53 protein-coding genes (1 of these 53 running past the window's edge) are annotated in these 56,039 nt (G+C 65.2%); 20 read left to right on the top strand and 33 right to left on the bottom strand.

Going from position 1 to position 56,039, the window contains the following annotated elements:
* From KBI52_RS23290 to KBI52_RS23260, 7 genes are all read right to left on the bottom strand, one after another.
* Positions 1–532: the start of an ABC transporter ATP-binding protein gene (locus KBI52_RS23290; RefSeq protein WP_173948196.1), read on the bottom strand. The gene continues 593 nt to the left of window position 1, outside the view; 532 of the gene's 1,125 nt are visible here — the first part of the coding sequence; it begins with the start codon at positions 530–532; the stop codon falls past the left edge of the window.
* Entirely contained in the window at positions 529–1,236 is a 708-nt protein-coding gene (scpB, locus tag KBI52_RS23285; RefSeq protein WP_371823203.1) for an SMC-Scp complex subunit ScpB, read from the bottom strand. The genes KBI52_RS23290 and scpB overlap by 4 nt, the downstream gene beginning before the upstream one ends.
* Positions 1,237–1,249: 13 nt before the next feature.
* Positions 1,250–2,050 (bottom strand): ScpA family protein, encoded by an 801-nt coding sequence (locus tag KBI52_RS23280; RefSeq protein ID WP_173948198.1) that lies wholly within the window; start codon positions 2,048–2,050, stop codon positions 1,250–1,252.
* A gap of 40 nt (positions 2,051–2,090) precedes the next feature.
* Positions 2,091–3,110 carry a beta-N-acetylhexosaminidase gene (nagZ, locus tag KBI52_RS23275; protein WP_173948199.1) on the bottom strand — a complete coding sequence of 340 codons (1,020 nt, stop codon included), beginning with the start codon at positions 3,108–3,110 and terminating at the stop codon, positions 2,091–2,093.
* A gap of 58 nt (positions 3,111–3,168) precedes the next feature.
* Positions 3,169–4,596 carry an SPOR domain-containing protein gene (locus tag KBI52_RS23270; protein ID WP_210811907.1) on the bottom strand — a complete coding sequence of 476 codons (1,428 nt, stop codon included), beginning with the start codon at positions 4,594–4,596 and terminating at the stop codon, positions 3,169–3,171.
* A 107-nt stretch (positions 4,597–4,703) separates the two neighbouring features.
* Positions 4,704–6,464 carry an arginine--tRNA ligase gene (gene argS / locus KBI52_RS23265; RefSeq protein WP_173948201.1) on the bottom strand — a complete coding sequence of 587 codons (1,761 nt, stop codon included), beginning with the start codon at positions 6,462–6,464 and terminating at the stop codon, positions 4,704–4,706.
* Between the two features lie 106 nt (positions 6,465–6,570).
* On the bottom strand, positions 6,571–7,785 hold the full coding sequence (locus KBI52_RS23260) for a deoxyguanosinetriphosphate triphosphohydrolase (protein ID WP_210811906.1): 1,215 nt from the start codon (positions 7,783–7,785) through the stop codon (positions 6,571–6,573).
* Between the two features lie 88 nt (positions 7,786–7,873).
* Here KBI52_RS23260 and erpA point away from each other — a divergent pair, with 88 nt between their 5' ends.
* Complete coding sequence (erpA, locus tag KBI52_RS23255; protein WP_173948203.1) at positions 7,874–8,200, top strand: iron-sulfur cluster insertion protein ErpA; 327 nt, start codon at positions 7,874–7,876, stop codon at positions 8,198–8,200.
* An 81-nt stretch (positions 8,201–8,281) separates the two neighbouring features.
* Positions 8,282–10,141 (top strand): hypothetical protein, encoded by a 1,860-nt coding sequence (locus tag KBI52_RS23250; RefSeq protein WP_210811905.1) that lies wholly within the window; start codon positions 8,282–8,284, stop codon positions 10,139–10,141.
* Between the two features lie 246 nt (positions 10,142–10,387).
* Here KBI52_RS23250 and KBI52_RS23245 read toward each other — a convergent pair whose 3' ends face one another.
* On the bottom strand, positions 10,388–12,691 hold the full coding sequence (locus KBI52_RS23245) for an NADP-dependent malic enzyme (protein ID WP_173948205.1): 2,304 nt from the start codon (positions 12,689–12,691) through the stop codon (positions 10,388–10,390).
* 99 nt (positions 12,692–12,790) lie between these two features.
* Here KBI52_RS23245 and KBI52_RS23240 point away from each other — a divergent pair, with 99 nt between their 5' ends.
* Entirely contained in the window at positions 12,791–13,411 is a 621-nt protein-coding gene (locus tag KBI52_RS23240; protein WP_173948206.1) for a CatB-related O-acetyltransferase, read from the top strand.
* A 133-nt stretch (positions 13,412–13,544) separates the two neighbouring features.
* Here the strand turns inward: KBI52_RS23240 and KBI52_RS23235 are convergent, their stop codons facing one another.
* The gene (locus tag KBI52_RS23235; RefSeq protein WP_173948207.1) at positions 13,545–14,399 is read right to left on the bottom strand and encodes a glycosyltransferase family 2 protein; all 855 of its coding nucleotides are present in this window, start codon (positions 14,397–14,399) and stop codon (positions 13,545–13,547) included.
* Positions 14,396–16,204 (bottom strand): aspartate--tRNA ligase, encoded by a 1,809-nt coding sequence (aspS, locus tag KBI52_RS23230; RefSeq protein ID WP_210811926.1) that lies wholly within the window; start codon positions 16,202–16,204, stop codon positions 14,396–14,398. The genes KBI52_RS23235 and aspS overlap by 4 nt, the downstream gene beginning before the upstream one ends.
* Before the next feature lie 730 nt (positions 16,205–16,934).
* On the opposite strand from aspS, the gene KBI52_RS23225 reads away from it, so the two are divergent.
* The 5 genes from KBI52_RS23225 (at position 16,935) to rnd (ending at position 22,685) form a co-directional block, all read left to right on the top strand.
* Positions 16,935–17,078, top strand: a complete 144-nt coding sequence (locus KBI52_RS23225) for a hypothetical protein (RefSeq protein WP_210811904.1) — start codon at positions 16,935–16,937, stop codon at positions 17,076–17,078.
* A 118-nt stretch (positions 17,079–17,196) separates the two neighbouring features.
* Positions 17,197–17,607 carry a hypothetical protein gene (locus tag KBI52_RS23220; RefSeq protein WP_173948209.1) on the top strand — a complete coding sequence of 137 codons (411 nt, stop codon included), beginning with the start codon at positions 17,197–17,199 and terminating at the stop codon, positions 17,605–17,607.
* A 333-nt stretch (positions 17,608–17,940) separates the two neighbouring features.
* Positions 17,941–19,191, top strand: coding sequence for an HlyD family efflux transporter periplasmic adaptor subunit (locus KBI52_RS23215; protein WP_210811903.1), 1,251 nt, complete (start codon positions 17,941–17,943; stop codon positions 19,189–19,191).
* Entirely contained in the window at positions 19,188–21,368 is a 2,181-nt protein-coding gene (locus tag KBI52_RS23210) for a peptidase domain-containing ABC transporter (protein WP_210811902.1), read from the top strand. The genes KBI52_RS23215 and KBI52_RS23210 overlap by 4 nt, the downstream gene beginning before the upstream one ends.
* Before the next feature lie 153 nt (positions 21,369–21,521).
* Positions 21,522–22,685, top strand: coding sequence for a ribonuclease D (gene rnd, locus KBI52_RS23205; RefSeq protein ID WP_210811901.1), 1,164 nt, complete (start codon positions 21,522–21,524; stop codon positions 22,683–22,685).
* Positions 22,686–22,689: 4 nt separating this feature from the next.
* Here the strand turns inward: rnd and KBI52_RS23200 are convergent, their stop codons facing one another.
* The 7 genes from KBI52_RS23200 to KBI52_RS23170 form a co-directional block, all read right to left on the bottom strand.
* Entirely contained in the window at positions 22,690–23,274 is a 585-nt protein-coding gene (locus KBI52_RS23200) for an NUDIX hydrolase (RefSeq protein ID WP_247654587.1), read from the bottom strand.
* A 35-nt stretch (positions 23,275–23,309) separates the two neighbouring features.
* On the bottom strand, positions 23,310–23,933 hold the full coding sequence (locus tag KBI52_RS23195; RefSeq protein WP_173948213.1) for a 2OG-Fe(II) oxygenase: 624 nt from the start codon (positions 23,931–23,933) through the stop codon (positions 23,310–23,312).
* A gap of 115 nt (positions 23,934–24,048) precedes the next feature.
* On the bottom strand, positions 24,049–25,569 hold the full coding sequence (ppx, locus tag KBI52_RS23190; protein ID WP_210811900.1) for an exopolyphosphatase: 1,521 nt from the start codon (positions 25,567–25,569) through the stop codon (positions 24,049–24,051).
* Position 25,570: 1 nt separating this feature from the next.
* The gene (locus tag KBI52_RS23185; RefSeq protein WP_247654592.1) at positions 25,571–27,739 is read right to left on the bottom strand and encodes an RNA degradosome polyphosphate kinase; all 2,169 of its coding nucleotides are present in this window, start codon (positions 27,737–27,739) and stop codon (positions 25,571–25,573) included.
* A gap of 146 nt (positions 27,740–27,885) precedes the next feature.
* Positions 27,886–28,578, bottom strand: a complete 693-nt coding sequence (locus tag KBI52_RS23180) for a DnaA ATPase domain-containing protein (protein WP_210811898.1) — start codon at positions 28,576–28,578, stop codon at positions 27,886–27,888.
* Entirely contained in the window at positions 28,571–29,686 is a 1,116-nt protein-coding gene (locus KBI52_RS23175; protein WP_210811897.1) for an AI-2E family transporter, read from the bottom strand. The genes KBI52_RS23180 and KBI52_RS23175 overlap by 8 nt, the downstream gene beginning before the upstream one ends.
* Before the next feature lie 29 nt (positions 29,687–29,715).
* Positions 29,716–30,246 (bottom strand): CDP-alcohol phosphatidyltransferase family protein, encoded by a 531-nt coding sequence (locus KBI52_RS23170; RefSeq protein WP_173948246.1) that lies wholly within the window; start codon positions 30,244–30,246, stop codon positions 29,716–29,718.
* A 510-nt stretch (positions 30,247–30,756) separates the two neighbouring features.
* Between KBI52_RS23170 and purM the strand changes: the two genes are divergently transcribed.
* The 3 genes from purM to KBI52_RS23155 all read left to right on the top strand — a co-directional run bounded on the left by purM (position 30,757) and on the right by KBI52_RS23155 (position 32,984).
* Positions 30,757–31,827 (top strand): phosphoribosylformylglycinamidine cyclo-ligase, encoded by a 1,071-nt coding sequence (purM, locus tag KBI52_RS23165; RefSeq protein WP_173948218.1) that lies wholly within the window; start codon positions 30,757–30,759, stop codon positions 31,825–31,827.
* Positions 31,827–32,477, top strand: coding sequence for a phosphoribosylglycinamide formyltransferase (gene purN / locus KBI52_RS23160; RefSeq protein ID WP_173948219.1), 651 nt, complete (start codon positions 31,827–31,829; stop codon positions 32,475–32,477). The genes purM and purN overlap by 1 nt, the downstream gene beginning before the upstream one ends.
* 96 nt (positions 32,478–32,573) lie before the next feature.
* Positions 32,574–32,984: a cupin domain-containing protein gene (locus KBI52_RS23155; protein ID WP_210811896.1), complete on the top strand. Its 411-nt coding sequence runs from the start codon at positions 32,574–32,576 to the stop codon at positions 32,982–32,984.
* A gap of 106 nt (positions 32,985–33,090) precedes the next feature.
* On the opposite strand, the gene KBI52_RS23150 is transcribed toward KBI52_RS23155, so the two are convergent.
* From KBI52_RS23150 to ndk, 5 genes are all read right to left on the bottom strand, one after another.
* Positions 33,091–34,359 carry a lytic murein transglycosylase gene (locus KBI52_RS23150; protein WP_210811895.1) on the bottom strand — a complete coding sequence of 423 codons (1,269 nt, stop codon included), beginning with the start codon at positions 34,357–34,359 and terminating at the stop codon, positions 33,091–33,093.
* Positions 34,360–34,429: 70 nt separating this feature from the next.
* Positions 34,430–34,795: a hypothetical protein gene (locus KBI52_RS23145; RefSeq protein WP_173948222.1), complete on the bottom strand. Its 366-nt coding sequence runs from the start codon at positions 34,793–34,795 to the stop codon at positions 34,430–34,432.
* 179 nt (positions 34,796–34,974) lie between these two features.
* Complete coding sequence (locus KBI52_RS23140; RefSeq protein WP_173948223.1) at positions 34,975–35,169, bottom strand: hypothetical protein; 195 nt, start codon at positions 35,167–35,169, stop codon at positions 34,975–34,977.
* A gap of 128 nt (positions 35,170–35,297) precedes the next feature.
* On the bottom strand, positions 35,298–37,400 hold the full coding sequence (locus KBI52_RS23135) for a molybdopterin-dependent oxidoreductase (protein WP_210811894.1): 2,103 nt from the start codon (positions 37,398–37,400) through the stop codon (positions 35,298–35,300).
* Positions 37,401–37,483: 83 nt separating this feature from the next.
* Complete coding sequence (gene ndk, locus KBI52_RS23130) at positions 37,484–37,906, bottom strand: nucleoside-diphosphate kinase (RefSeq protein WP_173948225.1); 423 nt, start codon at positions 37,904–37,906, stop codon at positions 37,484–37,486.
* A gap of 168 nt (positions 37,907–38,074) precedes the next feature.
* Between ndk and KBI52_RS23125 the strand changes: the two genes are divergently transcribed.
* On the top strand, positions 38,075–38,479 hold the full coding sequence (locus KBI52_RS23125; protein ID WP_210811893.1) for a DUF2147 domain-containing protein: 405 nt from the start codon (positions 38,075–38,077) through the stop codon (positions 38,477–38,479).
* A gap of 244 nt (positions 38,480–38,723) precedes the next feature.
* The gene (locus KBI52_RS23120) at positions 38,724–40,712 is read left to right on the top strand and encodes a calcium-binding protein (RefSeq protein WP_210811892.1); all 1,989 of its coding nucleotides are present in this window, start codon (positions 38,724–38,726) and stop codon (positions 40,710–40,712) included.
* Between the two features lie 151 nt (positions 40,713–40,863).
* On the opposite strand, the gene KBI52_RS23115 is transcribed toward KBI52_RS23120, so the two are convergent.
* Positions 40,864–41,571, bottom strand: a complete 708-nt coding sequence (locus KBI52_RS23115) for a glutathione S-transferase N-terminal domain-containing protein (protein ID WP_210811891.1) — start codon at positions 41,569–41,571, stop codon at positions 40,864–40,866.
* Between the two features lie 191 nt (positions 41,572–41,762).
* Between KBI52_RS23115 and KBI52_RS23110 the strand changes: the two genes are divergently transcribed.
* Positions 41,763–42,014 carry a hypothetical protein gene (locus KBI52_RS23110; protein ID WP_210811890.1) on the top strand — a complete coding sequence of 84 codons (252 nt, stop codon included), beginning with the start codon at positions 41,763–41,765 and terminating at the stop codon, positions 42,012–42,014.
* 262 nt (positions 42,015–42,276) lie between these two features.
* Here the strand turns inward: KBI52_RS23110 and KBI52_RS23105 are convergent, their stop codons facing one another.
* Both KBI52_RS23105 and KBI52_RS23100 read right to left on the bottom strand, forming a co-directional pair.
* Entirely contained in the window at positions 42,277–42,735 is a 459-nt protein-coding gene (locus KBI52_RS23105) for a GNAT family N-acetyltransferase (protein WP_210811889.1), read from the bottom strand.
* On the bottom strand, positions 42,732–43,373 hold the full coding sequence (locus tag KBI52_RS23100) for a glutathione S-transferase family protein (RefSeq protein ID WP_210811888.1): 642 nt from the start codon (positions 43,371–43,373) through the stop codon (positions 42,732–42,734). Before KBI52_RS23100 ends, KBI52_RS23105 begins: the two co-directional genes overlap by 4 nt.
* A 106-nt stretch (positions 43,374–43,479) precedes the next feature.
* Here KBI52_RS23100 and KBI52_RS23095 point away from each other — a divergent pair, with 106 nt between their 5' ends.
* The 4 genes from KBI52_RS23095 (at position 43,480) to KBI52_RS23080 (ending at position 46,725) form a co-directional block, all read left to right on the top strand.
* Entirely contained in the window at positions 43,480–43,890 is a 411-nt protein-coding gene (locus KBI52_RS23095) for a DUF4345 domain-containing protein (RefSeq protein ID WP_173948247.1), read from the top strand.
* Between the two features lie 94 nt (positions 43,891–43,984).
* Positions 43,985–44,257: a metal/formaldehyde-sensitive transcriptional repressor gene (locus tag KBI52_RS23090; protein WP_173948231.1), complete on the top strand. Its 273-nt coding sequence runs from the start codon at positions 43,985–43,987 to the stop codon at positions 44,255–44,257.
* An 11-nt stretch (positions 44,258–44,268) separates the two neighbouring features.
* Positions 44,269–45,105, top strand: coding sequence for a nickel/cobalt efflux transporter (locus tag KBI52_RS23085; protein ID WP_210811887.1), 837 nt, complete (start codon positions 44,269–44,271; stop codon positions 45,103–45,105).
* Positions 45,106–45,312: 207 nt separating this feature from the next.
* Positions 45,313–46,725 (top strand): adenylate/guanylate cyclase domain-containing protein, encoded by a 1,413-nt coding sequence (locus tag KBI52_RS23080; RefSeq protein ID WP_173948233.1) that lies wholly within the window; start codon positions 45,313–45,315, stop codon positions 46,723–46,725.
* 508 nt (positions 46,726–47,233) lie between these two features.
* On the opposite strand, the gene KBI52_RS23075 is transcribed toward KBI52_RS23080, so the two are convergent.
* Genes KBI52_RS23075 through gatB form a run of 4 tightly spaced genes read right to left on the bottom strand, consistent with a single transcriptional unit; the run spans position 47,234 to position 51,129 of the window.
* On the bottom strand, positions 47,234–47,755 hold the full coding sequence (locus tag KBI52_RS23075) for a GNAT family N-acetyltransferase (protein WP_173948235.1): 522 nt from the start codon (positions 47,753–47,755) through the stop codon (positions 47,234–47,236).
* 34 nt (positions 47,756–47,789) lie between these two features.
* On the bottom strand, positions 47,790–48,968 hold the full coding sequence (locus KBI52_RS23070; protein WP_173948236.1) for an acyltransferase: 1,179 nt from the start codon (positions 48,966–48,968) through the stop codon (positions 47,790–47,792).
* Positions 48,965–49,603 (bottom strand): GDSL-type esterase/lipase family protein, encoded by a 639-nt coding sequence (locus KBI52_RS23065; RefSeq protein ID WP_210811886.1) that lies wholly within the window; start codon positions 49,601–49,603, stop codon positions 48,965–48,967. Before KBI52_RS23065 ends, KBI52_RS23070 begins: the two co-directional genes overlap by 4 nt.
* A gap of 50 nt (positions 49,604–49,653) precedes the next feature.
* Complete coding sequence (gene gatB / locus KBI52_RS23060) at positions 49,654–51,129, bottom strand: Asp-tRNA(Asn)/Glu-tRNA(Gln) amidotransferase subunit GatB (protein WP_210811885.1); 1,476 nt, start codon at positions 51,127–51,129, stop codon at positions 49,654–49,656.
* Between the two features lie 221 nt (positions 51,130–51,350).
* On the opposite strand from gatB, the gene KBI52_RS23055 reads away from it, so the two are divergent.
* A complete protein-coding gene (locus KBI52_RS23055; protein ID WP_210272179.1) occupies positions 51,351–51,662 on the top strand; it encodes an LPXTG cell wall anchor domain-containing protein in 312 nt (103 codons plus the stop codon).
* Positions 51,663–51,817: 155 nt separating this feature from the next.
* The gene (locus KBI52_RS23050) at positions 51,818–52,345 is read left to right on the top strand and encodes a hypothetical protein (protein WP_210811884.1); all 528 of its coding nucleotides are present in this window, start codon (positions 51,818–51,820) and stop codon (positions 52,343–52,345) included.
* Positions 52,346–52,354: 9 nt separating this feature from the next.
* Here KBI52_RS23050 and KBI52_RS23045 read toward each other — a convergent pair whose 3' ends face one another.
* The 4 genes from KBI52_RS23045 to gatC all read right to left on the bottom strand — a co-directional run bounded on the left by KBI52_RS23045 (position 52,355) and on the right by gatC (position 55,590).
* Complete coding sequence (locus KBI52_RS23045) at positions 52,355–53,275, bottom strand: DMT family transporter (protein WP_210811883.1); 921 nt, start codon at positions 53,273–53,275, stop codon at positions 52,355–52,357.
* A gap of 119 nt (positions 53,276–53,394) precedes the next feature.
* Complete coding sequence (locus tag KBI52_RS23040; RefSeq protein WP_173948241.1) at positions 53,395–53,694, bottom strand: hypothetical protein; 300 nt, start codon at positions 53,692–53,694, stop codon at positions 53,395–53,397.
* A 4-nt stretch (positions 53,695–53,698) separates the two neighbouring features.
* Positions 53,699–55,213 carry an Asp-tRNA(Asn)/Glu-tRNA(Gln) amidotransferase subunit GatA gene (gene gatA / locus KBI52_RS23035; RefSeq protein WP_210811882.1) on the bottom strand — a complete coding sequence of 505 codons (1,515 nt, stop codon included), beginning with the start codon at positions 55,211–55,213 and terminating at the stop codon, positions 53,699–53,701.
* Positions 55,214–55,302: 89 nt separating this feature from the next.
* The gene (gatC, locus tag KBI52_RS23030) at positions 55,303–55,590 is read right to left on the bottom strand and encodes an Asp-tRNA(Asn)/Glu-tRNA(Gln) amidotransferase subunit GatC (protein ID WP_173948243.1); all 288 of its coding nucleotides are present in this window, start codon (positions 55,588–55,590) and stop codon (positions 55,303–55,305) included.
* Between the last annotated feature and the right edge of the window lie 449 nt (positions 55,591–56,039).

Here is a 56,039-nt window from a genome sequence, read left to right as displayed (position 1 = left end):
TCGATCGCGCCAGCGCCACCCGCTGCTGCTCGCCGCCCGACAGGGTATGAGGATACTCCCCGGCATAGTGCTCGAGCCCGACGCGCGACAGGGCACGCCGGGCGGCAACGCCGGCTTCCGCGGCCGAGAGGCCCTTGAGACCGAACATGATGTTCTGCAGGATCGTCATGTGGGGGAACAGGGCATAATCCTGGAACATCAGCCCGATGCCCCGTCGCTCCGGCTCCACGAAAGCCCGCGGGCCGGTGACCTCCAGGCCGTCCATGAGAACCCGGCCGGCGGTGGGCGCCTCCACACCGGCAGCGATGCGCAGAAGGGTGGTCTTCCCGCAGCCGGAGTGACCCAGCAGGCAGATGATCTCTCCCGGCTCGATCGTGAGCGACACCCCGTCGAGGGCTCGCTGGGTATCGTAGGCCTGGACGATGTTCTCGAAGGTGAGCTGGGCCGGGATCGACGCCCCTGCGGTGCCGCGCTGCCCCCATCGGGGCAGGCGGAACCGGTCGCGGGCCGACGCGACGGGCCTTGCGGTCATTCCTGGCCCGCCTCGGTCTCGTGCATGTCCAGGGGCTGGAGCGGCTCGTCCTCGAGCGGATCCTCGTCCTCGCGCAGGGCGTCGGCGTCGGAAGGCGTGGGCACCGAGAGGTCGGACGGAACGCGTCCCTCGATGAAGCCCGCGCCCTTGAGTTCCTCGAGGCCTGGCAGATCCTCGATGGCATCGAGCCCGAAATGCTCCAGGAAGCCGGGCGTCGTGCCGTAGGTCACCGGGCGGCCGGGCGCCTTCCTGCGCCCCCTCAGGCGGATCCAGCCCGTCTCCAACAGGGTATCGACCGTCCCCTTGGACGTGGCGACGCCGCGGATCTCCTCGATCTCCGCGCGGGTCACCGGCTGGTGATAGGCGATGATCGCGAGGGTTTCCATGGCGGCGCGCGAGAGCCGGCGCTGATCGACCACGTCGCGCGCGAGCACGAAGGACAGGTCGCTCGCCGTCCGGAAGGTCCATTTGCCGGCCACCCGGACGAGGTTGACGCCCCGCAGCGCGTAGAGCTCGGTCAGGTCCTGGAGAATCCTCTCCACGTCCGCACCTTCCGGCAACCGGCCGCTCAGCTCCTGGGCGCTCAGGGGCGCGGGAGCGGCGAACAGGAGCGCCTCGGCGATCCGCATGGCCTCGCCGTGATCGGGAACATGGCTGACCTCGGGAGCCTCGGTGTCGGGCGTGGGGCCGGTATCGTCCTGCATGTCGGGCAGCATCCTAAATTCCTGCCTGGGCCGGGTCCGCCACCGGCTTGACCCAGACGGGAGCGAAGGCCTCGTCCTGCCGGACCGTGAGCTTGCCCTCGCGCACCATCTCCAGGGTCGCGGACAGGGCCGAGGCCAGAACGGTCGGACGCATGGCAGGCTCGACCATGTATTCGACGAGATAGGTGTCGAGGGTCACCCAGTCGCTCAGGTGACCCACCAGGCGCTCCAGGGCATCGCGCGCATCGACCAGGGACCAGACGGTCCGCTTGTGCAGGGACACCCTGGCGTTGAACTGGATCTGCCGCTGCTGGGCATAGGCCTTGAGAAGATCGTAGAGGCTCGCCTCGTAGCGGGAATTACGATTGACGATCACGGGCTCGGGCGCCCCGCGGGCGAAGACGTCCCGGCCGAGCCAGGCGCGCTCGCCCATCTTCTTGGCGGCCTCGCGGATCGCCTCCAGACGTCGCAGGCGCAGGGCAAGCGCCGTGGCGAGATCCTCAGCGCTGGGCTCCTCGCCCTTGGGCGGTTCGGGCAGCAGGAGGCGCGACTTGAGGTAGGCGAGCCAAGCCGCCATCACCAGATAGTCGGCCGCCAGCTCCAGGCGCATGCGGCGCGCCTCCTCGATGAAGGCGATGTACTGCTCGGCCAGCGCCAGGATCGAGATGCGGTGGAGGTCCACCTTCTGGCGCCGGGCCAGTTCCAGCAGCAGGTCGAGCGGTCCTTCGAACCCGTCCACGTCGACGAGAAGGGCGGGCTCGCTCTCGGCCCGCTCCGTGCGTTCGACATCCTCGAAGGGTAAAGGGTTTGCCATGGACCTTGCTCAACTCATGAGGTTCGAAGCTTCATAAGCTTTAGGCGATCATCGCAAGCGCGGAATCGAGCCTGGACCTGGCATCCACAGGATCCAGAGGCTCCGGATCGTGGGTGATGCGATCTAACGCAGCGTTAGCTCGGCGGAGGGAATCCCCTTCCAGCGCGGGGGCGGCCTCGGCCACGGCGCTCATTTCGTCCATGTTGCCGTTGCAATGAAGGGCCATGTCGCAGCCGGCGGCAAAAGCCGCCTCCGTCCGGCCCTGGAACGAACCGGAGAGAGCCTGCATGGACAGGTCGTCGGTCATTACCAGCCCGTCATAGCCGATATGGCCCCGGATGATCTCCTCCATGACGATGCGGGATGTCGTGGCCGGGTGCTCCGGATCGAGCGCCGTGTACACCACATGCGCGGTCATCGCGAGCGGCATGTCGGTGAGCATCCGGAAGGGAGCAAAATCGTGCCTTTCCAGCTCCTCGCGGGTCGCTTCGACCACCGGGAGGGCGAGGTGGCTGTCGGCGCCGGCCCGGCCATGGCCCGGCATGTGCTTGACAACCGGCAGGACGCCTCCGGCCATGAGCCCCTCGGCGGCCGCACGGCCCAGAATGGCGACCTGATCGGGCGTCTTGCCGTAGGCCCGGTCGCCGATGATGTCATGCGCGCCCGGTGACGGCACGTCCAGAACCGGCAGGCAATCCACCGTGATCCCCACGGACCGGAGGTCGTGGGCGATCAGACGCGCTCCGAGACGGGTGATCTCACGCTGGACCAGCGGATCGTTGGCATGAAGGCGGCCGTAGGTGCTGCCGGAAGGGTATTTCGGCCAATGCGGCGGCCCCATGCGCTGGACCCGGCCGCCCTCCTGGTCGATCAGGATCGGAGCATCCCCGCGGCCGACCGCCTCCCTCAAGGAAGCGCAGAGCGCCCTCACCTGCTCCGGGCTCTCCACGTTGCGGCGGAAGAGAATGAAGCCCCACGGGTTCGCCTCCTTGAAGAAGGCGATCTCGTCCGGGGTGAGGTCATAGCCGGAGCATCCAGCAATAAAGGCGCGGGTTGTCATACCCGCGCCTTACGTCCCCTGCTCGGCAGGGTCAACATTTCTCAGCTGCCTCGCTCGGTCAGTTCTTCGCCACGAAGCACTGTCCGCCCTGGCCCTGGAGCTTGGAGCAGAGGGACGAGGCCTCCTCCTTCGACAGCGGCCCGACGCGGACCCGATAAATCGTGCTGCCGTTCACCTCGGCCTTGCGGATGAGAGCGGGCTTGCCCTCCAGGTCGGAATACTTGCGCTGGTAGGACGCAAAGGCCGTCTGAGCGGCGGTTTCCGAGTTCGCCAAGCCGAGCTGAACCGAGAATCCGCCCGTCGGCGTCGTCTCCGCTGCCGCCGGAGCAACGGGCTGAACCGAAGCGACCTGCTGGGGTGCCGGCGTGGCCGCGGGAGTGGCGGCCGCAGCGACCGGACGCGGCGTCGGCGCCGAGGCTGTCGGGGCCGCCGGCGTGCTGGCGGCCGGTCTGGGCTGGGCCGAGGCGACCTGAACGGGGGCCGGTGTCGCACGGGCTGCCGGAGCCGGCTGGGCCTGTGGCGGCAGGGTCATGGCGGCGGACGAGGTGGGCTGCGCTGCCGGCTCGGATCCCGCCACCGTTCCGTCGGGCCGGATCGTGACGGTGCGGACCTTCTTGGGCTCACCGAGATTCAGGCTGGCGGTCTGATGAGGCTTGACCACACCGCCCGGGACGGTGCCCCCGGTCGCATCCGCGACCGCGCTTCCGTTCATGCGCACGGCCTGCTGCACGTCGACCGGCTGCTCCTCGCGGTTGACGACCTTGGTCGCCCCACCCTGATTGGCACGCTCGTAGATCTGCTTGTTCTGGTTGGGAATCTCGACCCCGCCAGGATTCTGCGGCTGCACCTTCGTGGGCTCGCTGCTCGCCTTCACCAGGGGAGGTTCGCCACCCGTGACCGAGGAGGAGCCGGACGCCAGATAGGCTCCACCGCCGCCGAGGACGATAGCGCCGACCACGGCCGCCATCGCGACCACGCCCTTGCGGGAGCGCCCTTTCTGGGCCGGTGCGTAATCCGGAGCGCCGTCGTAGTCCTGTTCGGCATACTGCCCGGCCTGATCGGCGTAGTAGTCCTGAGCATAGGCCTCGTTGCCATACCCGTCCTGATCCTGGTGGACAGACTGATGAGCATAGCCGGGCTCAGGGCTGCGGGCGTGGCTTTGGGCATAAGAGCCCTGATCGAAGGAAGAGCCCGCGGGCGCCACCTGAGGTGCCCGCGCCGTTACCGGGCGACCTGGTTGCGGCATTGTGTCGCGGACGGCGAAAATATCGTCGATGGAAGAATTCTGCGGCCGCGGACGGGCGGAACCGTCATTGGCCAAAATGGCTTGAAAAGGATCGTCTTGCCCCACGATTCGGGCCAATTCCGCGAGCGGATCGGTCCGCCCGGCGGGAACCGGCTGGGAATGCGGGCTGCCCGCCTGGGCGAGTTGCCGTTCGATCTCGGTGAGGTCGACGGCAAAACGGGGCTTCAGTGATTCGCTCATGCGCCGGATCTCCAGTTACGCGACAGGAGCACCTGCTGCTCCGCCGGCACGACGTAACGGAACCCGACGCGTATGCTTCGTAAGCGATTGATTCGCCTCAAGAAACACTATCGCATTTCATCGGGTGCCGTGACGCCCAGGATTGCGAGACCAGATGCGAGCACACCCTTCAGGGCATGCACGAGAGCGAGCCTCGCCTGTGTTGAATCTTTATCAGTTAGATTAACAAAGCGTAATTGCGGCAAGTCTTTGCCCTTATTCCATAAACTATGGAAGGCGCTCGCCAGGTCGTAGAGGTAGAATGCGACCCGATGGGGCTCGTGGGCTTCGGCTGCCGCCTCGATCATCCGCGGGAACTGGGCGATGCGGTGGATGATGTCCATCTCCGCCTCGTCGCTCAGGATCGACAGATCGGCCTGCTCGAGCTGGGCCGCCGAGAAATCCACACCCGGGAACGCCTCGGCCGCCTGACGGAACACCGACGCGCAGCGGGCATGGGCGTACTGGACGTAGAAGACCGGGTTGTCCTTGGACTGCTCGACCACCTTGGCGAGGTCGAAATCCAGGGTGGCGTCGTTCTTGCGGAAGATCATCATGAAGCGGGTGGCGTCCCGGCCGACCTCGTCGACCACCTCCCGCAGGGTCACGAAATCCCCCGACCGCTTGGACATCTTCACCGGCTCGCCCCCGCGCAGCAGCTTGACGAGCTGGCAGAGCTTCACGTCAAGCTCGGCCCTGTTATCCGAAACGGCCTTCACGGCCGCCTGCATGCGCTTGACGTATCCGCCGTGATCGGCACCCCACACGTCGATCATCGCCGCGAAGCCGCGTTCGAACTTGGAGCGATGATAGGCGATGTCGGAGGCGAAGTACGTGTAGGAGCCGTCGGACTTGAGAAGCGGGCGGTCCACCTCGTCGCCGAACGCGGTGGCGCGGAAGAGAAGCTGCTCCCGGTCCTCCCAATCCTCATCCTTCTGGCCCTTGGGCGGGGGCAGACGGCCCATATAGACGAGATCGCGACCGCGAAGCTCCGTGATGAGCTCCCGGACCTGGTCGGAAGGCTCCAGCTGGAGCGACCGCTCCGAGAAGAACACGTCGTGATGGATGTTGAGCGCCGCGAGGTCGTCCCGGATCATGTCCATCATGGCGTCGATGGAGATCCGGCGCACGAGCGGCAGCCACTCGGATTCCGGTCGATCGAGCAGCGCCGTGCCGTGCTCCTTGGCGAGCCGCTCGCCGACCGGCTTCAGATAATCGCCGGGATAGAGCCCCTCCGGGATCACCCCGATATCGTGGCCCAGGGCCTCCTTGTAGCGGAGATAGGCCGAGCGGGCGAGAACATCGACCTGCGCGCCGGCATCGTTGATGTAGTACTCGCGGGTGACCTTGTAGCCGGCGAAATCCAGGAGACCCGACAGGGCGTCGCCGAAGACCGCGCCCCGGCAATGGCCCACATGCATCGGACCGGTCGGATTGGCCGAGACGTACTCGACGTTGATCGGCGATCCTGCCCCCTGGCCGCTCCGGCCGAAGCCGTTCGTGTCCACGAGCGCGGCCCGCAGAACCTCGTGCAGGACGGAGGGCGCGAGCCGGATGTTGATGAAGCCCGGCCCGGCGATCGCCACCTGGGTGACTCGCGGGTCGTCCTTGAGATCGGCGACGAGGAGCTCGGCCAGGGCGCGCGGGTTCATGCGTGCTTCCTTGGCCAGCACCATGGCGGCGTTGGTGGCCAAGTCGCCATGGGAGGGATCGCGCGGGGGCTCGACCACGACGCGGCTGACGTCCAGCCCCGAGGGAATCTTGGCCTCCCCGGCCAACCGGCCGAGCGCATCCGCAACCCGCTTCTCAAACAGCCCGAAAATGTTCATGGTACTTCATCTCAATGGGCGACAGGCCCTGATCGCAGCCGACAAAACGCTTCATGAGCCCTCGACCGAAGAGGACGGCGGGCCGTTGCGAAGGATGCAGCCGCGCCTAACGCAAGTCCGGCGTTACGTCAAACAGGCGCCGGTGTTCGAGGATCGCGTAGCGGTCCGTCATGCCTGCAATGTAATCCGCCACGCGGCGGGACAGGCGCGGTTCGTCGTCCCGCGGCAGATCGGCCCTCCATTCCTCGGGCATCAGATCCGGCTCGGCCTTGAAGCGCCTGAACAGGTCCCGCAGCACGTCGTCTGCCTGGGCACGGACCCGCATGACGTCCGGGTGGCGATACATGCGGGCGTAGAGGAAGCGCTTGATTGAGGCGTCGGCCTCTTTCATGGCGCTCGAGAAGCACACCATGGTGTCGCCCGCGCGGCGGATATCCTCGGCATTCCGCGGAGACAAGGCGGCGATCCTGCGCTCGCCCTCGGCCACCACGTCCTCGACGAAGCGGGTGATGACCCGACGGGTCAGTTCGTGGATGCGCCGGGACAGATCGAGGCCCGGGTAGCGCGCGTCGATCTCCTTCAGGAGGCCGTCGAGGAACGGCACCTCGCGCAGCTCCTCGATCCGGAACAGCCCGGCCCGCAACCCGTCGTCGATGTCATGGGCATCGTAGGCGATGTCGTCGGCGATCGCCGCCGCCTGAGCCTCGCCGCCGGCATGGGTGGCGAGGTCCAGATCCTGCTGGGCGTTGTACTCCAAGATCGCCAGCGGAACCCCGCGCGCGGCATAGCGCAGGGTCGGGCGCCCCTCCGGATCCAGGAGCGGGCCGTTATGCTTGACCAGCCCCTCCAGGGTATCCCAGGTGAGGTTCAGCCCGTCATATTCGGCGTACCGACGCTCCAGACGGGTCACGACGCGCAGGGCCTGGGCGTTGTGGTCGAAGCCGCCGAACCCGGCCATGCACTCCTCGAGCGTATCCTCGCCGGTGTGTCCGAACGGGGTGTGGCCGAGGTCGTGGGAGAGCGCCAGGGCCTCGGCGAGATCCTCGTCGAGCCCCAGGGAGCGGGCGAGCGCCCGGGCGATCTGGCTCACCTCGATGGTATGAGTCAGGCGGGTCCGGAAATGGTCGCCCTCGTGATAGACGAAGACCTGGGTCTTGTGCTTGAGCCGGCGGAAGGCCGAGGAATGGATGATCCGGTCGCGGTCGCGCTGGAAGTCGCTGCGGGTGGGCGAGACCGCCTCCGGGTAGAGCCGGCCGCGGCTCACCCAAGGATCACAGGCGTAAGGGGCTCGCCATCTCTCGCCAAAGGGCCGCACGATCATCCCCGGGTTGAAGCCTTGTCAGGGCGCACTTACCTTGCTCATAACACCTTGTCCAAAGAATACGTCCTCCCGAGGACTGGAAGTGCCCATGACCGGTATTACCCTGACCGAACGCGCCGCCCGCCGCATCAACGAGATCATGGCTGCAGAACCGGCCGGCTCGCACCTGAGAATCAGCGTCAACGGGGGCGGCTGTTCGGGGTTCCAATACGCCTTCGACGTCGACCGGACCCGGCAGGACGACGATCTTGTGATCGAGAAGGACGGAGCGACCGTCGTGGTCGACGAGGTCTCGATCCAGTACATGGACGGCTCCGTCATCGACTTCGTCGACGACCTGATCGGCCAGTCCTTCAAGATCGAAAACCCCCACGCCACCGCATCCTGCGGCTGCGGCACCTCGTTCTCGTTGTAAAATCTTTACCTAAGGTCTTATTGTCCGCCGCGAATTCAATCCAGGTTGGTCGGCGACGGATTCGCCGGCTTGGGGGACAGGATGAGACTTTCTTATCGCGCAGGGATCTGCGCACTCGCCTTACTGGCCGGTTCGGCCGCTTTGCAGTTCGAGCCTGCCGTTCTTCGCAACCTCGTGGTCGACGCCGGCGGGCACCGCCTCGCGGTCGGCGCGGTCAAGGTTCCATTATGGAGCGCGGCCGTCGCGCAATCGGCCGACAGCCTCAGCCTGGACAATGTGAGCTTCACCTTCGGGTCCACGACCTACGAGGCCAAGCGCATCGAGTTTTCCGGGATCTCCTCCTCGCGGGCCGATCTCGAGGCGCTGTTTTCTTCCTCCTCGACCGAGCCGATGGAAAGCCGCCTGAAGCGCATCAGCGTGAAGCAGATTCTGATTCCGGAAGCACGGGTGAAGCAGACCCTCGGCCAGGACGTCCAGACGACGACCTATCGCAACACCACGCTGACCGATGTCGTTCAGGGCCGGATCACCTCGGCGATCATCGAGGCGACGGGCGCCGAGACGAAGCGCGCCAAGGGCAGCCTCGTCGTCAGCAACGGCCGCGCGACCATGAGCGAGCTCGACCTGACGGCACTCGCACGGCTCTATGAGGCGAAAGCCGAAAGTACGTCGGCTCCCTTTGCGAAGATCTACGGCGCCTTTGCAATCGAGAACATCGACGTCACCGACAACGAGACGAACGTGACGTTCAAGGTCGGGCGCATGAGCGGCCGGGACTTCATGGGGCGGCAGACCCGGGATTCCTGGAATGGGACCTTCGGCCTCTTCACCGAGATGGCCGAAAGGCAGGAGCTTTCGCCCGAGGATCAGGCACGCTTCTTCCCGGCCCTCGCGGACCTCCTCGATGCCTTCCAGATCGGTTACGTCGAGGCCTCCGGGATCGAGGTGAACACGAAGACCAAGGGCAAGCCCGGCCAGGCCCGCATCGGCCGGGTCGCCTATACGGGCGGGACGGAAACGCAGCCTGCCGACATGCGATGGGAAGGTTTCGAGTTCTCCGACAAGGAGAACCGCGTCAAGCTCGACGGCCTGAGCCTGACGGGTTTCTCGTTCCGTCAGACCCTCGACGGTCTGCGGACCCTCCAGGGCAAGTCCTTCGACGATCTCGATCCGGCTATGATCCGCAGTCTCGTCCCCACCCTCGGGACCCTGCGCCTGCAGGGCGTCTCCATCGACGGGACGACGGACGACGAGGGCAAGAAGGTGAAGGTTCAGGCCGGCCTGAAGGGCTTCGAGCTGACCGCCGACAAGCCCGTGAACGCCATCCCGACCAATTTCAGGTTCGGTCTGCAGAACCTGACGATGGCGCTGCCGTCGAACAGCACGGATGACGGCGTGAAGGAACTCGTGGCGCTCGGCTACAAGACCATCGACGTCTCTTTCCTGGCGGCCGCCACCTGGAACGAGGCCGCGAGCGAGATCGCTCTCAGCGAGGTCTCTTTCCAGGGCCTGGACATGGGCAATATCGGCCTGACGGGCCGTATCGGGAATGTCGGCAAGGATCTCTTCAACCCGGACACGGCGCTCGCAACGGTCGCCCTCGTCGGGGCCCGGGCTAAAGCTGTCGACCTCACGGTCGAGAACAAGGGTCTGTTCGAGCGCTACATGGCCCAGGCCGCCAAGGAGCAGAAGACGACGCCCGAATCCCTGCGCCGCACCTATGCGGCGGCGGCGGCTTTCGTCGTTCCGGCGATGATCGGCAGTTCCGAGCAGGCCCAGACCCTGAGCCAGGCCGTCGCCCGCTTCATCGCCAAGCCCGGCAAGCTTTCGGTCAGCGCAACACCCAAGGACTCGTCGGGTCTCGGGATCGCAGAAGCGATGGTGGTGCAGGACCCGAAAGATATCCTCGGGAAGCTGAACGTCAGCGCGAAGGCGGAGTAACGCCTGCCCTTCCGCATAGGCATCGCGACCGCCGGAGGCCCTGTCGCTCCGCTGTCATCACCGGTCTTCTATCGCCCTCCTGGCCATGGCACCCGATCCCGCCATGGCCGGCCTCGTGCCGGCCATCTCGATCGGAGATGGCGCGGCGTTTCACAGCATCGGGATCACCGGGACAAGCCCGGTGATGGCGAGGGGGAATGGCGCTCCGGCCTGTCCGGATGAGGGCTCATCCGGACGTGCACGGGATCAGATCAGCGACGGCTGATCCTCCTCGGCCGCCTGCGCCTCGACGACCGCGATCGCCGTGATGTTGACGATGCCGCGGGCGGTCACGGACGGGGTCAGGATATGGGCGGGCTTGGCCGGACCGATGAGGATCGGGCCGACCGGGAGCGAATCGGCCAGCACCTTGGTGAACTGGAACGCGATGTTGGCTGCGTCGAGGTTCGGCATGATGAGCACGTTCGCCTCGCCCTTCAGCCGCGAGTTGGGATTGACGCGCTCGCGGATCATCTGGGACAGCGCCGAGTCGGCCTGCATCTCGCCGTCGACCTCGAGGTCGGGCGCGCGCTCGGTGATGCACGCCAGCGCCTCCCGCATCTTGAGCGCCGAGCGGCTGTCGGCCGCGCCGAAATCCGAATGCGACAGGAGCGCGATCTTGGGCTCGATGCCGAACCGGCGCACGTGGCTCGCGCAGGCGATCGTCATGTCGGCGATCTGCTCCGCAGTCGGATCGATCTGCACGTGGGTGTCGGCGAGGAAGTAGGCGCCCTTCGACGTGATGACGAGCGACAGGGCCGCCATTTCGTGCACTCCGGGAGCAAGCCCGATGATGTCCTTGATGTGCTTGACGCGGGACTGGAACCGGCCTTCCAGGCCGCAGATCAGCGCGTCCGCGTCCCCTCGCCTCACGGCGAGGGCCCCAATGACCGTGTTGTTCGTGCGCACCAGGGTCCGGGCCGCGTCAGGCGTGATGCCCTTGCGGCCGGCTGCCTCCACGTAGGTGGCCACGTAATCGCGGTAGCGCGGATCGTCCTCCGGGTTGACCAGCTCGAAGTGGCGTCCGATCTCCATGGACAGGCCGAAACGCTTCATGCGGGCTTCGACGACGTTGGGGCGCCCGATGAGGATCGGTTTGGCGATGCCCTCCTCGACGATGACCTGCACGGCCCGCAGCACGCGCTCGTCCTCGCCCTCGGCGTAGATGACGCGTTTCGGACCGGCCTTCGCCTGCGAGAACAGCGGCTTCATGATGAAGCCCGAGCGGAACACGAAGCGGCCGAGGGATTCCGCATAGGCGTCGAGATCCGCCAGAGGCCGCGTCGCCACCCCGGACTCCATCGCGGCCTTTGCGACGGCCGGCGCGATGCGCAGGATGAGCCGAGGATCGAACGGGCTCGGAATCAGGGACTTGCGGCCGAAGGGATGCGCCTCGCCGCCATAGGCGCGCGCCACCACCTCGGACGGGGCCTCGCGGGCGAGGCCCGCGATGGCCTTCACGGCGGCGGCCTTCATCTCCTCGTTGATGGTCGTCGCGCCCACGTCGAGCGCGCCACGGAAGATGTAGGGGAAGCACAGGACGTTGTTGACCTGGTTCGGATAATCCGAGCGCCCGGTGCAGATCATCGCGTCGGGCCGCGCGGCCTCGGCCTCCTCCGGCATGATCTCCGGATAGGGGTTGGCGAGCGCCATGATCAGCGGACGCGGGGCCATCTGGGCGAGCAGTTCGGGCTTGAGGACGCCGCCGGCCGAGAGGCCCAGGAACACGTCCGCGTTGGGGATCACGTCGGCAAGCGTGCGCGCATCGGTGACTTGAGCATAGGCCGACTTCCAGCGGTCCATGAGCTCGTTGCGACCCTCGTGGACCACGCCCTTGATGTCCGTGACCCAGATGTTCTCGCGCTTGGCGCCCAGCGAGACCAGGAGATTGAGGCAGGCGAGCGCCGCAGCGCCGGCGCCGGACGTGACGATCTTCACGTCCTCGATCTTCTTGCCGGCGAGCTCCAGGGCGTTTGTCACGGCCGCGCCCACGATGATCGCGGTGCCGTGCTGGTCGTCGTGGAAGACCGGGATACCCATCCGGGCCTTCAAACGCTCCTCGACCTCGAAGCATTCAGGCGCCTTGATGTCCTCGAGATTGATGCCCCCGAAGGTCGGCTCCAGGGCTGCGATCACCTCGACGAGCTTGTCCACGTTCTTCTCGGCCAGTTCGATGTCGAACACGTCGATGCCGGAGAACTTCTTGAACAGGACCGCCTTGCCCTCCATGACGGGCTTCGAGGCGAGCGGGCCGATGTCGCCGAGCCCCAGCACGGCTGTGCCGTTGGAGATCACGGCGACCAGGTTCTGGCGGGAGGTAAGGTTGGCGGCCTCGGCCGGGTCGGCGGCAATCGCCTCGCAGGGGGCGGCTACGCCGGGAGAATAAGCCAGCGCCAGGTCGCGCTGATTGCCGAGGGGCTTGGTCGGCTGGATCTCGAGCTTTCCGGGGCGCGGATGCTGGTGGTAGAACATCGCTCCCGATTTCAGATCCTGCGAGATGTTGTCTCCCATCCCCGACGCTCCTTGCACTGACCGAACCAACCTGGAGGCCCTTGTGCGCGCCCTTCACCCTGCCGTCAATGTTCTTGTCTCAGCCCGCGGGGTCGCACGATGAAGCTCCGGCACCGCCTGAAGAACTGGCGCAACCCGCACAACCAGACCCGCGTCCACCTTGCCCGTATGGCGGAACGCCATGGTTACGAAATCGGCGAGTTCACCTATGGTAAGCCCAAGGTCCGATTTCCGGAATCAGGCCGCAAGCTCACCATCGGCCGCTACGGCTCCATCGCCGACAAGGTGGAGATCCTGCTCGGCGGCAACCACCGCACCGACTGGGGCACGACCTATCCCTTTTCGGCCTTCCGCGACCTCTGGCCCGCGGCGCCGAAGAGCGAGGATTATCACACCTCGCGCGGCGACGTGACCATCGGCCACGACGTGTGGCTCGGCTCCGGCGCGATCATCATGTCAGGCGTGACCATAGGGCATGGCGCGGTGGTGGCGGCCCATGCCATCGTGACCAAGGATGTCCCGCCCTATGCCATCGTCGGCGGCAATCCGGCCAGGGTGATCCGGCACCGTTTCGACCAGGAGACCATCGCGGCGCTTCTCGACGCGCGATGGTGGGACCTGCCCCGGGACAAGATCGCCACCCTCATCCCGCTGCTGCAGAGCGACCGGATCCGCGAGCTGATCGCGGCCGTGAAGGTGCTGCGGACGCAATGCTTGTGAGACTTCCGAAACCATCCTCCTCGTCATCACCGGCTTTGTGCCGGTGATCTCGATCCGAGAAGCGCAGCGTTTCACATCATCGGGATGGCCGGGACAAGCCTGGCCATGACGTGGGAGGAGATTTGGCAGGACCTCAGAACGCTTTTCGGCCCCGCATCGCCGCCCACGCGCCTGCGGCGGAGCCGGCATAGCGCTCGATCAGACTGCGCCGGAAGGTCAGGCTCGCCGCGACGGCTTTCAGCCCGTTGACCGCCGCCATGCCGGGCGCCGGGTTCGGCAGGCCGTACTTGCGGCTTACGTAAGCGCGCGACCAGGCCTGGTGCCAGCGGGACGTGAAGATGCGGCCGGGCCGTTCCCCGCTCGACCGGCCGCGCCCATGCCGCACGACGGCCTGCGGGACGTAGATCAGCGCCGAGCCGGAATCGGCCACCCGGCGGCACAGGTCGTCGTCCTCGTAGAACAGAAAGATGTTCTCGTCGAAGCCGCCGAGCTCGAGGAACACGTCGCGGCGGATGAGGAAGCAGGCGCCCGAGAAGAACGGCGCGCAGGCCTCGCCCTCGGGAACGACGAGCTTGCCGCCGGGATTGGTCAGCGAAGTCGCGAGGAGCGAGCGCGGCTGGTAGAACACGCGCCCGCTGGGCTCCACGATCTGCGGCGCGAAGAACGCCGCGTCCGGATAACGCCGCGCCGCGTCGACGAGGGCCACGACCGCGCCCCTGTCGACGACGCAGTCCGGATTGACGACCAGCACGAACGCGGTTCCGGCCGCCCGCACGCCGATGTTGTTGGCGCGGCCGTAACCCAAGTTGCGGTCATTGCGGACGACGCGCGCGCCCTGCCCTTGGGCGATGGCCACCGTGTCGTCCGTCGAGGCGTTGTCGACCACGAGCGCCGGCGCTCCGTCCGCCGCCAGCGCGCCGAGACACTCCGGCAGCGCATGGGCGCTGTCGAAGGTCACGACGATGGCGGTGACGTCGTGGGGGCTCATTTCTCCTGCAGGTTCAGCCGGACGTGCAGCTCGCGGAGCTGCTTCGGCGTCGCCTCGGAGGGCGCCCCGAGCAGGAGATCTTCCGCCTTCTGGTTCATCGGGAACAGCGTGATTTCGCGCAGGTTGTGCGCGCCGCAGAGCAGCATCACGATGCGGTCGACGCCGGCCGCCATGCCGCCGTGGGGCGGTGCGCCGTATTGGAACGCGCGGTACATGCCGCCGAACCGCTCCATGACCTCCTTCTCGCCGTAGCCGGCGATCTCGAAGGCCTTCACCATCCGGTCGGGCCGGTGGTTGCGGATCGACCCCGATGCCATCTCGTAGCCGTTGCAGACCATGTCGTACTGGAAGGCCGTGATCTTGAGGATCGTGTCCTTGTCGGTCGGGTCGAGGGCCATGAAGGCCTCATGGTCGAAATCCGCCATGGAGAACGGGTTGTGGGAGAAGTCGATCTTCTTCTCGTCGTCGTTCCACTCGTATTGCGGGAAGTCGACGATCCAGCAGAACTCGAACCGGTCCTTGTCGATGAGGCTGAGCTCGTCGCCGATGCGGGTGCGCGCCTTGCCGGCGAGCGAGGCGGCCTTGTCCTCGGCCCCGGCCGAGAAGAACACCGCGTCGCCAGCCTTGATGCCGGCCTTCTCGCGGATGACCGCCTGAGCGGCCTCCGGGATGAACTTGGCGATCGGTCCCTTGGCCTGGATCTGGCCGCCCTCCTCCTCGAACACGATGTAGCCGAGGCCGGGCGCGCCTTCTGTGCGGGCCCAGTCGTTGAGCTTGTCGAAGAACGAGCGCGGCTGCGCGGCGGCACCCGGCGCCGGGATGGCACGCACGACGCCGCCCGACTTGATCACGTTCTTGAACGCGTTGAAGGTCACGTCCTCGCGGGTGAACACCTCCGACACGTCCGCGATGATCAGCGGGTTGCGCAGGTCGGGCTTGTCGTTGCCGTATTTCAGCATGGACTCGAAATACGGGATGCGCGGGAAGACGTCGGTGACCGGCTTGCCGTCCGCGAACTCCTTGAAGGTGTCGCGGATCACCGGCTCCATGGTCTGGAAGATGTCCTCCTGGGTGACGAAGCTCATTTCCACGTCGAGCTGGTAGAACTCGCCCGGCAGGCGATCGGCGCGCGGATCCTCATCGCGGAAGCAGGGCGCGATCTGGAAGTACCGGTCGAAGCCGGAGATCATGATCAGCTGCTTGAACTGCTGCGGCGCCTGCGGCAGGGCGTAGAACTTGCCGGGATGGATGCGCGACGGCACCAGGAAGTCGCGCGCGCCCTCCGGCGAGGAGGCGGTCAGGATCGGCGTCGTGAACTCGAAGAAGCCGCTCTGCTGCATACGCGAGCGCAGGCTGTTGATGATCGCCCCGCGCTTCATGATGTTGGCGTGCAGCTTCTCGCGGCGCAGGTCCAGATACCGGTACGTGAGACGGGTCTCCTCCGGGTAGTCCTGGTCGCCGAAGACCGGCATCGGCAGCTCGGCCGCCGGACCCAGCACCTCCATGTCGGTGATGTAGACCTCGACCGTGCCGGTGGGCAGTTCCGGGTTCTCGGTGCCGGCCGGGCGCTTGCGCACCTTGCCGTCGACCCGGATCACCCATTCCGAGCGCGCGGCTTCCGCCTGCTTGAAGGCCGGGGAATCCGGATCGATCACGCATTGCGTCATGCCGTAATGGTCGCGCAGGTCGATGAACAGCACACCGCCATGGTCGCGGATGCGGTGGCACCAGCCGGAGAGCCGGGCGACCTGGCCGACATCGGATTCGCGGAGCGCGCCGCAGGTGTGGGAACGGTAACGGTGCATGGAGGCGGACATGGAGAGGCCTGCTGGTTCGGTTTGAAGCGCAACATCCATGGGAGGCGGGGGAAGTCAAGGCGGAAGGATGAAATGTGACAGGCGCAGGCGCCCTCCGGGACAGGCGGAGCCGAGAGTATCCGACCTCCGCAGCCCTGCCGGCCCCTCGGCGCCATCAACGGCCAGGTTTCAGTGGTCCCGATTCTGAAAGCCTCGTGTTTCTTCCTGTCGCGATGGCGGTGACAAGCCAGGCCGTGGCGCCGGGTGCATCGTTGCGGCAGGACCAGGCGCTGGGGGAACGGGGTACACAGCCCCCGCCCCTGCGTTCTCTCCGTGACGCCGCTCAGTGGATCGTCAGGCCGAGGACCGGACCCGCGAGGTTCGTCAGGCTGACGATCAGCATGAAGGTCGTGAGGGTCACACTGAGATAGAGGGAGGCGATGAAAAGGGCCTGCATGGCGTCACCTGTCGAGGAGATGACGGGAATTCTGTCCTGTTCGGCGATTCCTCACAATGGTCCCCCCGGGAGTACCCCGTTCTCGCGTGCGCCGGAGCACATCGCCCGCTTCAAGGACGCCCTCCGCCCAACGGAACAGCCACGACTGTCCGCGGACAAGGCGGTTCAGGCGTCCCGCCCCGAACCGGCACGTCGACGCTCGCGCCGCCTCGAGGCTTGGCCCTAACACAGGTTAAGGCGCCCTGTGGACCGCTTCTCTAGAAGGGTTCTAAGTGAGGTGCAATGAAGCGGTCGCCTGAGGATTTCGTCGAGTACTTTTTTCGGTTCGTCCTGCTCGCGAGCGGCGTCCTCACGGCGATTCTCCTGCTAGCGGCCGTCGCACGCCTCGTGGACACGGACGCCGTGAGCCTGTCGCACCAGCCCTAGAGCGTCACTCGGACCCGAGCGAGTCCCTTCGGAAATGGATGTGGATTCCAGTGGAATTTTCCCCTCCCAGACGTCCGAAATCCTTGCAGAACAAAGGGTGAATTACCATATTCTTCCTATGGTTAACACCCTCGCCACATCCCTGCTGAGACCGGCCCGGAACGCTCCCGTCGAGGAGCGGATCGAGGGCAATTGGCACGTCTATCCGTTCGACGGCGCGCTGGAACTCGACTATGTCGACCAGGCTGGCAACGCGAGCCGGCGCTGGGTGCTGGCGCGCGAGCTGAAGGTAGGCCCCGGCAAGATGCTGCTCGGCGGCATCGACATCCTGTCCGAGGACAGCTATCGCGGCTTCAGGGTCGACCGGATCCAACGTCTGGAGGATGCGGAAACCGGTCTCGTGGTCGAGCACAACATCCTCGACTGGCTCATGAGACGCGCGGAGCGTCAGGCCAAGGCGCGCAGGAAGGCGGCCGCGCAAGGTGCGTCGCTCCACGCGCCGGCAACCGACCGCTTCCCTTCCGGCTAAAGCGGGCGACCGCACCGCGAACGCACAACGGCGCCGGAGAGGCGTCGTCGGCAGATCTGCGTCTCGCAGTCCTTGTCCGCCGTGAGCGGTGAAGCCGAGCAAGCAGCAACTCGGTCATGAAGTCCCGCTGGAAGAGGATGCGCCACCATCGCCGTCAAGCTGCGCGCCCGCTTGTTTCCCTGCTCAGCAGCAAGGGAATGCGCCGGGCTTCTTTGGCTTTGGTGGCGGGGGCGGCGGCTTCGGATTTCCGGTGAGATGAATCGGGTCCATCATGAAGCGAGATCTCTTGCAAAGCCGTCATCGTTGTGAAACTTTATTTCGTTTTGAAACGGAATGACGGCATTGAAGGATCAGTTCTTTCGCCCGCAGGTTTTCGCGAGCAGCGAGCATACGGCAGCCTCGATGCCGGCTGCTCCTGTCTCGTGGCGGATCCTCTGTACCTTTCTGGCTCTCACGACGGGCGCAGCGGCTGCCTTCGTCGTCACGGCCGGCTATGCGCGAAAGGAGACGGCCACCGGGGCACTGATCTCCACGGCCGGGCTTGTTCGCGTCTCGGCAAGGCGAGTCGGCGTCATCACCGCCCTCAGGGTGCGCGACGGCGATCGCATCGCCCCAGGACAGGCGCTCTTCACGATTGATGCTCAGCAGGGCCTAGAGGGTGGCGGCACCGTCTCGGCAGCCCTGATCGCGTCTCTCGACGCGCAAATTCGATTGCTCAAGGAGCAGATCGCTTCGGATCCGGCCCGCGTTGCGAACGAGATCGTTCGGCTCGAGGCTGGCATCCAGAGCGTGAAGGCACAACGGCTGGCCGTGCTCGCCCAGCGCGATTTGCAGGCCCAACTGGTGCAGGCAGCCTCGGAGCGGCGGCAGACCCTCGCCGAACTTTTCCAAAAGGGCAGCGGCACGAAGGTCGCGCTTCAAGAGCAAGAAGCCGTCCACCTTTCCAGCCGCCAGAGCCTGGCCGATCTCGACCGCCAGCTCGCCGCAATCGACAGGGACCTGGAGCAGGCACAACTCCAGCGCGAGCAATTGCCGGTGCAGCAAAACGATCGTGTCTCGCAACTCGGTCTGACTCTCGCCGATCGCGAGCGCGAGCGCACCGAAATCGAGTCTCGCGGCAGTCAGGTGATCAGGGCCCCCGTCGCCGGGCGCGTCACGGCCCTCCAGATCACTCCCGGGCAACTCGTGGATGCGAGCCGCCCCGTCCTCACCATCGTGCCCGAAGGCGCAGAGCTCAAAGCGGAACTCTTCGTTCCGAGCCGCGCGATCGGCTTCGTGCAACCGGGCCAGCAGGTCCGCCTCATGATCGATGCTTTTCCCTATCAGCGCTTCGGCACTCTGGACGGGTCCATCGAAACCGTCTCGCAGGCGGTCCTCGCTCCAAGCGAGATTTTCGGTGCCGTGACTCCGAAGGAGCCGACATACCGTGTGGCCGTCCGGCTGAGGCAGCAGGGTATCCAGGCCTTTGGACGAGCGGTGCCCCTGCAGCCGGACATGGCGCTGCAGGCCGACATCGTTCTGGAGGAACGTTCGCTGCTGGCCTGGCTTCTCGAGCCCGTCCTGAGCCTCCGGGGACGCATGTGACCCTGCTCGACAAGATCGATTTCCTGAATGGCCCGCGACTACCGGTCCTTCTCCAGACCGAGGCGGCAGAATGCGGCCTTGCCTGCCTCGCGATGATCGCGTCCTATCACGGACATGAGACCGATCTGGTGAGCCTGCGGGCCAGGTTCTTGGTCTCCCTGAAAGGCACCACGCTACGGGATGTCCTTACGCTGGCTCAACGGGTCGGTATGACGGGACGAGGACTCCGGCTGGAGCCGGAGCAGCTCAAGAAGATCAAAACCCCCTGCATCCTTCATTGGGACATGAATCACTTCGTGGTCCTGAAGGAGGCGACAAGCCGGCGGATCGTGGTTCATGACCCGGCTTCGGGCCTTCGCTCATACAGCTTGAGCGAGGCAGGACGGCATTTTACCGGCATCGCCCTTGATTTGAGCCCGACGGAGAGCTTCGAGAAACGAAAGGATGTCACCAAAATCCCGCTCTCTTCGTTCTGGGGGCGCCTCGATGGCTTGGGTCGTGCCCTCGGGCAAGCGCTGCTGCTTTCCGCGATCCTGCAGATCCTTGCGCTCGCCGGCCCGTTCTATATGCAACTCGTCGTCGACGACGCGATCCTGAAGGGCGACAGCGGACTTCTGACGGCTCTCGCCTTGGGCTTCACGCTGCTGCTCCTGATCAATGTCGGGGCATCCTGGCTGCGATCGCAGGTGCTCATGTTTCTCGGCAACGCGCTGAACTTCCAGATGAGCGCTAACCTCTTCAACCATCTCGTGCGGCTTCCGCTCGAGTGGTTCGAGAAACGGCATATCGGAGATGTCGTGTCGCGCTTCGGAGCAACCGTGCCGATCCAGAATCTGTTCTCGCAGGGGCTGATCGGCGCGATCGTCGACGGCATCATGGGCGTTCTGACGCTGATCATGATCCTGGTCTACAGCCCTGCCCTTTCGCTCGTCGTTTTCGGAGTTCTCGTTCTCTATGCCTTGCTGAGACTGACCTCGTATCATTTCGTGCGCCGCCTGCAGGAGGAAGCAATCGAGGCGGGCGCGAAGGAGAGCTCGATTTTCATCGAGACCATCCGGGGCATTCAGAGCATCAAGATCTTCGGCCGCGAAGCCGACCGGGAGGCGCTCTGGCAGAACCGCCATGCCGACAGCATCAACAAGGGTATCCGGCAGACGCGGGTCACGATCGGGTTCAGCTCTGCGCATCAGCTGCTCTATGGACTTGAGAACGTGCTCGTCGTCTACCTGGGCGCCCGCGCCGTCATGGCGGGAGACATGAGCGTCGGGATGCTCTACGCGTTCATCTCGTACAAGGAGCAATTCCTCGACAAGATCACCAACCTGATCGAGACCGCCCTTCAGTACCGGATGCTCGATCTGTACGTCGCGCGCCTGTCCGACATCGCGCTTACCCGGAAAGACGCGGACCATCATGGCCGCGGAGGCCTGGTGGAGAGGAGCGTCCAGGGTGGAATTGAGTTGCGCGACGTGGCCTTCCGCTACGCCGACACCGAGCCGGAGGTTCTGTCGGGCGCGACCCTGGCGGTCGAACCGGGCGAGTTCGTCGCGATCACCGGGCCGTCGGGCGGCGGCAAGACGACGCTGCTCAAGATCATGCTCGGGCTGTTCAGGCCGACGCAGGGGCGCGTGCTGATCGACGGCACTCCCCTGGAGGATTTCGGCGTCCAGGCTTTTCGGTCCCAGATCGGCGTGGTGATGCAAGACGACCAGCTTCTGTCGGGCAGCATCGCCGAGAACATCGCGTTCTTTGATGCGCGGATCGATCTCGACCGGATGCGTGAATGCGCGACACACGCCGGGATCGACCAGGAGATCATGGCCATGCCCATGAACTATAATACGCTTGTCGGCGACATGGGCACCGTCCTGTCGGGCGGCCAGCGTCAGCGGGTGCTTCTGGCACGGGCGCTGTATCGCGGCCCTCGCGTGCTCTTCATGGACGAGGGCACCTCGCATCTCGACCTCGACAAGGAGCAGGAGGTCAACCGGGCTCTGGCCGGTCTCGCGATCACCCGCATCGTCATCGCCCATCGGCCTGAGACGATCCGCGCGGCGGACCGGATCGTGGTGCTTCGCGAGGGCCGCGTCTCGCCGCCCATGGACACCGATGCCTTGGCCTTTGCCGAAGCGGCCCGGCAGCCCCTGGGCGGCGTGGCCGGGCTCGGCCGTGCATGACGGGGCGCGGCGACGGCCCCTCATGAATTCAGAACTGAGTAACGTATCGCCATATACTTCGCCCGGAGGGCAGTTTTACCTTATCCTCCGACAATAGGCCTATCGGTCCACGGCGGACTCGCGGGCCCCGGCCCGATGGGTTATGTACGCTTCATGGACCTGATCACCTCCACCGACGCCCTGGCGGCCGTCTGCAACCGCCTCAGCCAGCATCCGTTCGTGACCGTCGATACGGAGTTCCTGCGCGAGACCACCTATTATCCCAAGCTCTGCCTGATCCAGATGGCGGGCCCGGACCCTGCGGAAGCCTGTCTTATCGATCCGCTGGCCGAGGGCATCAGCCTGGAGCCCTTCATGGCGCTGATGGCCGACAGGAACGTGGTGAAGGTCTTCCACTCGGCCCGGCAGGATCTCGAGATCGTCTGGAATCTCGGCGGCATCGTGCCCGAGCCCCTCTTCGACACCCAGGTCGCCGCCATGGTGTGCGGATACGGGGACTCGGTCTCCTACGAGCAGCTCACCAACGATCTCGCCAAGGCCAAGATCGACAAGTCCTCCCGCTTCACCGACTGGTCACGCCGTCCCCTCACGGACGCGCAGCTCACCTATGCCCTGTCCGACGTCACCCATCTGGTGAAGGTCTACGAGGCGCTGCTGGACCAGCTGCAGAAGAACGGCCGCCTCGAATGGCTGGCCGAGGAGATGGCGATCCTCACCTCGCCGGAGACCTATCAGGCCGATCCGGCCAATGCCTGGCGGCGCCTCGCCGGCCGGCTGCGCAAGCCGCGCGAGATCGCCGTGCTCATGGAGGTCTCGGCCTGGCGGGAGCGCGAAGCGCAGGCGCGGGACGTGCCCCGCGGGCGCATCCTCAAGGATGACGCGGTGATCGACATCGCCACCTCGGCGCCGCGCAGCGTGGAAGCCCTGGGGCGTCTGCGCACGATTCCGAACGGCTTCGAGCGCTCCCGGACCGGCGGCGAGATCCTGGAAGCGGTCGAGCGGGCGCTCGCCCGCGATCCCGCGACGATCCCCATGCCCGAGCGCAGCCGCGGCCGCGCGAATACCGGCTCCGTGGTCGACCTGCTGAAGGTCCTGCTCAAGGCCGTGGCCGAGCAGGAGGGCGTGGCGCCCAAGATCATCGCCACGGTCGAGGAGCTGGAAGCCATCGCGGACAGCGACAGCGCCGACGTCCCCAGCCTGCACGGCTGGCGGCGCAGGCTGTTCGGCGACAAGGCCATTGCCTTGAAGAACGGAGAGCTCGGGCTGGTGCTGGAGCGCGGGCGGGTGAGGCTGAGGACGATCGCCGCCCAGGACTGATCGGTCAGAGCAGCCCTTTCAATCGCAGCAGCCCCAGGGTCGCCACCGTGGCGGCATCCTTGATGACGCCGCTGGAGATCATCGCGAGCACCTCGTCGACCGGGAACGCGCGGCTCACCATGTCCTGCTCGGTGTGCTCACGACGGGTTTCGCCCTGACGAAGGCCTTGCGCGAGGTAGATGTGGAAGCCCTGGTTCGAGTGGCCGTAGCACTCGAACAGATGTCCCACGTGCAGCATGGTCTCCGCCGTCAGCCCCGTCTCCTCTCGCAATTCGGCGCGGGCGAGTTCCAGCGGGTCGATGCCGGGCGCATCCTCCCATGAACCCTGCGGCAGCTCCCAATAGCGGCCCTGAACGGGATAGCGGTACTGCTCCACCAGGTGGATCGCGCCGTTCGAGATGGGCGCGATAACGGCGAAGTCCGTCTTTTCGACGACGCCGTAGATGCCGGGCGAGCCGTCCTGCCGGACGATGGCGTCTTCCCGCACGCGCATCCAGCGGTTCTCGTAGACGATGCGCGTGGCAACGGTTCTGATGTCCGGCGCCATGGCTGCCCCCCACATGACAATGGCCGGGCTGAACCCGGCCATCGCTTATACACCAGACGTCACGCTGTGCGGGAGGCTCACCGCCCGAAGATGCCCTTGAAGACCTGGGCCAGCTTGTTGTGCTTCTTCTTGCGGTCCACGTCGGCCTGGCTCTTTACCCAGGCGATCTGGACCACGCGGCGCTCGCCCGCGAAGGGCAGATGGCCGTGCCAGGAATTGTCGGCCCGCAGGAAGGCGAACATGGTGCCCATGACGGGCGGCACTTCGAGCTTGTAGCGGTCGTAGTTCTTCTCGTCGTAGAGCACGCGCAGGCGCCCGCCCTCGTCCTGCTGCCACTCGTCGTTCATGTAGATCAGCATGGTCATGACCTTGGACGGGCCGTCCGTGTGGATGGCGCCGTATTTCGGCTGCGACTTTTTCATGATGGTGGTCAGACGCGGATAGGGGTGCAGGTCGATGCCGAACTTCTTCGACAGCTCCTCGGTCAGCTCCGGACCCTCCAGCTCGTCGATGAGCTGCTTGAAGCGCCCCTGGAGCTTGACCTCGTCCACGGTCAGATAGCCGGGCTTGTCGATGGCGGGAAAGTCCCGCCGCAGCTCGTCGATCTTGTCCTGCTTCAGAACGCCGGATGCGAGAAGATAATCATAAGGCTCGTTCGAGCGGTCGGCGTTGCGGACAGCTGTCAGGTCGACCAGTTCCATGGTCATTTCCCCTTGGTGCGTGTTCTCTTGCGGGTTGGACAGTAGCGCAGCGAATGGCACTGTAAACCCATCTTGGCGATGGGATACAGCGACGCACGCGCCGGCCCGCCCCGCCTCACATGATTTCGATCACCGGATCCATGTTGAGGAGCTTGCCCAGCCCCCGCAGGCGGCCCGACAGGCGCTCGTTGGCGAGCGGCTCGAGATGGGCCGGCAGACGCAGCACGATCTGGCTGCCGCGGGCCATGAGAGGCGCCTCGGGCAGCACGCCCTCCATGGCCACCGAGACCGGATAGGCGACCCGCATCAGGGCGGCGAGCAGCCGGGCGCGCTCCAGGAGGCGCGGACCGGCCAGCGCCTTGATGCGCGAGCTCACCTTGTCGGGCGAGAGGCCCTCGTGCCGGAAGAAGATCGACAGGGCGAGATAGGCGCGGCCCGGATGGTCGAGCCCGGCGAAGGCCCCGTAGGCGATCAGGTTGAGGCTCTGCTCGCCCCGGTAGTCCGGGTGGGCGCGCCATCCGATGTCGGCCAGAAGGCAGGCGGCCCGCCGGAGCCGGGTGTCGTACTCCGTTTCGGGCAGGCCGAGGCTCCGGATGAAGGCTTCGGTCCATTGGCACAGCTCCACCCCATGGCGGGGCGAGCGGGAGCGCAGGAGGTTGAGGTCGCTGGCGGCGGCGAGCAGCGGATCGCGCTCGCGCGTCTCGGGATCGAGCCGGTCGAACAGCACGCCCTCGCGCACGCCGAAGGCCGAAATGGCCACTTCGACCGGCTGGCCGAGCCGGATGATCTCCTCCAGCAGGATCGCCCCGTAGGCGAGCAGCGGCCGACGGGCTTCCGAGACGCTCTCGATATCCTTGAGCGTCTTGGCGTCGGCCTCCTCGACGAGATGCAGGAAGTCGAGCCCGTCATCGGGGTCGATGAGATAGCCGTGCATCACGTGCAGCGGGTAGTCCCGCGCCGCCTGATGCAGCCGCGCCAGGGCGCGCCAGGTGCCGCCGACCGCGTAGAAGGTGCGGCCATGCAGGTTCTCCAGGTATTCGGGAGCCCTCTCCAGGGTCTCGCGGACGATCCTCTGGGCCCGCTTCAGCGAGCCGCCGCTGAGGTCCTGCAGGGCCAGGCCGCCCAGCCGCATCGTCACGCCCTGCCCAACCTGCGAGCCCTGGACCTCCACCAGCTCAAGGCTGCCGCCGCCCATGTCGCCGACGATGCCGTCGGGCTCGTGGAAGCCCGCGATGACGCCGAGCGCCGAGGCCCGGGCCTCTTCCGCGCCGGACAGGAGGCTGATCGGCCGGCCGCAGGCTCGGGCCGCCGCCTCCAGGAAGGCGGGACCGTTGGAGGCGTCGCGCGCCGCCGCCGTGGCCAGAACGAAGACCTCGGATACCTGCATCGTGTCGCAGAGGACCCGGAACCGGGCGAGCGCCCGCAGGGCCCGGTCGACGGCCTCGTCGTCCAGGCGGCCGGTGGTCGCCACGTGACGCCCGAGGCCGCAGAGGACCTTCTCGTTGTAGATCGGCGTCACGGCCCGGGAGAGGCCCTCATAGGCCACGAGGCGCACCGAGTTCGACCCGATGTCGATGATGGCACAGGGACGGCCGATCTTGAGCCGTCCCTGAGCCTCCTGGCTTACGGCCTGCATGTCAGCGCTGCCCGCGCTTGGCGAGCGCTTTGGGACTGGAGGTCTTGAGGGATTTGCCACGGCCCGACAGACTCGGATTTGTCATGAAATACTTGTGAGCGTTGAATGGTTCCTCGCCCTTGGCCGGCACCACGCGCTGGCTCGAGCCGTCGGGAAGCACCGTCCAGCTCTGCTCGTTGTCGAGGAGGTTGGCGAGCATGATCTGGTCGAGCACCTGCTGGTGCACGGTCGGGTTGAGGATCGGCATCAAGGCCTCGACGCGGCGGTCGAGGTTGCGCGACATGAGATCCGCCGACGAGATGTAGACATGCGCCTTGGGGTTGGGCAGAGCCTGCCCGTTGCCGAAGGAATAGATGCGGGTGTGCTCCAGGAAGCGTCCGACGATGGATTTGACCCGGATGTTCTCCGATAGGCCCTTGATGCCGGGCCGGAGGCAGCAGATGCCGCGCACGATGAGATCGACCTGCACGCCCGCCGCGCTCGCGTCGTAGAGGGCGTCGATGATCTCGGGGTCGGTCATGGAGTTGCACTTGCCCCAGATCGCTCCGGGTCGCCCTGCCCTGGCATGCTCCACCTCCTCGGCGATATGCTCGAGCAGGCGCTTCTTGAGGTTCAGCGGCGAGACCGCCATGCGCTCCAGCTCGGCCGGCTCCGCGTATCCGGTCACGAAGTTGAAGATGCGCGACACGTCCCGGCCGATCACCGGATCGGCGGTGAAATAGGACAGGTCGGTGTAGATGCGCGCGGTGATCGGGTGGTAGTTGCCCGTCCCCACGTGACAATACGTGATGAGCTGGCTGCCCTCGCGGCGGACGACCATCGACAGCTTCGCGTGGGTCTTCAGCTCGATGAAGCCGAACACCACCTGGGCGCCGGCGCGCTCGAGGTCGCGGGCCCAGCGGATGTTGGCCTCCTCGTCGAAGCGCGCCTTGAGCTCCACGAGGGCGGTCACGGACTTGCCGGCCTCGGCCGCCTCGGCGAGGGCCGCCACGATCGGGGAATCGGACGAGGTGCGGTACAGGGTCTGCTTGATCGCCACCACGTTGGGATCGCGCGCGGCCTGGCGCAGGAACTGCACCACCGCGTCGAAGGATTCGTAGGGGTGGTGGACGATGATGTCCTTCTCACGGATCGCCGCGAAGCAGTCGCCGCTGTGCTCGCGGATGCGCTCGGGGAAGCGCGGGTTGTAGGGCTTGAACTTCAGGTCCGGACGTTCCAGGGCGACAAGCTGCGACAGGTCCCGCAGGCCCATCATGCCCTCGACCACGAAGACCTCGTCGCTCGACACTTCCAGCTCCTCGGCCACGAAGAGACGCAGGTCCTCCGGCATGGCCGCCTCGACCTCCAGGCGGATCACGCTGCCGCGGCGGCGCTGCTTGAGGGCCGTTTCGAACAGGCGCACCAGATCTTCGGCCTCCTCCTCCACCTCGATGTCGGAATCGCGGATGACCCGGAAGGCGCCCTGCCCCTGCACATCGTAACCGGGGAACAGGCGGCTCGTGTAGAGCACGATCATCTGCTCGAGCGCGATGAAGCGGGTGGCGCCGGTCTCGGCGAAGTCCGGCAGGCGGATGAAGCGCTCGGCCCGCGACGGAAGGCGGATCAGCGCGTTCAGCACCTTGCCGTCGCTCTGGCGCACGAGCTTCAGGGCGATGGAGGAGCCGAGATTCGGGATGAACGGGAACGGATGCGCCGGATCGATGGCGAGCGGCGTCAGGACCGGGAAGACGTGGTTGAGGAAGTAATCCTCGAGCCAGGAGGCCTCCGCCTTGGTCAGGCCGGCGCCCTCGGTCAGAACGATGCCCTCCTCGAGAAGAGCGTCCCGCAACTCGCGCCAGCGCCGCTGCTGGTCCGACGCGAGGTTCGACACGGCGACCGAGATCTTGGCGAGCTGTTCCTGCGGCGTGAGCCCGTCCTGCGACGTGGTGGCCACGCCCGAGCGCACCTGGCCGATCAGGCCGGCGACGCGGACCATGAAGAACTCGTCGAGGTTGTCGGCCGAGATCGACAGGAAGCGCAGCTGCTCGAGGAGCGGATGGTTGCGGTTCGACGCCTCCTCGAACACCCGCCGGTTGAACTGCAGCCAGGACAGCTCCCGGTTGATGAAGCGCTGCGGGAACTTCCGCAGCACCGCCCCGTCGAGCTCGATGTCCGGCGGCGCCTTGGGCAGCGGCGCCTCGCTGACGGTCTCCACCTCTTTCAGGGCAATCGCGCTGCGCACTTCGATCTCCGCCGTATCCTTTTTCGGCGACCGTTTTGCTCTGGGCTTCGTGACGGTTTCACGACGGTTCGACAACGCGGCGTTGATGTCAGGCTTCACTCGCTCTCATCCATTTCCTGTGCGGCACCAAGGATCTCTGCGGCGATCGCCCGTGACACCCGCCGGCCCCGGCTCAGGGCCTCCCGGTCGAGGAGCGCCACCAGCTCGGAAGCCTTCGCCAAAGACCGTTCGATCCGCAGAGCAATATAGTCGACAACGGAGGTGTCGACCACGAGTTGCCTGTCGACGAAGAGCTTCACAAGAACGGCTTTCAGGAGCGCATCGTCCGGCGCTTCCAGCGATACGCTCGGCGCGAGGCGCAGGCGCGACAGGAGGTCCGGCGTTCGCAACGACCAGCGGTCGGGCGGCGTCTCGCAGGTGATCAGCAGCGATGCCTTCTTCTCGCGCGCCAGGTTCAGGAGATGGAACAGAGCCGCCTCGTCCCGTTCGCCGCGGTCCATGTCCTCGATGGCGAGCGCGCCGTTCGAGACCAGATGCGGAACCTTGTCCTGGGTGATCCCCGAGGCGTCGATGGTCCAGGCGCGGGCATTCGTGGCCCAGATCGACGCGAGATGGCTCTTGCCGCTGCCGCGAGGACCGACGAGGAGCAGGATCGTGTCCGGCCAGGCGGGCCAGCTCTCGATGAGGCCGTAGGCCTGCTCGTTCGACGGGCTGACGAGGAAATCCTCGGCGCCGAACCGCGGATCGAGCGGAAGATCGAAGGCGAGCTGCTTGGGCGTCTCACGCATCGATGTCGACCTTCTCCGGCTCGACCTTCGGTTTCAGGATCGCCGGCTCGGCGCCGCGATAAAGGGGGCTTGCCAGGTACTGGCGCAGGGCGAACCGCGCGACGACCCCCACGGCGGCCGCGAGCGGGACCGCGAGCAGCAGGCCGACGAAGCCGAAGAGCGCGCCGAAGGCCACCAGGGCGAACATGAGCCAGACCGGATGCAGCCCGACGGAATCGCCCACCAGCTTCGGGGACAGGATGTTGCCTTCGACGAACTGGCCGAAGATGAAGATGCCGAGCGTCGCGGCGATCATGGTCCAGTCCGGCCAGAACTGGACGATGGCGACGCCGACCGACAGGATGAGCCCGGTGAGCGAGCCCACATAGGGGATGAAGCTCAGGACTCCCGCCGTCATGCCGATCAGGGCGCCGAAATTGAGCCCGATCAGCGCCAGGCTCACCGCATAGAAGGTGCCCAGGATGAAGCAGACCATGGCCTGGCCACGGACGAAGCCTGCGATCGCCCGGTCGATGTCGCGGGCGATGGACCGGATCGTCTCCCGGTGCTTCATCGGCATCCAGGAATCGACCGTCCGCACCATGCGGTCCCAGTCGACGAGCATGTAGAAGGCGACGACCGGGGTCACCACCAGCAGGGAGAAGATGCCGATCAAGGCCTGCCCTCCGGACCACAGCCCCTGAAGGAAAGCCGTCACCCAGGCGATGCCCTGGCTGATGAGGTTGCCCACGGAGGGCGGGGTCGCCGGCAGGGCGTCCTCGATCCCGAGCTTGCGGATCAGCGGCCCGAGCTGCTCGGCTCCGAGCTCCTGAAGCCGCGCCACGTAGCCCGGCAGCCGCTCCACGAAGGCTCCCACCTGCTGGGCCGCGAAGGGAACCAGGATCATCAGGGCGACGATGAAGACGAGGACGAACAGGACCAGGATCAGCAGGCTCGCGCCCAGGCGGCCGATGCCGACCTTCTGCAGCCGGTCGGCCAGAGGATCGAGCAGATAGGCCAGCGCGAAGCCCGCCACGAAGGGCAGCAGGATGCCGCGCAGCACGAACAGCAGCAGAACCGCGACGACCAGTGCCGCAATCCAGAACCCGATCTGCCGTTGGACCGTCATCCGTACTCCATACCTGTCAATTCTGGCCTTCAGGTGGTCATGTGCCGCAGCCAGCCTCCGAGATAGGCACCGGCAGACGCTATGGTCAAGGTGGCGACCAGCACCATGGCAAGCTCATCCAGCCCCGCGAGATCCACCCCGAAGGCATTGGCAGCCAGTGCATAGGCGGCAAAGGCGATCTGCGCGGCGGTGTTCAGCTTGCTCACGAGGAGCGGCTTGATCTCCACCGGACGGCTCATGATCCAGGACAGGAGGATCGCCGCCACGATCATCACGTCCCGCGACACCACCACGATGGCAAGCCAGCTCGGGATCGCCCCCACGATGGCGAGCGTCACGTAGATCGAGACCAGCAGCGCCTTATCGGCGATGGGGTCGATATAGGCGCCGAACTCGCTCTTCTGGTTGAAATGCCGGGCGATGAACCCGTCGATGCCGTCAGAGACCCCGGCCACGACGAAGAGCACGAAGGCCGTGCTCCACCGGTGCTGCATGATCATGACGATCACGATGGGCACGATGATCAGGCGGCCGATGGTGATGATGTTCGGAATGGTCATCGGGCCGATGATGGCCGGTCGAGGCGCGGAGTTCAATCTCCGGTCCCAGAGGATGGGGATAATACGTGCCTCTCCCGGTCAAGACGGGGCTTCTCCCGAGCGCCCATGTCCCCTTCACGCGACACCCCTCATCCTGAGCAGGGTGAAGGTGTGAGATCTAGACGGGCGGCCTCGCACAACCGGGCCCGCAGGCACTCCCGTCACCCTCCGCCCTTCCTCGCCACCCTTCGCCCGTCCCAACACCCTCGACGTCATGGCCGGGCTTGTCCCGGCCATCCCGCTGCGGTGAGGCGCGGCGCTCTTCCGATCGGGATCACCGGCACGAGGCCGGTGATGACGAGGAGGGTGTCAGGGCCCGCCATTCCAATCCGGACAGGCTCTCCGCCTCACCGCAGCGGGATCACTGGGCTTGTCCCGGTGATCGCACCCGCCTAATCCCTCACGGTTGCTCAAATCCCCTTGCCTCCCGGTCCCTCTCGCCTTACTGCCCGAGCCAACACGGGGTGAGCCATGACGACCGAGAAGCAGACCAACGGCCTGACCTATGCCCAAGCGGGCGTCGACATCGACGCGGGCAATGCCATGGTCGACCAGATCAAGCCCCTGGTCCGCTCGACGCGCCGGCCGGGCGCGGACGCGGAGATCGGCGGCTTCGGCGGGCTCTTCGATCTCAAGGCCGCCGGCTTCAAGGATCCGATCCTGGTGGCGGCCAATGACGGGGTCGGCACCAAGGTCAAGATCGCCATCGACACGGGCATTCACGACACGATCGGCATCGACCTCGTGGCCATGTGCGTGAACGACATCATCGTGCAGGGTGCCGAGCCCCTGTTCTTCCTCGACTATTTCGCCACCGGCAAGCTCTCTCCCGAGGTCGGCGTCCATATCGTCAGGGGCATCGCCGAGGGTTGCCTCCAGGCGGGCTGCGCGCTGATCGGAGGCGAGACGGCCGAGATGCCCGGGCTCTATGCGAAGGGCGATTACGACCTCGCGGGCTTCGCGGTCGGCGCCGCCGAGCGCGGCACGCTGCTGCCCAAGGATGTGGTCGTCGGCGACGTGCTCATCGGACTGCCCTCCTCCGGCGTCCATTCCAACGGCTTCTCCCTCGTGCGCCGGATCGTCGAGCAGTCCGGCCTCGCCTGGGATGCACCCGCCCCCTTCGCGCAGGGCAAGAGCCTCGCCCAGGCCCTGCTGGAGCCGACCCGGATCTACGTGAAGGCCCTGCTGGAGGTCCTGAAGACCGGCCACGGCATCAACGCCCTCTGCCACATCACCGGCGGCGGTTTCCCGGACAACATCCCGCGCGTCCTGCCGGACGGCGTCGGCGTGCGCCTCGACCTCGGTGCGATTGCCGTCCCGCCCGTGTTCGGCTGGCTCGCCAAGGCCGGCGGCGTGGCCGAGGCCGAGATGCTGCGCACCTTCAACTGCGGCATCGGCATGATCGTCGTGGCCGCAGCCGACCAAGCGGAGGCCGTGACGGAGCGGCTGCGCCAGGCGGGCGAGGCTCCGGTCCGCATCGGCGAGACCGTAGCGCATGCCGGTGGCGAGCGCGTCCAGACCGCGGGGCACCTGGCGATCTGATGACCCGCCGCCGCGTCGCCATCCTGATCTCGGGCCGCGGCTCGAACATGGTCTCGCTGATCGAGGCCGCCCGAGCCGGGGCTTTTCCTGCCGAGATCGCCCTCGTGGTGTCGAACCGCCCGGACGCGGCCGGGTTGGATCGGGCCCGGGAGGCCGGGATCGCCACCTGCGTGATCGACCACAAGGCCCATCCCACCCGCGAGGATTTCGAGCACGCGATGGATGCGGCGCTTGCCTCGCGCGGCATCGCCTTCATATGCCTCGCCGGGTTCATGCGGGTCCTGACTGACTGGTTCGTGGAGCGCTGGGCCGGCCGGATGATCAACATCCACCCGTCCCTGCTGCCCCTTTATCGCGGCACCCACACCCATCGCCGGGCCCTCGCGGATGGCGTGCTGGTGCATGGCTGCACGGTGCATTTCGTGGTGCCGGAGCTCGACGCCGGCCCGATCATCGCCCAGGCGGCGGTGCCCGTCGTTCCAGGCGATACCGAGGAGAGCCTCGCGACCCGGGTGATCGTGCAGGAGCACCGGCTCTATCCACAGGCCCTGCGCATGATCTGCGACGGGACGGCGCGGCTGGAGACCGGGCGGGTGGTGTTTTCACGCCCATGGGACGCGAGCGGTTCGCTGCATTCGCCCGGGTCGTGAAACGACCGACGGTTCCATAAACATCCATTGACACGCGCTCTGAACGGGCGTGGAATCCCAGGTGCTGGGGTGGCTTCTTTTTGACGGGAGAACGCCATGAGACAGCTCAACCGTCGCCAGACCTTGCTCAATATTGCCTTAGCGTCTGTTGCCCTTCCGACTGCAACTGCTTCCGCCCAGACCCCCGGAGCATCGGAAGGCCGGGAAATCGCCCCGGGTGTCCGTCGCGTGGACTACTCGAAGCGTGACACGATGATTCCGAACTACAAGACGGTATCGATGCGCGACAGCATCTATCAGCCCGGCGCGAGCACCAGCGGGTCGAGCATGGCCAACGACATGGTCTGCCACATGCTGGAAGGCGAACTGACCGTAGACACCGGTTCCGGCGACGCTCGCTACAGGAAGGGCGACGTGTGGTCCTGCGCCAAGGGCATGCCGGAGCGCAGCAAGAATACCGGGAGCACGGTTGCCATCATGCGGGTGATCGACCTTCTGCCCGGATGATGGCGATTTGAATGCCTCTCGCATCCTCGAAAGGAAAGGCCGAATTCGCCTCGGTCTTTCTGCATCCTGGTCTCGTAGGCAGTTTCGCCTGCGTCCACACGATGCGCTAGCGAAGGGCTTGGACGAGGGCCGCATCGGGAAAGCAGGTCTCGTCGCGGCGATCCTTGATCTGCCACTGGCCGATCGCCGTGCGGGTGGCAAAGCCGATCAGGCCGTCGACCTTGCCGACATCATAGCCCTGGCCCTTCAGTCGCTCCTGCATCGTCTGAATGTCGCCGCGCCGTAGGGAATCGATCGGCCGCCACCGTCCGGCGAACGCCGAGGCGCCGCCCATGCGGTCTGCCAGATGTCCGATGAAAAGCGCATAGAGATCGGACTCGTTGTACTGCTTGAGAACGTAGAAATTCTCGGACACCAGGAAGGACGGTCCGAGGCGGCCGGCGGGCATGACCAGGAAAGCCGCTGTGTCGTGGCCCCAAGGGGGCGGGGCACCGAGGGCGGGCGTGAGTCCGAGCCTGAGCCAATCCCCCATCGGCCTGCCCTGCCGCGGCCCCTCCAGCGTGCAGGAGACCGCCTGCGGCAGCTTCACCTCGAAGCCCCAGCCGGTACCCGGCTTCCAGCCATGCTCGCGCAGATAGTTCGCGATCGAGCTCAGGCTGTCCGGCACCGAGTCCCAGACATCCCGGCGGCCGTCGCCATCGGCGTCGACCGCATAGCGCAGGAATTTCGAGGGGAGAAGCTGCGGCTGTCCCAAGGCCCCGGCCCAGGACGACAGCAGGGTCTCGCCGGAAAAATGATCCCCCTCGAGGATCACCAGGGCCGCGAGAAGCTCCGGATAATACAGCGCCTTTCGGCGCCCCATGAAGGCCTGCGTGGCCAGAACCCGCAGGGCCTGGTGCTTTGCCCGGACGCGGCCGAAATGCGACTCGCGGCCCCAGATCGCGACCACGATCTCCCGTGGCACGCCATAGCGGCGCTCGATGTCGTCGAGAGCGGAGTCCCATCGCTGCAGGAGTACGCGGCCGTCCTTGGCCAGGGAGGCGAGCTGGGCCTCGGGAAAATAGCGGCCAGGGCTCTGAAACTCGGCCTGGCGCTGGTCGTCGGACGGGACCGGGCGACCCGCCGGGAGAAGTTCAGGGAGAGCCCAGTCGAGCCCTATCGCCGACAGGTTGCGCTCGAAGGTCTCCCGGGTGACACCCTGCTTCTGCGCATCGGCCCAGACCGTCCCGTCCAGCCAGCTTCGGAACTGCCCTTCCGTAGTCGCGCGGAGATCCTGCGCCCGGAGCGTCGAGCCCTCGAGCACGAGAGCGGCGTACGCCACCAAGGCCGCGAGAACGACGGCCGAGACGCGGGACAGGTTGGCGGATGCAGGCATGGCCAGACACTAGCGTACGAGCCGGTATCGGCAAAGCTCCGGCTCCCGGTCCGGTGCACCTCGGAGTCGCTTACATCTGCGGGCGCGGCAGCCGGCAAGCGTCGAGAGCGGTGAGCGCCTTTTCGCGGGCCGTGTCGTTGAAAAGGCCCGTATCCCGGTAGGCCTGGAGCTCATCGGCGCTCAGGGATCGCATGGTGCGACCCGCATAACAGTCGCAGCCACGACCAAGGGACGCCTCGCTGACGCCGCTCTGGAGGCGACCCTGCGTGATCGCGCAGGCCTGACTTACCCGGACGCGCAGCTGAGCGACGCTCTCGGTCTTGAGCGCCGGATCGACCTGGTATTGCGTCGGCGTGTTGGAGGCGGCCGCGAAGGCCGATGCCGCGCCGGCAGAAACAGCGCCAGTCACGAGCAGCGCGCGAAGGATCGAGGTCATGGATGGCTCCCCAGGGACGAAATCACGTTCGGCTTTAAGAATAGGCTTGGCCGTTCGGGATCAAGGGGCAGCTGCGGATAGGCTTAAGAAGGTCTGACCGGCGCCCGGGGGCGACCACGAAAAGAGCGGCACCGGGGGGGTGCCGCTCCTGGTCTCTCCAAGGTTGGCGCAGGCAGTTCTCAGCGGTGCTGCCCTTCGTACTCGTTCACTTTCCTGGTCAGGAGACCGCCGGTCGCGAATGCGAGATCGTCGATCGTCAGAACGACCGGTGCCGCGACGTCCGCCAATGAGGGAGCGGTCCTGCCCTCGTGTCTGATTGAACCGGCATCGAGGTCCTGATGTGAGCGATCATCAGTCGCCTTTACGTCCGTCATGCCCGAATCCTCACACAATGAATGATCGCCTGGAGTGGTAGGAGCCCCATGCGAGCCCCGCACGAGGCGCGCGACGCCTGACTATGATTAAACGTTACTATGTTGCTCGGAATCAGACGATAGTTGGATCACTCAAGGTCAGGTGAGGCCTTCTCCAGTGCCACCCGATTGTCGTGGAAGGCGGCCCCGCCGTAGGGAGCCACCTGGTCGCCGCCGGTGAGCGTGTTGATGCCGCGTCCGAAGGGATGGGCCGCGTTGGGCCAGATGCCCTCGGCGATCAATACGCCGCGCCGCACACCATCGAAGAGCCTCGCCCGCAGATAGACCTCGCCGCGGTGGTTCCTGAGCTTGACCCAATCGCCGTCTGCGATGCCCTGCGGCTCGGCATCGAGCGGATGGATCATCACCTCGGGCCTCCTCTCCTTCTCCAGGGAAGTCGGAGTTTCATTGAAGCTCGAATTGAGGAAGTTCCGCGCCGGGCTGGTGGCAAGCCGGAACGGATGCTCGCTCGTCGCCGCCTCGATCACGCTCCAGTGGTCCGGGAAGGCCGGCATGCTGGCCCAGGGCCCCATAGGGCCATTGTTGTAGGACGGGATCGCCGTCCAGTCAGGCTTGAAGCGGAACTTGCCGTCCGGATAGCCGAAGCCATTGAGGAAATGAGCCTCCTCGAAGGGCGGCTGCGCGTCGAAATGAACATGAGCCTCCAGGTTATCGAGATCGCCCCAGCCCGAATTCCGGAGGGTCCAGTCGATGATCTCCCGCGGCTCCATGGCGAAGCCGCGATGCTCCGCGCCGAGGCGCGCTGCCAGCCCGCGGAACACCTCGTGGTTGGAGCGGCACTCGCCCGGCGGATCGATCAGCCTGGGGCCGACCTGGAAATGCTGATGTCCGCCGCCGGAATACAGATCGTCGTGCTCCATGAACATGGTCGCGGGCAGCACGATGTCGGCCATCAGAGCCGTCTCGGTCATGAACTGCTCGTGGACGCAGACGAAGAGGTCTTCCCGGGCGAAGCCCTGCTTCACCAGCTCCTGCTCAGGGGCGACCGAGACCGGATTGGTGTTCTGGATCAGCATCGCCTTGACGGGAGGTCCATCGTAGAGCGCCTGCGGGTCGCCGGTGAGAACACGGCCGATCTGGGACTGGTCGAGGATGCGGATGCTCTTGTCGATGGCGTCGTGGCCCTCGATCAAAGCCTTGTTCCAATGGAAGATTCCGCTGTTGGAATGCAGAGCGCCGCCGCCCTCGTAGCGCCACGCGCCGGTGACCGCCGGGATGGAGAGCGCCGCATGCATGTTGACCACGCCGTTGCGCTGGCGCGCGAAACCGAAGCCGAGGCGGAAGTAAGTGCGCTTGGTCGCGCCCACGAGCCCGGCGAAGGCTTCGATCTCCTCCACCGACAGGCCCGTGATGGCGGAGGCCCACGCCGGATCGCGCGTGCGCAGATGCTCCTCGAGTTCACGCGGATGGTCGGTGTAGCTTTCGAGATAGTCCCAGTCCGCGAGCCCGTCGCGGAAGAGCACGTGCATGACCGCGCAGGCGAGCGCGCCGTCTGTCCCCGGCTTCACGAGCAGCGCCATGTCGGCCTGCTTCATGGTGGCGTTCTGGTAGATGTCGATGGCCACGATCTTGGCGCCGCGCTCCTTTCGGGCCTTCATCGCGTGCGTCATCACGTTAACCTGAGTATGAACCGGGTTCGTGCCCCAGATCACGATGCAGTCGGAGACCGCCATCTCGCGCGGGTCGGCGCCGCGCAAGTGACCCGCGCCGGCCACGTATCCGGTCCAGCTCATGGCCGTACAGATGGTGGAATATTGGCCGGAATATTTCTTCACATGACGCAGGCGGTTGATGCCGTCGCGCATCACGTAGCCCATGGTGCCGGCATAGTAGTAGGGCCAGACCGATTCCGAGCCGAACTCCCGCTCCGCTTCCAGGAATTTCGCCGCCACGACGTCGAGGGCCTCATCCCAGGAGATGCGCTCGAACTGCCCCGAGCCCTTGGGGCCGGTGCGCCGTAGCGGATGGAGCAGCCGGTCCGGATTGTGGATGCGCTCCGCATAGCGGGCCACCTTCGCGCAGATCACGCCTGCCGTGTAGGTGTTGCTCTTCGCTCCGTGGACGCGGCCGATGGTGCGACCGTCGATCACCTCGACCTCGAGGGAGCACACGGATGGGCAATCGTGCGGGCAAACGGAGGCGCGGCGTTCGATGCGGGAAGCTTGGTTCATGGCGGGCGCATGATGGTCGAAGAGCCGTAAAATGAAAAGGCCGCCCGAGGGCGGCCTAAACATGAGGGCTATGCCACGAAAGCTTAGCCGACGATCTCGTTGCCCGAGAAGAACTGGGCGATCTCGATCTTGGCGTTGTCCTGGCTGTCGGAGCCGTGGACCGAATTCTCGCCGATCGACTTGGCGTAGAGCTTGCGGATCGTGCCCTCGGCGGCGCTCTCCGGGTTGGTGGCGCCCATGATCTCGCGGTAGCGGAGAACGGCGTTCTCGCCCTCGAGGACCTGAACGACGACCGGGGCGGAGATCATGAAGTCCACGAGCTCGCCGAAGAAGGGGCGCTCCTTGTGGACCGCGTAGAAGGTCTCGGCCTCGCGGCGGCTCATGAGGATGCGCTTCTGAGCCACGATGCGCAGGCCGGCCTTCTCGATGACGGCGTTGATGGCGCCGGTGAGGTTCCGCTCGGTCGCGTCGGGCTTGATGATGGAGAAGGTACGCTCGATGGCCATGGCAACTCGCTTTGATCTGAGATGGGAATTGATGAAGTGCGGCGCTTATAGCGACGAGCCCCTCGCGCCTCAAGCGCCTTTTGCCCCCACCCGCTTGGAAAGCTTAACCGCCTCCCCTACTCTTCTGGATGAACGGCCCGGTGAATACCGGCATAGAGGGAGTCCCCCATGAAGCACGCGATCCTGGCCGCTTTCGGCCTTGCCCTGTTGACCGTCCCGGCCCAGGCTCAATCGGCAGACCCGAGCGGGACATGGCTGACCCAGAGCGGCGATACCCGGGTGAGGATTGCCAGATGCGGCGCCGTTTATTGCGGCACCATCGTGTCCTCGACCTACGAGAAGGATACCAATAACGCAGACCCGAAGCTGCGGGACCGCAACATCGTGGGCGTCCGGATGATCTGGGACGTCAAGCCTGAGGCGGACGGCTACGTCGGCCAGCTCTACAATCCGCAGGACGGCAAGACCTATACCGGCAAGCTCAAGCTCATGAGCCCGACCACCCTGCAGCTTTCCGGCTGCGTCCTCGGCGGACTGATCTGCCGGTCGCAGACCTGGACGAAGGCGAATTAGCTCCGAGCCCTGCACCACGCGATGGTTGTACCGGGTGCGGCCATCCAGGGCAGCCGACGGAATTTCGTGAGCCAAGCGAACCGATTGCCGGTGCAAGATTAACTCTGAGATTTCAGTTCGTCAGGACTGGCCGGGAACGACCTACAATCGTCCCTCAGAAGAAATTTTATTCCTAACACTGCTTGCGATATATAACTCTATAACATAATAAGGCCTTTAGCTGAGCCATAGCTGGAGTGCCGCCGTGACCGTTTACGTGATTGACGCATCGTCGCCCGTGCCGCCTTCGACTGAGGATTATGATGTCGCGCTCGCGCTGGAACGTAACGATACGGTCGTATTGGCTGAGGGTAGCTCGATTACCGCATCGGGCTATGGCTCCCGAGCGATCACGGGTTTGGACAACACCCTGCTGCTCAATGGGTCAGTACGCAGCGAGCAGGACGTAGCAATCTCAACCTCCGGACGGATCAACATCTCCGGCACCGGCTCGGTCTTCGGCCTGTCGGGAGGACTTTGGCTCGGCGATCCTATCCCCGGCGGGGGCGGCGCCAATATCGTGACCAATGCGGGCCTGATCAGTGGCAAGAGCAAGCTTGGCGCAGGCACGGCCGTGTTGCTTGAGACCCATGCGGGCACCCAGAACACGATCTTCAACTCGGGAACCATCATCGGCAGCGATGGAATCGTGGCCAACGGGTATGACACGGACACGGATAGTCTCGTCATCACGAATACTGGCCTGATCGAGGGCGTCGTTGCCATCTTCGGCCTTTGGAACGGGTCCACCACCGTCACCAACACCGGCCACATCAAGGGCGATGTCTGGCTCGGCGGAGACGGCTGGAACGAGCCGCGGGGGGCGTCGACGAACATCTACGACGGCCGCGGCGGCACCATCGACGGCAAGATCCTGTTCGGCGCCGGCAACGACATCGCCTATGGCGGCGACGGCGACGAAACCTTCGTGACGGGCCCCGGCACCAACTTTCTCGATGCCGGCGAGGGTGTCGACACGCTCGGTTTCACGCGCGGAGACTATTATCGCCTGGCCTGGCACAAGGTCGATCTGCGTATCACCGGCAAACAGCAGACCGGTAACGGGACTTGGGACACGATCCGCAACGTCGAGAACCTTACGGGCGCGCACAACACGGATCACTTCATCGGCAACGATGCCGCCAACTCCTTTACCGGCCTCGGCGGCAACGACACTCTCGACGGCCAAGCCGGCAACGATGTTCTCAGAGGTGGCGCGCACGACGACGTTCTGATCGGCGGAAGCGGCACCGACGTGGCGGTCTATGGCGGCAACTTTTCCGATTATACCGTCCAGCGAAAGGCCGACGGCAGCTTCTCCGTCGTGGACAACCGCACCGGGGATGGTCAGGACACGCTGACGGGCATCGAATATGCGCAGTTTGCCGATCGGACGATCGCACTGACCGCTTCGAACTCGGCTCCCACGTCTGTGAGCCTCGACGTCACAACCGTGAGCGGACGGGCCAAGGCCGGAGCCGTCGTGGGTCATCTGTCGGGGACCGATCCGGACGGCGACGCCCTGGGCTATTTCCTCGCGTCGAACCCGAACGGCCACTTCCGGATCCAGGGCGACGAGCTCATCGTGGCCAAGCCCTTCACGGCGGGGGAAACCACCGTCGAGCTCGTGGTGCGGGCAAGCGACCCAAAGGGTGCTTCCATCGACGCCCGAATTATCCTGCAGATCACACCGGACGGGATCGTGCCGGTCGCACCGGACGTTCCGGCGATCGACACGCCCACCGTCCCACTCCCGTCAGTTTCGCTCCCGCCGGCGTCCGTCACGGTCCGAGGGAGCAGAGGCGCCGACCGCCTCAAGGGGGGCGCCGGAGACGACGTGCTCAACGGCGGGCTCGGCCGCGACAAGCTTTCCGGCGGCGATGGTAGCGATACCTTCGTGTTCTCCACTAAGCTCGGCAAGACCAACGTTGACACGCTGACCGACTTCAGCGGCGTCGATACGATCAGGCTCTCGAAGGCCGTCTTCGGCGCGCTGCACAGGGGCCTGCTCGACGAGAGCGCCTTCGGGCTCGGCGCAAAGGCCGCAAACAAGGATGTGCGCATCCTTTACGACGCCAAGACGGGCAACCTGTTCTACGATGCCGACGGCTCGGGCAATGCCTTCGATTCGGTGAAGTTCGCACACGTCAAGGTGCACACGGCGATCGTTGCCGGCGACTTCATCGTCGCCTAGAAGCGCCGTAGCCTCCGGCCTTTCACGTCCATGGCCTCCGCAACACCCTCCTCGGGCAGGGATTCGAGGCATCGGCTCCGCACCGTGTCCACGAATGGATTCAAGGAGCCGCTCTGCGGAACGACGAACCCGGGAACGGCAGAATCAGATCCTACCGTGCCCTCTGGCCGAACAGCACCGCCTGGACCTTGGGGTCGGTCAGGTCGGTCTTCTCGCGGTCATCCGAGCTCACCTTGATGCCGCGCTGGACTGCCGGGCGGGCGAGCACGGTCTCGAGCCAGCGCTTCGCATGTGGGAACTCCTCGATATCCTGTCCTTGGCGGTCCCACAGCTTCGCCCAAGGGGCGATGGCCATATCGGCAATGGAGTATTCGCCTGCCACGAACTCCCGATCTTCGAGGCGCTTGTTCAGCACGCCATAGAGACGGTTGGTCTCGTTCGTGTAACGGTCGATGGCATAGGGCACCTTCTCCGGGGCGTAGATGCGGAAATGATGCGTCTGGCCGAGCATGGGGCCGAAGCCGCCCATCTGCCAGAACAGCCATTGATCGACCTCGACCCGCCCGCGCTCGTCCTGCGGATAGAATCGGCCTGTCTTGCGTCCGAGATATTGCAGGATGGCCCCGGACTCGAACACGGCGATCGGCTGCCCGTCGGGACCGTCCGGGTCGACGATGGCGGGCATCTTGTTGTTGGGAGAGATCGCCAGGAACTCCGGAGCGAATTGGTCGCCTTTGCCGATATTGATCGGATGGATCGCATAGGGGAGCCCGCATTCCTCGAGCATGATGGTGATCTTCCACCCGTTCGGGGTCGGCCAGTAATAGAGATCGATCGGGTTCTGCGCGGCAGCTGCCATGGAAAGCCTCTCCTTGCGTGACGACACGGGTCGGTGCCGGGACGTTAAGACATAAGATCGGAACTCGCACCCTCGTCTGCAATGAAATTCGGTGGAAAGGACGCAGGGCTGCCTTCCCGCGCTTGCATGTTTCATTGTTTCATCATGAGATGCCGCCTGCGCCTGACGGGCGCTCGAGAGGATGTCCCATGATGAACCGAGTTGTCAGTTTCGCCGTCGCGGCCGCGATGGCCCTGTCCATCGCAGGTGCCGCAGAGGCGGCCGCCGAGATGAAGCCGAAGAAGCAGCCGACGGCCGCCCAGATGGCTGCCCGCGAGCGCATGAGCAAGTGCAGCGCGGAGTGGAAGGAGGCCAAGTCCGGCGGCAAGCTTGCCAAGGACGCCAAGTGGCCGAAGTTCTGGAGCGAGTGCAACATGCGCCTAAAGGGCGGGATGAAGGCCTAACCTGTTCCGAGACACCGCTGTCGGCATCGCCGGGCTAGCGCATCGTGCGGAAAAGTGGACCCGGTTTTCGCTTGCGCGGCCCGCTGGGTCCGCCCCGAACGATGCGCCGCTTCAGGAAGTGAGCATCGGATCCGATCCCAAAAGTGGGTCCACTTTTGGCTCCGATGCTTTAGGCCGGCGATGCCGATGACAAGCGCTGCGTTCAAGACAATCGGTTGGTCGGCATGAGGCTGGCCGGCCATGACAGGCGAGTTGCTGACGATCAAAACTTCTTCTTGAAGCCCTCGTGGCTGCGGACGAAGCCGATATGCTCGTAGAACCGGTGCGCATCCGTGCGGGTCTTGTTCGAGGTGAGCTCCATGGCGGCCGCCCCATATGTACGGGCATGGTCTTCGGCGAAAGCCATCATCCGGGCGCCGATGCCGCCCGAGCGTCGCGCAGCCTTCACCTTGACGCTCTCCACCTTGACGCGCAGGGCGCCACGACCGGTGAGATTCGGAATGAACGTCAGCTGGAAGGTGCCGACGACCTCGTCGCCGTCCAGAGCCACGAACAGCCGGTTGTCGGGGCTTTGCTGGATGGCCGCGAAGGCGGCCTCGTAGGCGGGCCGCGTCTCGGGCGACCAAACGTCGCCATGGGAACCCAGCTCGTCTTCCTCGTGCAGACGAATGATCGCTTCGAGATCCCGCGCCTGTGCCTCCCTGATCGACAGAGCGCTCATGCGGCGGCCCGCGATTCCATAGGCAGCAGATCGGCACGCGCGCGGAATCCGGACAGAACTTCGACCCGCTTCGCCCATGCGCTCACCTGAGGATACTCCGCCGCGTCGATGCCGGCTTCGCCCGCAAAGGCGACGACCCCGTAGACATCGATATCGGCAATGGTCACGCCCTCCCCGACCAGCCACGCGCGGCCTGCAAGGTGACGTTCCAGGACCCCCAGAGCGTTCTTGGCCGCCATGATGCAATCCTCGACCACTTCGGGAGGCGCCTGACGGAAGCCCGCCTTGACCACGCGCGCCTTGTACAGAGGAGCCGCGAGACGGTCGAAATCCCAGTACATCCACTCGCGCACCTGCAGGCGCTCGTCGAGGTTCGCGCCTCCAAACCGGCCCGTCATGTCGGCGAGATATTCCAGGATTGCTGCCGACTGGCACAGGTGGCGTCCGCTGTTGCGATCGACCAGAAGGGGAACCTGGCCGTAGCGCTGCCGGGACAGATGGGGAGGCTGCTTGTGGTCTCCCTCCATCATGTTCACGTGCACGTAATCGAACGGTTCGCCCATCAGCGACAGAGCGAGAGCCACCTTGTAGGTCGGCCCCGAATAGCCGAATCCGTGCAGTTCGAACCGTGCCGGCATGATGCGATCCCCGATGAAGAAAATTCTGTGGCCGGGGACCCTAATCGATTGTTTCGTCCTCGGGAAGGAGCAGAATCTCAGGGCATTGGGGGACGCCATGACCGGTATGGAACGCGAACGAAAATTGCTCCAGCAGAGCGTGGCCATCGCGGCCGCCATTCCGGTCGCCACTGGCCTGTACGGTGTCCTGTTCGGACAGGCGCTCACGGGCGACGCGGTGAGTATATCAGCGGAAAGCCACTTCCGCTTCATGTCCGGCCTTCTGCTCGGCATCGGTCTCTGCTTCTGGAGCACCTTGCCCTCGATTGAGGTCAACACCGGACGCTTTCGGCTGCTGACCCTGCTCGTGGTCATCGGCGGCTTGGGCCGCCTGATCGGCCTCGCTCTCACCGGACTGCCATCCTTCTTCATGGTCGGCGGGCTGATCGTCGAACTCGTGGTCGCGCCTGTTCTCTGCCTGTGGCAGACGCGGGTCGCCAATCGTTATGCCGAGGAGTACGGCGTCGCTGAGCCCTGATCCCCTGCCACCTCGTGTACATCGACCCGGGCGGGCGAGAATGGCCTCGACATATATAGGGTACCCCCCTATATTATTTATCGGGAGGATCCATATGTCCCATACGGTTCGAGCCAAGTCCAAACTGCTCGCTCGCGTGCGCCGCATCCGCGGCCAGGTCGAAGCCATCGAACGGGCCCTCGAGAACGAACTCGGCTGCGCCGATGTGCTTCAGCTCGTCGCTTCCGTGCGAGGGGCCATGAACGGCCTCACGGCGGAACTGATCGAGGATCACATCCAGCATCACGTGGTGGAGCCCACGCAGGAAACCGACCGGATGCGCGGCGCCGACGAGCTGATCGATGTGGTCCGGACCTATTTGAAATAACGAGTTTTTTCATGCCTGACATCGCCCAGCTCATTCAGGCAGGTGTGGCCAATCCCTGGCTTTATCTGCCAGCCGCCATCCTGCTCGGCGCCCTGCATGCCCTGGAGCCTGGCCATTCGAAATCCATGATGGCAGCCTTCATCGTGGCCGTTCGGGGCACACCGGCCCAGGCGACCCTGCTGGGCATCTCGGCTGCCATTGGCCATACCATCGTCGTTTGGGCCTTGGCTCTCCTCGGTCTGTACCTGGGGGACAAGCTCATCCTCGACCGCGCGGAGCCCTGGCTTGTTCTGCTCTCGGGTCTGCTGATCATGGCGCTTTCGTTCCGCATTTTCTGGATGCTGAGGGCCGCGCACCACCATCATCACCATAGCCACGAGCATCATAGCCACGCTCATGATCACGGGCACAATCATGGTGATGGGCATTCCCATTCTGCGCATCATGATGAGGACGGGCATCTCGACGCCCATGCTGCGGCCCATGCACGCGAGGTTCGGGAGCGCTTCGGCGGCAACCGGCACGTCACGAATTTCGACATCGCTTGGTTCGGGTTCACCGGCGGGCTCCTCCCCTGCCCGGCCGCCATCGCGGTTTTGCTCATCTGCCTCCAGGCCAGGGCCCTCACGCTTGGCATCGGCATGGTGGCGGCCTTCAGCGTCGGCCTTGCGATCACATTGGTGACGGTGGGCATCGTGGCCGCCTGGGGAACCCATGCCCTCCGGACGCGATGGTCGGGTCTGGAGGAATGGGGGGAGCGGCTGCCCTATATCTCGGCTGGTCTCGTCTTCGTCATCGGAAGCACCATCGCTCTCCAGGGCCTATGGAAGCTTGGCCTTCTGGCGTGACTTCCTATCGTGATCCAAGGCCTCGCCTTGAACCGCATCAGGACTGACAGGGCCGCAGGCGCCCCTTCGCGCCGCTCCTTAATCACGTGCCTGACGGCGCCAGCTTTGCTATCATGGGGTTGAGGATCGGAATGTCAGCTCCGCATTCCGAGCCCTGGCGTGATGAGGCGGGCGGACCCAGTTCTGCCCCTCGAAGGAGGCTGCTGTATGGGCGAAGACGAGAGATTCCTCGCGATCCTTCGGCAATCCGCCGATGTCGATACGGATGTCGTCGCGGCGTTCGAGCGCCTGATCCGTCAGGCGCCGGATCACGAGTTGAACCGCATCAATGCACTTGCCTTCGCGGCGAGGAACGGGCTCGACGAGGATCGCGTCATCGCGGCGTTCCTTCACGCGGCCCGGCTCGGGGTGTTCGAGATGTCCTGGAACGTGCTCTGCCCCGGGTGCGGCGGGGTGCTCGAATCGGGGATGAGCCTCAAGTCGATCAATCAGAGCGAATACAGCTGCGCCCTCTGCGCTGCCGGTTATGAGCCGACGCTCGACGAGATGGTGGAGGTCACGTTCACCGTGAGCCCGCGCGTCCGGAAGATCGCGGCCCATGACCCGGACACGCTTCCGATGGACGAGTACATGCGGCAGATCTTCTGGGGATCAGGAGTCGACCTGCCAGAGGGTTTCGATCGCCTGATCGACGAGATCGTACTCGACGCCGTCGAACTGCCGCCCGGTGAGCGCGCGATCCTGTCCCTGCAGCTTCCCGCGGAATTCGTCATCGTCATGGATCCGGTCACCCATGCCGCCCATTTCATCGACGTCAAGGGCGAGCCTACCCGCGAGCGCCAGAGCCTCTCATTCGTCCTCAACGAGAGCCATCCGCAAAACGAGACCCTCGTCATGCAGCCGGGTCCGTTGCGGATCTCTCTCGAGAACCGCACGAACCGGCGCGTCCTGCCGGCCGTCTGGGTCGCCGGTCACGAACTGCACCACCTGCTGGAGCAAAGGCGCCCCTTCCTCACAGCGAAGCGCCTGTTGACGAACCAGACCTTCCGCGATCTCTACCGCACCGACACGCTCGACATCGATCAGCGCCTGAAGATCACCAGCCTGACCTTCCTGTTCACTGACCTGAAGGGTTCGACGGAACTCTACGAGCGCGTCGGCGATCTCGTGGCGTATGATCTGGTGCGTGAGCACTTCCGCGTCCTCAACGAGATCGTCGCTACCGACGGCGGTGCTGTGGTCAAAACCATCGGGGATGCGGTCATGGCGACGTTCTCTACGCCGGACCATGCGATCTCGGCGGCCCTGCGCATGCGCGATGCGATGCGCAGCCTCAACGAGCAGCGCGGCAGCGAGGACCTGCTGCTCAAGATCGGCATCCACGAGGGCCCGTGCCTCGCCGTGACCCTGAATGACCGGCAGGATTACTTCGGCCAGACGGTCAACATCGCCTCCCGCGTCCAAGGACTTGCCGTATCGCGCGCGATCTTTGCAACCGATTCGGTGGTCGAGAACCGGGAAGCTTCCCAGATCATCGAACTCAAGGGCCTGCGGCCCACTCTTCAGAAGACGGCGTTGCGCGGCATCAACGACGAGTTCCTGGTCTATGAGATTCCGTGAGAGATCTGCCTCGTCATCCACAATGTCAGGAACGTATGGGTGTCAACTGCGTCATCGCTGAGCTTGTCCCAGCAATCCCGATCCGAATAGCGCTGAGCCCGCCTCATCGGCATCACCGGCACACAACCGGTGATGCCATCTGTTTCTGATCATCGTCAGTCGCGCCCGCTCACGTCCTCGCCGATGTCCTTCAGCAGATGAGGGCTGAGCCTTGCACGAAGGGACACCGGCAGTTCTGAGTGCGGGCGAGTTTTTCGGGATGTCTGGCCGCGCTCGCGCACGGTCGGGATCAGGTCAATGCGAACGGTCATCCAGACGAGAGATAACGTAATCTGCTTCATCGAAACCTACAGCGTTGTTGAAGAAAAGGATTGCGGCGTGGGTGCATGGGGCAAGAATGTTGGCCATGTGACGCCTCCTTCGGCTGAGGTTGATGAAAAAGCGGCTGATAAATCAGCCGCTGGAACAGAATGTACTCCAACTCGATCGCTTTTGCCAGAGAAGAGGCTTAGAGCTTCTTCTCGAACCGATACTCCGCGGATCTCGAGATATCGGTGAGCTGGCGCTGGCCGTCGATCTGCGTGTAGCCCCACTGCGTGTAGAGCCGGTGCGCGGTCGTGAAGCGCGTGTCCGACCACAGGACCATGCGGTCTGCGCCCTTGAATCGGGCATGCCCCTCGGCTTGGCGCACGAGCAGGGACCCGAGTCCCTGTCCGCGCCGGTCGGAGCGTACATAGAGCCGGTGCAGTTCCGCTGCGCCCTTCTCAGGGAAATCCACCGCGACGCAGGCGCAGACCCGTCCGCGCTCGTCCTCGACCGCCCAGAACGCGCCATCGGTTGCGGCATATGACGAGCCGGCGGCACGCAAATCAGGCAGATCGTCGTGCGGATCAACGAAGCAGCCCGGATACTCCGCGTAGCAGAGCGCCAGGAGACCGAAGAGATCCTGTGCATCGGCATCCGCGACGGGTCTGATGGCCGGGATGGGATGCACCTTTGCGAGGAATGGCGCGGGAGGAGACATGGTCATGCTGTTCGGGCCCTGTTGAACGTGTTGCATGGACTTAGACGGATCTCGTGAGCGCGGAAGCCTCGATCCGCTTCCGCAGAAGCAGATTGCGGATGATCCCGGTTCGACGTTCGGTGACAAGCGAGAAACTGAAGGCTGTAATGAGTGCCCCGGCCAGAAGTCCCGCAAATGCCCCATAGGGAGCCGCCCCTGGCGCAACGAGAACCGGCGGCCAGCCATACCATTCGAGGAGACCGCCCAGAAAAACCGTGACGGGAACGTGAATAAGGTAAAGGGAATAGGAGAAATCTGCTCCGACGCGCACCGAACCTGCGATCGGGCACCATGACAGCAACCTCCGGTTCGCGATCGCAAGGGCGGTTCCGAGCCCGACCATGAGATCGGTGCCGAAGGGAGGTATGATCTGGAAGCGAGAGACGAGAAATCCGGTGGCGATCGCCGCAAGCCCCGCAAGACCTGCAACGAGCGGCATCGTGCGATCCCGAACGATCTGGGCAGCCAGGGTTCCGGCGAGCCAGATCATGAACCAGGGAGCCCATCTCAGGATCCCGCCCGCAAAGTGGTTGAGCCCCAGGAAGAGCACGACGGCGGCACCGATCTTGACGGATTTCGGTAGACGAGCGACGCCGATCCCGAACAGAAGGGGAGCGAGCAGATAGAAAGTCCATTCGAACCCCAGCGACCAGAGCGGCGGGTCCACCCCAAGCGGCTTGCAGAAGATCCCCTGCATGGCCACCAGGTTGCATGCCATCTGCCCCCAGGTCCAATCCGACGTGACTCCGATCGGCATCAAGGGACGCTCGCCAAAGAACCGAGTGCCACCGAGATAAGACCGCCCGATCCCGTCGAGCAGCAGGCTCAGGGCCAGCGCCGGCAGAAGGACGACGAAAATTCGGGCGAACCGGCTGGCGAAATAGGCCTGCGGATTGAACCTGGACTTCCCTATGGAGCGCCATACTCCGCCGCCGACTAGGAAGCCGCTGACGGCAAAGAATATCGCGACACCCTCTCGGTGAATACCTGTCACGAAGTAGAAGACCTTTGTGGTCAATCCCGCTTGGACGATGTCCTGGAAGCTCACGAAGAGGAGCCCGCGCGTATGCCCGAACAGCACCAGCAGAGCCGCTCCCAGGCGAAGTAAGTCCAGAAACGGCCAATGCGCACCGTTCGAAGGTGGAGCAGACTGGCCGCCTCGCTGGCTGACTTCCGTCATTGACGCTTCCTCCGGACCGTCTGTGCGGCAAGTGTCGTCTCGAGCATATCGTACAGAAGCTTGTAGGCCTGTACCGACAGATGGACCCCGTCGGTCGTTATCCCCGCCCTTGCGGCTCCGCTCCCGTCAGCAAAGGCATTCTGCAGATCGAGAAGGCCAGCCACGCGACCCTCCGCAACCTGAACGATGCGGCGGCTCAGGGACGCCATGGCATCAGGAGAATAGAAGCTGGTCAGTCGCTTGGCCTGCTCGATCGGCGGCGGTGTCAGCACGATGACGGGAACCTGTACGCCATTGAAATGCCCGATGATCCGCTCGAAATGCTCCGTGACGCCGTCGAGGGCGCTCTCCGTACAATCCTTCTTGGCGTCGTTGGTGCCTACGAGCAGCACCGCGACACTGGGCTCCGCCGATTCGAGGAGAAGCGGCACTCGAGGCTCCAAGGCCTCCGTCCAGATGCCGGAAAAGCCCGCATTGAGCACGGGAAGTGCGCCGATGCTGTTCCAGTAGAACGCCTCGACGATGGAATCGCCGATGAAGAGCAGACCGCCCGGCCCGACTGCGGCCTTGTGCGCGCTGATCACAATGTCGCGGATCAGCCAGTGTGGGGCGAAGGGGTTGGGCTGCGAGGTCACGAGGCCAGCGCCGACGACAATCCCGGCGGATCGGATCCGCCGGGCATGGCCTACTCGATCCCGAGCTTCTGCTTCAGGATCTCATTGAGCGCCTGCGGGTTGGCTTTGCCGCCCGTGGCCTTCATGGTCTGGCCGACGAACCAGCCGAGCAGGGTCGGCTTCGCCTTGGCCTGCTCCACCTTGTCCGGGTTGGCCGCGATGATCTCGTCCACGGCCTTCTCGATGGCGCCCGTGTCGGTCACCTGCTTCATGCCGCGCTTTTCCACGATCTCGCGCGGATCGCCGCCCTCCGTGAAGACGATCTCGAACAGGTCTTTGGCGATCTTTCCGGAGATCACGTTCTCTCCGATCAGCTCGATGATGGCGCCGAGCTGCGCGGCCGAGACCGGCGATCCCGTGATGTCCTTGCCCTCCTTGTTGAGGCGTCCGAACAGCTCGTTGATCACCCAGTTCGCCGCGGCCTTGCCGTCGCGGCCCTTGGCAACCTCTTCGTAGAAATCGGCGGAGGCGCGTTCGGCCACGAGCACGCCGGCGTCGTAACTCGGCAGACCGTAATCGGCCATGAAGCGGGCCTTCTTCTCGTCCGGCAGTTCCGGCAGGTGCTGGGCGAGATCGTCCACGTAAGCCTGGTCGAACTCGAGCGGCAACAGGTCCGGATCGGGGAAGTAGCGGTAATCGTGAGCCTCTTCCTTCGAGCGCATGGAGCGGGTCTCGCCCTTGCCCGGATCGTACAGGCGGGTCTCCTGGTCGATTTTGCCGCCGTCCTCCAGGATCGCGATCTGACGGCGCGCCTCGACCTCGATGGCCTGGCCGATGAACCGGATGGAGTTGACGTTCTTGATCTCGCAGCGGGTGCCGAACTCCTCGCCGGGACGGCGGACCGAAACGTTCACGTCGGCGCGAAGGTTGCCCTTGTCCATGTCGCCGTCGCAGGTGCCGAGATAGCGCAGGATCGTGCGCAGCTTGGTCACATAGGCGCGCGCCTCGTCGGCCGAACGCAGGTCCGGCTTCGAGACGATTTCCATCAGGGCCACGCCGGAACGGTTGAGATCAACAAAGCTCAGGGTGGGATGCAGGTCGTGGATCGACTTGCCGGCGTCCTGCTCGAGATGCAGGCGCTCGATGCGCACCGTGATGGTCTCGCCGGACTCCGGCACGTCCACGATCACCTCGCCCTCGCCCACGATCGGGCTCTTGTACTGGCTGATCTGGTACCCCTGCGGCAGATCCGGATAGAAGTAGTGCTTGCGGTCGAAAGTGCTGCGCAGGTTGATCTCGGCCTTGAGACCGAGGCCGGTACGGATCGCCTGACGGACGCATTCCTCGTTGATCACGGGCAGCATGCCCGGCATAGCCGCGTCCACCAAGGATACGTGGCTGTTCGGATCGCCCCCGAAAGCCGTCGAGGCGCCGGAGAACAGCTTGGCTTGGCTCGTCACCTGCGCGTGGATCTCCATGCCGACGACGATTTCCCAATCGCCTGTCGCACCTTTGATGAGCTTCTTCGGATTGACCGGAGCGTTCATGACCCTCGCGCCTTTATCTCTTGCCTTCGCCTGCTCGGAGTACGAGCGACCCTCAAAAGGGTCAACCCCTTTCGAGATGAACGGGCGTTCAGAATGCTTAACCTAACGTTAAGATTAGAAGAATTTTATGCACAGATTTCGAAAATAATTGCCACGCTCCGGTGAAACCCGATCCCACATGACGCGTTGTTCGGGAGGTAAAACGGTCAAGGAGTTTCAAAATGGCTATGGATCCTATGGATCGCGAACCGAACGTGTACAATCGCGAGACCAACGTCTACGATAATACAGGCCGGGGTTCGAACACTCTTGCTTATGTGATCGGCGGTCTTGTTGTCGCGCTAGGCCTTCTGGCCTTCCTCTTCTATGATGGCGGCAGCAACGAACCGAGCACAACCGGCAGCACCGGCACCCAGACGGAAAGCTCTTCGCCGAGCACCAGATCGACCGCTCCGGCCACACCGGCGGCCCCGGCTGCTCCCGCAGCTCCGGCGACCCCGTCCTCTCCGTCGGCTCCCGCCAATCCGCAGTAACCTCGCGTCCCGCGTAACACTGCGCATGATGGGTCTGACCTTCCGGTCAGACCCATTTTTCGTACGAGCGGCCATCCCCTTCCTGAGGAACCAAGCGGAAGAGCAGGCGGTTAGGCTTGGAAAATCGCCCGCCACCAACCTTGGAGACAATCAAGATGGCCAGCAAATCGAGCTTCACCGCAGAGGAATGGTCCCGCGTCGTCGCGAGCCCGGTTGTCGCCAGCATGGCCATCACGGCGGCAGACCCGGGCGGTCTCTGGAGCCTGCTCCAGGAATCCATGTCGAGCGGCTGGGCGCTTCTGGAGGCGAAGCAGGATGCGCAGGCCACGCCCCTCGTGAAAGCGGTTGCCGAGGACATTGCCAACACCGATACCCGAAACGCCGTGCGGGAATCCTTCCAGGCTCAATTCAAGGGCAGCCAGTTCGCCGACATCAAGGGCAAGGCCATCGAGGAGCTTCACGCCGTCTCGGGGCTGCTCGACGCCAAAGCGCCCGACGAGGCGGCCGCGTTCAAAGCGTGGCTGTTCAGCGTCGCACGCAAGTCCGCGGAGGCCGGGAAGGAAGGCGGCTTTCTCGGCTTCGGCGGCGTGGCCGTGAGCGATGCCGAAAAGGCCACGTTGGCGGAGATCGCCACGGCGCTCGGCAGCCCGGCGGGGTCGGGCGCCGGACTGGCGGAGACCTAAAGGCGGATTTCATGCAGCCTGAACGGCAGCCTTCCGGGTCCTTTCAGGCACGGTCATGAAGGCCACACCGGCAAGGATGCAGAGAAGACCGATCCAGGCCGCTTCGCTGAGGCTCTCCCCAAGGAAATACGCCCCGATGGCGATCCCGATGGGTGCCCGCAGATAGGCCTGGGCCGTGGCGCCCACCGAGCCGAGAGTCCGGATCAGACGGAAATAGATCGCGAAGGCCAGGGCGGTCGAGAACACGGCCAGTCCGGCCAGCGCCAGGATCGAGGCTCCTGACGGAGCCAGCGTCCACGGCCGATCAACGATCAGGCTCAGGGGCAGTAGGATCACGGCCCCGGACAGGAGCGATCCGGCCGCCGGCGACATCGGGTCGAGATTCTTGAACGTACGGCCGAAGATGGCTGCTCCCGCGTAGCAGACCGTGGCCAGCACGACGGCGAGCTGCGCGGTCAGCTCCTGGCCGACATGGGCGAAGGCTTGGCTGCCGACGATGATACATGTTCCGGCAAGGCCCAGGACGACCCCAGCGAGCTTTCGGAGCGACGTCGCCTCATGCTGGGACCAGAGCCATGTGATCAGGAACGTGAAGACTGGCGTCATCGAGTTCAGGATGACCGCCAGACCCGCATCGATGGATCTCTCCGCCCAGGCGATCAGCGTAAACGGCATGACGCTGTTGAGGCAGGCCTGAACGGCGAAGTTGCGCCAGCTCGCCCCGTCCCGTGGCAGGCGGATCCCGCGCCACCGCATGATCAGCACAAGGATCCCTCCCGCGATCAGCGTGCGGGCGGCGATCAGGGTGACGGGCGGGATCGTGTCGATGCCGATTTTGATGAAGGTGTAGGACGACGCCCACAGCGTCGCGAGAACGAGCAGGAGCGAGAGCTCGACGGCATGGTTGGGCTTCGGTTGGCTCGTCGCCATGAGTTCAGTTCCGTGTGCTGTGGTGGACGGCAGCACGAATCTGACACAGGCCAGGACCTAAGTCGCCTTACGATGCTTCGGCGCCGGCCGAACTGTGGCACAAGGACAATCGGGGCCGACTACCGCCTCGCCACTCGCCGAGCCGCAAACGCGGCGCTTGCCCAGAGCAGCCCGGCGACGAAGCGAACCGGGAACAGGGTCAGCGCGTCCGAACGCACAGGGGCAATCCAGGGCACGCCCATGCTGCTGATGGCCCAGGAGACGAGCGCCGATACAGCGAGCGCGATCATGCCGACGATCAACACCTTGCCGAACTGGTCGGCCTTCCAGCCGAGCCAGACAGCGACGAGGATCAGAACAGGATCGAAGGCGGCAGGCAGCCAGTCCCAGAGGTGAATGACGGGAACCGTGGGATGCACGTCGTCATGCCCACCAGGCCTGCGGCAGCGTGAGGCGGCCGGCAGAATCCTCGATCACCTGGCCGGCCGCGAAGAGGGTTTCCTCGTCGAACGCGCGACCGATGAGCTGGAGCCCCAGCGGCAACCCCTGGGCATCGAGCCCGGCCGGCACGGCAATGCCCGGCAGGCCTGCCATGTTCACCGTCACGGTGAAGATGTCGTTGAGATACATCTCGACCGGATCGCCCGAGCCCTTCTCGCCAATGCCGAAGGCGGACGATGGGGTGGCCGGGGTCAGGATCGCGTGCACGCCCTGGGCGTAGACCTCCTCGAAGTCCCGCTTGATCAGGGTGCGCAGCTTCTGCGCCCGGACGTAATAGGCGTCGTAATACCCCGCCGAGAGCACATAGGTACCGATCATGATGCGGCGCTTGACCTCGCGGCCGAAGCCCGCCGCACGGGTCTTCTCATAGAGATCGACGATGTCCCGGCCGTTCTCGCGCAGGCCGTAGCGCACGCCGTCGTAACGGGCGAGGTTCGAGGAAGCCTCAGCCGGCGCAACGATGTAGTAGGCGGGCAGCGCGTACTTGGTGTGCGGAAGCGACACCTCGACGATCTCGGCCCCGGCGGCGCGCAGCCACTCGGCGCCCTGATGCCAGAGCTGCTCGATCTCGGGCGACATGCCGTCGATCCGGTATTCCTTGGGAATGCCGATCTTGAGACCCTTCACGCCCCGAGAAACCGCAGCCTCGAAATCGGGCACCGGCAGGTCCACGCAGGTGGTGTCCTTGGGGTCGGGCCCGGCCATGGAGCGGAGCATGATGGCCGAATCCCGCACGGAGCGGGTGATCGAGCCGGCCTGATCGAGCGACGAGGCGAAGGCCACGGTGCCCCAGCGGGAGACGCGCCCATAGGTCGGCTTGATGCCGACCGTGCCGGTGAACGCCGCCGGCTGGCGGATCGATCCGCCGGTGTCCGTCGCGGTGGCGCCCAGGCAGAGGTGAGCGGCAACGGCCGCCGCCGACCCGCCCGAGGAGCCGCCGGGCACCAGATGAGTGCCCTCGATGGCCCCGGAGGCTCCGGCGCTCACATTCGAGCCCTCGCGCCGCCAGGGCGACACCACCGGCCCGAAGGCGCTGGTCTCGTTGGACGAGCCCATGGCGAATTCGTCCAGATTGAGCTTGCCGAGCATCACGGCGCCGTCGTTCCAGAGGTTCCGGGTGACCGTCGACTCATAAGGCGGGATGAAATTGCCGAGGATCTTGGAGCCGGCCGTCGTGGTGACGCCCTCGGTGCAGAACAGGTCCTTGATTCCGAGCGGGATACCCTCGAGCGCCCCTCCCTCACCGCGGGCGATCTTCTCGTCCGAGGTCTTGGCCATGGCGAGCGCCTTCTCGGGCGTCTCGACCAGATAGGCGTTGAGCGCCCTCGCCTTCTCCATGGCGGCGAGATGGGCCTGCGCCAGCTCGGTCGCGGAAAAGGTCTTGGCCTTCAGGCCGTCGCGGGCTTCGGCAATCGTGAGATGGGTCAGTTCGGTCACGGGACTGGATCTCTTGTCTCGGCGCCTCGAGCGGGATCGTCCCGGCCATCTGCGCCTTCATTTCAGGATCGGTGGGAAGGCTCGCGGCCCTACTCGACCACCTTCGGCACCAGGAAGAAGTTGTCTTCCGTTGCCGGAGCGTTTTCGACGATCTTCTCGGGAATGCCGCCATCGGTCACGCCATCCTGGCGCTTCTTCATGACCATGGGCGTCACGGAGGTCATCGGCTCGACGCCCTCGACATTCACCTCGTTGAGCTGCTCCACGAAGGAGAGAATCGCGTTGAGCTCGCCCTGGAGATGGGGCACCTCCGCATCCGTCACGGCAATGCGCGCCAGATGGGCGATGCGGCGGACCGTTTTCTCATCGACCGACATGAATGGTCATACCCCTTGGAAATCTGCTGGCCGGCCTATAGCACCCGCCCGCCTCGCGGGGCAACGCTGGATGTGACGGGACGGGCCTCTCCTGTCTTCGGCGTGGCCTGAGGATGATACCCTCCCCCAGTCATCACTGGCCGTTCCCTCATCCGCACGTCATGGCCACCCTCCGCCTGTCCTGGCACCCACCCCGTCATGGCCGGGCTTGTCCCGGCCATCCCGCTGCGGTGAGGCGCGGCGCTCTTCCCCGCCACCTTCCGTCCGTCCTAACACCCTCGACGTCATGGCCGGGCTTGTCCCGGCCATCCCGTTCATGTGAAGCGCGGCGTTTCGAGCCATCGGGATCACCGGCACAAGGCCGGTGATGACGGGCCGAGCGTCGGAGTGGTGGACAGGTGTGGGTGAGGTCATGTTCTCACTTTGTTCTTGACAGCGGGTGCAAGCTA

This window comes from Microvirga sp. HBU67558 (genome assembly GCF_018069605.1).
GTDB lineage: Bacteria > Pseudomonadota > Alphaproteobacteria > Rhizobiales > Beijerinckiaceae > Microvirga > Microvirga terrae.
Note: the sequence above shows the minus strand (reverse complement) of the source record. Positions and strands in the feature narration are given on the sequence as shown.

Excerpts from the sequence above, each read along its gene's own strand:
- scpB (WP_371823203.1), bottom strand. The coding sequence starts at position 1,236 with ATGCAGGACGATACCGGCCCCACGCCCGACACCGAGGCTCCCGAGGTC.
- KBI52_RS23280 (WP_173948198.1), bottom strand. The coding sequence starts at position 2,050 with ATGGCAAACCCTTTACCCTTCGAGGATGTCGAACGCACGGAGCGGGCC.
- nagZ (WP_173948199.1), bottom strand. The coding sequence starts at position 3,110 with ATGACAACCCGCGCCTTTATTGCTGGATGCTCCGGCTATGACCTCACC.
- KBI52_RS23270 (WP_210811907.1), bottom strand. The coding sequence starts at position 4,596 with ATGAGCGAATCACTGAAGCCCCGTTTTGCCGTCGACCTCACCGAGATC.
- argS (WP_173948201.1), bottom strand. The coding sequence starts at position 6,464 with ATGAACATTTTCGGGCTGTTTGAGAAGCGGGTTGCGGATGCGCTCGGC.
- KBI52_RS23260 (WP_210811906.1), bottom strand. The coding sequence starts at position 7,785 with ATGATCGTGCGGCCCTTTGGCGAGAGATGGCGAGCCCCTTACGCCTGT.
- erpA (WP_173948203.1), top strand. The coding sequence starts at position 7,874 with ATGACCGGTATTACCCTGACCGAACGCGCCGCCCGCCGCATCAACGAG.
- KBI52_RS23250 (WP_210811905.1), top strand. The coding sequence starts at position 8,282 with ATGAGACTTTCTTATCGCGCAGGGATCTGCGCACTCGCCTTACTGGCC.
- KBI52_RS23245 (WP_173948205.1), bottom strand. The coding sequence starts at position 12,691 with ATGGGAGACAACATCTCGCAGGATCTGAAATCGGGAGCGATGTTCTAC.
- KBI52_RS23240 (WP_173948206.1), top strand. The coding sequence starts at position 12,791 with ATGAAGCTCCGGCACCGCCTGAAGAACTGGCGCAACCCGCACAACCAG.
- KBI52_RS23235 (WP_173948207.1), bottom strand. The coding sequence starts at position 14,399 with ATGAGCCCCCACGACGTCACCGCCATCGTCGTGACCTTCGACAGCGCC.
- aspS (WP_210811926.1), bottom strand. The coding sequence starts at position 16,204 with ATGCACCGTTACCGTTCCCACACCTGCGGCGCGCTCCGCGAATCCGAT.
- KBI52_RS23225 (WP_210811904.1), top strand. The coding sequence starts at position 16,935 with ATGAAGCGGTCGCCTGAGGATTTCGTCGAGTACTTTTTTCGGTTCGTC.
- KBI52_RS23220 (WP_173948209.1), top strand. The coding sequence starts at position 17,197 with ATGGTTAACACCCTCGCCACATCCCTGCTGAGACCGGCCCGGAACGCT.
- KBI52_RS23215 (WP_210811903.1), top strand. The coding sequence starts at position 17,941 with ATGACGGCATTGAAGGATCAGTTCTTTCGCCCGCAGGTTTTCGCGAGC.
- rnd (WP_210811901.1), top strand. The coding sequence starts at position 21,522 with ATGGACCTGATCACCTCCACCGACGCCCTGGCGGCCGTCTGCAACCGC.
- KBI52_RS23200 (WP_247654587.1), bottom strand. The coding sequence starts at position 23,274 with ATGGCCGGGTTCAGCCCGGCCATTGTCATGTGGGGGGCAGCCATGGCG.
- KBI52_RS23195 (WP_173948213.1), bottom strand. The coding sequence starts at position 23,933 with ATGGAACTGGTCGACCTGACAGCTGTCCGCAACGCCGACCGCTCGAAC.
- ppx (WP_210811900.1), bottom strand. The coding sequence starts at position 25,569 with ATGCAGGCCGTAAGCCAGGAGGCTCAGGGACGGCTCAAGATCGGCCGT.
- KBI52_RS23180 (WP_210811898.1), bottom strand. The coding sequence starts at position 28,578 with ATGCGTGAGACGCCCAAGCAGCTCGCCTTCGATCTTCCGCTCGATCCG.
- KBI52_RS23175 (WP_210811897.1), bottom strand. The coding sequence starts at position 29,686 with ATGACGGTCCAACGGCAGATCGGGTTCTGGATTGCGGCACTGGTCGTC.
- KBI52_RS23170 (WP_173948246.1), bottom strand. The coding sequence starts at position 30,246 with ATGACCATTCCGAACATCATCACCATCGGCCGCCTGATCATCGTGCCC.
- purM (WP_173948218.1), top strand. The coding sequence starts at position 30,757 with ATGACGACCGAGAAGCAGACCAACGGCCTGACCTATGCCCAAGCGGGC.
- purN (WP_173948219.1), top strand. The coding sequence starts at position 31,827 with ATGACCCGCCGCCGCGTCGCCATCCTGATCTCGGGCCGCGGCTCGAAC.
- KBI52_RS23155 (WP_210811896.1), top strand. The coding sequence starts at position 32,574 with ATGAGACAGCTCAACCGTCGCCAGACCTTGCTCAATATTGCCTTAGCG.
- KBI52_RS23150 (WP_210811895.1), bottom strand. The coding sequence starts at position 34,359 with ATGCCTGCATCCGCCAACCTGTCCCGCGTCTCGGCCGTCGTTCTCGCG.
- KBI52_RS23145 (WP_173948222.1), bottom strand. The coding sequence starts at position 34,795 with ATGACCTCGATCCTTCGCGCGCTGCTCGTGACTGGCGCTGTTTCTGCC.
- KBI52_RS23140 (WP_173948223.1), bottom strand. The coding sequence starts at position 35,169 with ATGACGGACGTAAAGGCGACTGATGATCGCTCACATCAGGACCTCGAT.
- KBI52_RS23135 (WP_210811894.1), bottom strand. The coding sequence starts at position 37,400 with ATGAACCAAGCTTCCCGCATCGAACGCCGCGCCTCCGTTTGCCCGCAC.
- ndk (WP_173948225.1), bottom strand. The coding sequence starts at position 37,906 with ATGGCCATCGAGCGTACCTTCTCCATCATCAAGCCCGACGCGACCGAG.
- KBI52_RS23125 (WP_210811893.1), top strand. The coding sequence starts at position 38,075 with ATGAAGCACGCGATCCTGGCCGCTTTCGGCCTTGCCCTGTTGACCGTC.
- KBI52_RS23115 (WP_210811891.1), bottom strand. The coding sequence starts at position 41,571 with ATGGCAGCTGCCGCGCAGAACCCGATCGATCTCTATTACTGGCCGACC.
- KBI52_RS23110 (WP_210811890.1), top strand. The coding sequence starts at position 41,763 with ATGAACCGAGTTGTCAGTTTCGCCGTCGCGGCCGCGATGGCCCTGTCC.
- KBI52_RS23105 (WP_210811889.1), bottom strand. The coding sequence starts at position 42,735 with ATGAGCGCTCTGTCGATCAGGGAGGCACAGGCGCGGGATCTCGAAGCG.
- KBI52_RS23100 (WP_210811888.1), bottom strand. The coding sequence starts at position 43,373 with ATGCCGGCACGGTTCGAACTGCACGGATTCGGCTATTCGGGGCCGACC.
- KBI52_RS23095 (WP_173948247.1), top strand. The coding sequence starts at position 43,480 with ATGGAACGCGAACGAAAATTGCTCCAGCAGAGCGTGGCCATCGCGGCC.
- KBI52_RS23090 (WP_173948231.1), top strand. The coding sequence starts at position 43,985 with ATGTCCCATACGGTTCGAGCCAAGTCCAAACTGCTCGCTCGCGTGCGC.
- KBI52_RS23085 (WP_210811887.1), top strand. The coding sequence starts at position 44,269 with ATGCCTGACATCGCCCAGCTCATTCAGGCAGGTGTGGCCAATCCCTGG.
- KBI52_RS23080 (WP_173948233.1), top strand. The coding sequence starts at position 45,313 with ATGGGCGAAGACGAGAGATTCCTCGCGATCCTTCGGCAATCCGCCGAT.
- KBI52_RS23075 (WP_173948235.1), bottom strand. The coding sequence starts at position 47,755 with ATGACCATGTCTCCTCCCGCGCCATTCCTCGCAAAGGTGCATCCCATC.
- KBI52_RS23070 (WP_173948236.1), bottom strand. The coding sequence starts at position 48,968 with ATGACGGAAGTCAGCCAGCGAGGCGGCCAGTCTGCTCCACCTTCGAAC.
- gatB (WP_210811885.1), bottom strand. The coding sequence starts at position 51,129 with ATGAACGCTCCGGTCAATCCGAAGAAGCTCATCAAAGGTGCGACAGGC.
- KBI52_RS23055 (WP_210272179.1), top strand. The coding sequence starts at position 51,351 with ATGGCTATGGATCCTATGGATCGCGAACCGAACGTGTACAATCGCGAG.
- KBI52_RS23050 (WP_210811884.1), top strand. The coding sequence starts at position 51,818 with ATGGCCAGCAAATCGAGCTTCACCGCAGAGGAATGGTCCCGCGTCGTC.
- KBI52_RS23045 (WP_210811883.1), bottom strand. The coding sequence starts at position 53,275 with ATGGCGACGAGCCAACCGAAGCCCAACCATGCCGTCGAGCTCTCGCTC.
- gatC (WP_173948243.1), bottom strand. The coding sequence starts at position 55,590 with ATGTCGGTCGATGAGAAAACGGTCCGCCGCATCGCCCATCTGGCGCGC.